The sequence below is a fragment of the Rhizobium leguminosarum genome, assembly GCF_002953715.1.
Lineage (GTDB): Bacteria > Pseudomonadota > Alphaproteobacteria > Rhizobiales > Rhizobiaceae > Rhizobium > Rhizobium leguminosarum_V.
Map to the genome: position 1 here is coordinate 228529 of NZ_CP025013.1, position 56635 is coordinate 285163.

At 60.6% G+C, this 56635-nt stretch carries 53 protein-coding genes (2 of these 53 running past the window's edge); 38 read left to right on the forward strand and 15 right to left on the reverse strand.

The window, feature by feature from the left end; genetic code table 11:
- The 3 genes in view from CUJ84_RS25365 to CUJ84_RS25375 are tightly spaced (at most 1 nt apart) and all read left to right on the forward strand, a layout consistent with a single transcriptional unit that may run on beyond the window.
- A protein-coding gene (locus CUJ84_RS25365; protein ID WP_105008471.1) for a cytosine deaminase crosses the window boundary here: on the forward strand, positions 1 to 40 show its 3' portion. It extends 1274 nt beyond the left edge of the window; only the last 40 of its 1314 coding nucleotides appear in the window; the start codon falls outside the window, past its left edge; the stop codon is at positions 38 to 40.
- Between the two features lies 1 nt (position 41).
- A complete protein-coding gene (locus tag CUJ84_RS25370; RefSeq protein ID WP_105008472.1) occupies positions 42 to 1451 on the forward strand; it encodes an FAD-binding oxidoreductase in 1410 nt (469 codons plus the stop codon).
- Entirely contained in the window at positions 1448 to 2029 is a 582-nt protein-coding gene (locus tag CUJ84_RS25375) for an NAD(P)H-dependent oxidoreductase (protein WP_105008473.1), read from the forward strand. The genes CUJ84_RS25370 and CUJ84_RS25375 overlap by 4 nt, the downstream gene beginning before the upstream one ends.
- Here the strand turns inward: CUJ84_RS25375 and CUJ84_RS25380 are convergent.
- From CUJ84_RS25380 to CUJ84_RS25390, 3 genes are all read right to left on the reverse strand, one after another.
- Positions 2026 to 2415, reverse strand: a complete 390-nt coding sequence (locus CUJ84_RS25380; RefSeq protein ID WP_105008474.1) for a RidA family protein — start codon at positions 2413 to 2415, stop codon at positions 2026 to 2028. The two genes, CUJ84_RS25375 and CUJ84_RS25380, sit on opposite strands and share 4 nt — an antisense overlap.
- A gap of 171 nt (positions 2416 to 2586) precedes the next feature.
- Positions 2587 to 4464 (reverse strand): HAMP domain-containing methyl-accepting chemotaxis protein, encoded by a 1878-nt coding sequence (locus tag CUJ84_RS25385; protein ID WP_105008475.1) that lies wholly within the window; start codon positions 4462 to 4464, stop codon positions 2587 to 2589.
- A 162-nt stretch (positions 4465 to 4626) separates the two neighbouring features.
- Positions 4627 to 4815, reverse strand: coding sequence for a hypothetical protein (locus tag CUJ84_RS25390; protein WP_105008476.1), 189 nt, complete (start codon positions 4813 to 4815; stop codon positions 4627 to 4629).
- Positions 4816 to 4892: 77 nt separating this feature from the next.
- Between CUJ84_RS25390 and CUJ84_RS25395 the strand changes: the two genes are divergently transcribed.
- Positions 4893 to 5612 (forward strand): 4'-phosphopantetheinyl transferase family protein, encoded by a 720-nt coding sequence (locus tag CUJ84_RS25395; protein ID WP_105008477.1) that lies wholly within the window; start codon positions 4893 to 4895, stop codon positions 5610 to 5612.
- Here the strand turns inward: CUJ84_RS25395 and CUJ84_RS25400 are convergent.
- The 3 genes from CUJ84_RS25400 to CUJ84_RS25410 are packed head-to-tail and all read right to left on the reverse strand — an operon-like array spanning position 5585 to position 11164.
- Complete coding sequence (locus tag CUJ84_RS25400) at positions 5585 to 6937, reverse strand: lysine N(6)-hydroxylase/L-ornithine N(5)-oxygenase family protein (protein WP_105008478.1); 1353 nt, start codon at positions 6935 to 6937, stop codon at positions 5585 to 5587. The two genes, CUJ84_RS25395 and CUJ84_RS25400, sit on opposite strands and share 28 nt — an antisense overlap.
- Positions 6934 to 10926, reverse strand: a complete 3993-nt coding sequence (locus tag CUJ84_RS25405) for a non-ribosomal peptide synthetase (RefSeq protein WP_105008479.1) — start codon at positions 10924 to 10926, stop codon at positions 6934 to 6936. Before CUJ84_RS25405 ends, CUJ84_RS25400 begins: the two co-directional genes overlap by 4 nt.
- Positions 10927 to 10945: 19 nt before the next feature.
- Entirely contained in the window at positions 10946 to 11164 is a 219-nt protein-coding gene (locus tag CUJ84_RS25410; protein WP_105008480.1) for an MbtH family protein, read from the reverse strand.
- Between the two features lie 205 nt (positions 11165 to 11369).
- Between CUJ84_RS25410 and CUJ84_RS25415 the strand changes: the two genes are divergently transcribed.
- Genes CUJ84_RS25415 through CUJ84_RS25425 form a run of 3 tightly spaced genes read left to right on the forward strand, consistent with a single transcriptional unit; the run spans position 11370 to position 14975 of the window.
- Positions 11370 to 12359 carry a GNAT family N-acetyltransferase gene (locus CUJ84_RS25415; protein ID WP_105008481.1) on the forward strand — a complete coding sequence of 330 codons (990 nt, stop codon included), beginning with the start codon at positions 11370 to 11372 and terminating at the stop codon, positions 12357 to 12359.
- A complete protein-coding gene (locus tag CUJ84_RS25420; RefSeq protein ID WP_105008482.1) occupies positions 12356 to 13777 on the forward strand; it encodes an MATE family efflux transporter in 1422 nt (473 codons plus the stop codon). Before CUJ84_RS25415 ends, CUJ84_RS25420 begins: the two co-directional genes overlap by 4 nt.
- 10 nt (positions 13778 to 13787) lie before the next feature.
- Positions 13788 to 14975 (forward strand): PLP-dependent transferase, encoded by a 1188-nt coding sequence (locus CUJ84_RS25425; RefSeq protein WP_105009159.1) that lies wholly within the window; start codon positions 13788 to 13790, stop codon positions 14973 to 14975.
- Here the strand turns inward: CUJ84_RS25425 and CUJ84_RS25430 are convergent.
- On the reverse strand, positions 14866 to 15522 hold the full coding sequence (locus tag CUJ84_RS25430) for a sigma-70 family RNA polymerase sigma factor (RefSeq protein WP_105008483.1): 657 nt from the start codon (positions 15520 to 15522) through the stop codon (positions 14866 to 14868). The two genes, CUJ84_RS25425 and CUJ84_RS25430, sit on opposite strands and share 110 nt — an antisense overlap.
- Positions 15523 to 15685: 163 nt before the next feature.
- Here CUJ84_RS25430 and CUJ84_RS25435 point away from each other — a divergent pair, with 163 nt between their 5' ends.
- Positions 15686 to 16177, forward strand: a complete 492-nt coding sequence (locus CUJ84_RS25435; protein ID WP_105008484.1) for a GNAT family N-acetyltransferase — start codon at positions 15686 to 15688, stop codon at positions 16175 to 16177.
- A 120-nt stretch (positions 16178 to 16297) separates the two neighbouring features.
- Here the strand turns inward: CUJ84_RS25435 and fhuF are convergent, their stop codons facing one another.
- The 5 genes from fhuF to CUJ84_RS25460 form a co-directional block, all read right to left on the reverse strand.
- The gene (gene fhuF / locus CUJ84_RS25440; RefSeq protein ID WP_105008485.1) at positions 16298 to 17080 is read right to left on the reverse strand and encodes a siderophore-iron reductase FhuF; all 783 of its coding nucleotides are present in this window, start codon (positions 17078 to 17080) and stop codon (positions 16298 to 16300) included.
- 9 nt (positions 17081 to 17089) lie between these two features.
- Positions 17090 to 19270: a TonB-dependent siderophore receptor gene (locus CUJ84_RS25445; RefSeq protein ID WP_105008486.1), complete on the reverse strand. Its 2181-nt coding sequence runs from the start codon at positions 19268 to 19270 to the stop codon at positions 17090 to 17092.
- A gap of 333 nt (positions 19271 to 19603) precedes the next feature.
- A complete protein-coding gene (locus tag CUJ84_RS25450; protein ID WP_105008487.1) occupies positions 19604 to 20029 on the reverse strand; it encodes a type II toxin-antitoxin system VapC family toxin in 426 nt (141 codons plus the stop codon).
- On the reverse strand, positions 20026 to 20280 hold the full coding sequence (locus CUJ84_RS25455) for a FitA-like ribbon-helix-helix domain-containing protein (protein ID WP_105009160.1): 255 nt from the start codon (positions 20278 to 20280) through the stop codon (positions 20026 to 20028). The genes CUJ84_RS25450 and CUJ84_RS25455 overlap by 4 nt, the downstream gene beginning before the upstream one ends.
- A 307-nt stretch (positions 20281 to 20587) precedes the next feature.
- Positions 20588 to 21160, reverse strand: coding sequence for a TetR/AcrR family transcriptional regulator (locus tag CUJ84_RS25460; protein WP_105008488.1), 573 nt, complete (start codon positions 21158 to 21160; stop codon positions 20588 to 20590).
- Between the two features lie 108 nt (positions 21161 to 21268).
- Between CUJ84_RS25460 and CUJ84_RS25465 the strand changes: the two genes are divergently transcribed.
- On the forward strand, positions 21269 to 21955 hold the full coding sequence (locus CUJ84_RS25465) for a glutathione S-transferase family protein (RefSeq protein WP_105008489.1): 687 nt from the start codon (positions 21269 to 21271) through the stop codon (positions 21953 to 21955).
- A gap of 96 nt (positions 21956 to 22051) precedes the next feature.
- Positions 22052 to 23023 carry an alpha/beta fold hydrolase gene (locus CUJ84_RS25470; RefSeq protein WP_105008490.1) on the forward strand — a complete coding sequence of 324 codons (972 nt, stop codon included), beginning with the start codon at positions 22052 to 22054 and terminating at the stop codon, positions 23021 to 23023.
- 73 nt (positions 23024 to 23096) lie between these two features.
- Here the strand turns inward: CUJ84_RS25470 and CUJ84_RS25475 are convergent, their stop codons facing one another.
- Entirely contained in the window at positions 23097 to 23501 is a 405-nt protein-coding gene (locus tag CUJ84_RS25475) for a hypothetical protein (protein WP_105008491.1), read from the reverse strand.
- A 200-nt stretch (positions 23502 to 23701) separates the two neighbouring features.
- Between CUJ84_RS25475 and CUJ84_RS25480 the strand changes: the two genes are divergently transcribed.
- From CUJ84_RS25480 to CUJ84_RS25555, 16 genes are all read left to right on the forward strand, one after another.
- Positions 23702 to 24127 carry a MarR family winged helix-turn-helix transcriptional regulator gene (locus tag CUJ84_RS25480; RefSeq protein WP_105008492.1) on the forward strand — a complete coding sequence of 142 codons (426 nt, stop codon included), beginning with the start codon at positions 23702 to 23704 and terminating at the stop codon, positions 24125 to 24127.
- A 67-nt stretch (positions 24128 to 24194) separates the two neighbouring features.
- Positions 24195 to 25088, forward strand: coding sequence for an NAD(P)H-binding protein (locus CUJ84_RS25485; RefSeq protein ID WP_105008493.1), 894 nt, complete (start codon positions 24195 to 24197; stop codon positions 25086 to 25088).
- A gap of 120 nt (positions 25089 to 25208) precedes the next feature.
- A complete protein-coding gene (locus CUJ84_RS25490; protein ID WP_105008494.1) occupies positions 25209 to 25985 on the forward strand; it encodes an SDR family NAD(P)-dependent oxidoreductase in 777 nt (258 codons plus the stop codon).
- A 301-nt stretch (positions 25986 to 26286) separates the two neighbouring features.
- A complete protein-coding gene (locus CUJ84_RS25495; RefSeq protein ID WP_105008495.1) occupies positions 26287 to 27315 on the forward strand; it encodes a ketopantoate reductase family protein in 1029 nt (342 codons plus the stop codon).
- Positions 27316 to 27367: 52 nt separating this feature from the next.
- Positions 27368 to 27937: a TetR/AcrR family transcriptional regulator gene (locus tag CUJ84_RS25500; protein WP_105008496.1), complete on the forward strand. Its 570-nt coding sequence runs from the start codon at positions 27368 to 27370 to the stop codon at positions 27935 to 27937.
- Between the two features lie 12 nt (positions 27938 to 27949).
- A complete protein-coding gene (locus CUJ84_RS25505; protein ID WP_105008497.1) occupies positions 27950 to 28552 on the forward strand; it encodes a 2-hydroxychromene-2-carboxylate isomerase in 603 nt (200 codons plus the stop codon).
- Between the two features lie 81 nt (positions 28553 to 28633).
- Positions 28634 to 30964: a molybdopterin-dependent oxidoreductase gene (locus tag CUJ84_RS25510; RefSeq protein ID WP_105008498.1), complete on the forward strand. Its 2331-nt coding sequence runs from the start codon at positions 28634 to 28636 to the stop codon at positions 30962 to 30964.
- Between the two features lie 183 nt (positions 30965 to 31147).
- On the forward strand, positions 31148 to 32800 hold the full coding sequence (locus tag CUJ84_RS25515) for an ABC transporter substrate-binding protein (RefSeq protein ID WP_105008499.1): 1653 nt from the start codon (positions 31148 to 31150) through the stop codon (positions 32798 to 32800).
- Between the two features lie 37 nt (positions 32801 to 32837).
- Positions 32838 to 33848 carry an ABC transporter permease gene (locus CUJ84_RS25520; protein WP_105008500.1) on the forward strand — a complete coding sequence of 337 codons (1011 nt, stop codon included), beginning with the start codon at positions 32838 to 32840 and terminating at the stop codon, positions 33846 to 33848.
- The gene (locus tag CUJ84_RS25525) at positions 33845 to 34693 is read left to right on the forward strand and encodes an ABC transporter permease (RefSeq protein ID WP_105008501.1); all 849 of its coding nucleotides are present in this window, start codon (positions 33845 to 33847) and stop codon (positions 34691 to 34693) included. Before CUJ84_RS25520 ends, CUJ84_RS25525 begins: the two co-directional genes overlap by 4 nt.
- Positions 34672 to 36402, forward strand: a complete 1731-nt coding sequence (locus CUJ84_RS25530) for a dipeptide ABC transporter ATP-binding protein (protein WP_105008502.1) — start codon at positions 34672 to 34674, stop codon at positions 36400 to 36402. Before CUJ84_RS25525 ends, CUJ84_RS25530 begins: the two co-directional genes overlap by 22 nt.
- Positions 36399 to 37481 carry an LLM class flavin-dependent oxidoreductase gene (locus tag CUJ84_RS25535; RefSeq protein WP_105008503.1) on the forward strand — a complete coding sequence of 361 codons (1083 nt, stop codon included), beginning with the start codon at positions 36399 to 36401 and terminating at the stop codon, positions 37479 to 37481. The genes CUJ84_RS25530 and CUJ84_RS25535 overlap by 4 nt, the downstream gene beginning before the upstream one ends.
- Positions 37482 to 37683: 202 nt before the next feature.
- Positions 37684 to 38790, forward strand: coding sequence for an LLM class flavin-dependent oxidoreductase (locus CUJ84_RS25540; RefSeq protein ID WP_105008504.1), 1107 nt, complete (start codon positions 37684 to 37686; stop codon positions 38788 to 38790).
- Positions 38791 to 38907: 117 nt separating this feature from the next.
- A complete protein-coding gene (locus CUJ84_RS25545) occupies positions 38908 to 40089 on the forward strand; it encodes an acyl-CoA dehydrogenase family protein (protein ID WP_105008505.1) in 1182 nt (393 codons plus the stop codon).
- A gap of 73 nt (positions 40090 to 40162) precedes the next feature.
- Positions 40163 to 40723, forward strand: coding sequence for an FMN reductase (gene msuE / locus CUJ84_RS25550; protein WP_105008506.1), 561 nt, complete (start codon positions 40163 to 40165; stop codon positions 40721 to 40723).
- Positions 40724 to 40739: 16 nt separating this feature from the next.
- Entirely contained in the window at positions 40740 to 41744 is a 1005-nt protein-coding gene (locus tag CUJ84_RS25555; RefSeq protein ID WP_105008507.1) for a C-terminal binding protein, read from the forward strand.
- Between the two features lie 224 nt (positions 41745 to 41968).
- Here CUJ84_RS25555 and CUJ84_RS25560 read toward each other — a convergent pair whose 3' ends face one another.
- The gene (locus tag CUJ84_RS25560) at positions 41969 to 42862 is read right to left on the reverse strand and encodes a LysR family transcriptional regulator (protein ID WP_105008508.1); all 894 of its coding nucleotides are present in this window, start codon (positions 42860 to 42862) and stop codon (positions 41969 to 41971) included.
- 153 nt (positions 42863 to 43015) lie between these two features.
- Here CUJ84_RS25560 and CUJ84_RS25565 point away from each other — a divergent pair, with 153 nt between their 5' ends.
- The 10 genes from CUJ84_RS25565 to CUJ84_RS25610 all read left to right on the forward strand — a co-directional run bounded on the left by CUJ84_RS25565 (position 43016) and on the right by CUJ84_RS25610 (position 53691).
- Complete coding sequence (locus CUJ84_RS25565) at positions 43016 to 43669, forward strand: hydrolase (RefSeq protein ID WP_105009161.1); 654 nt, start codon at positions 43016 to 43018, stop codon at positions 43667 to 43669.
- Between the two features lie 458 nt (positions 43670 to 44127).
- The gene (locus CUJ84_RS25570; protein WP_105008509.1) at positions 44128 to 45414 is read left to right on the forward strand and encodes a GGDEF domain-containing protein; all 1287 of its coding nucleotides are present in this window, start codon (positions 44128 to 44130) and stop codon (positions 45412 to 45414) included.
- Positions 45415 to 45591: 177 nt separating this feature from the next.
- Entirely contained in the window at positions 45592 to 46335 is a 744-nt protein-coding gene (locus tag CUJ84_RS25575; RefSeq protein ID WP_105009162.1) for a FadR/GntR family transcriptional regulator, read from the forward strand.
- Positions 46319 to 47917: an ABC transporter substrate-binding protein gene (locus tag CUJ84_RS25580; protein WP_105008510.1), complete on the forward strand. Its 1599-nt coding sequence runs from the start codon at positions 46319 to 46321 to the stop codon at positions 47915 to 47917. Before CUJ84_RS25575 ends, CUJ84_RS25580 begins: the two co-directional genes overlap by 17 nt.
- 57 nt (positions 47918 to 47974) lie before the next feature.
- The gene (locus CUJ84_RS25585; protein WP_105008511.1) at positions 47975 to 48934 is read left to right on the forward strand and encodes an ABC transporter permease; all 960 of its coding nucleotides are present in this window, start codon (positions 47975 to 47977) and stop codon (positions 48932 to 48934) included.
- Between the two features lie 2 nt (positions 48935 to 48936).
- A complete protein-coding gene (locus CUJ84_RS25590) occupies positions 48937 to 49815 on the forward strand; it encodes an ABC transporter permease (RefSeq protein ID WP_003550548.1) in 879 nt (292 codons plus the stop codon).
- Positions 49816 to 49833: 18 nt separating this feature from the next.
- On the forward strand, positions 49834 to 50751 hold the full coding sequence (locus CUJ84_RS25595; protein ID WP_105008512.1) for a dihydrodipicolinate synthase family protein: 918 nt from the start codon (positions 49834 to 49836) through the stop codon (positions 50749 to 50751).
- Between the two features lie 8 nt (positions 50752 to 50759).
- Positions 50760 to 51776 (forward strand): ABC transporter ATP-binding protein, encoded by a 1017-nt coding sequence (locus CUJ84_RS25600; RefSeq protein ID WP_105008513.1) that lies wholly within the window; start codon positions 50760 to 50762, stop codon positions 51774 to 51776.
- On the forward strand, positions 51777 to 52730 hold the full coding sequence (locus tag CUJ84_RS25605; protein WP_105008514.1) for an ABC transporter ATP-binding protein: 954 nt from the start codon (positions 51777 to 51779) through the stop codon (positions 52728 to 52730).
- A 25-nt stretch (positions 52731 to 52755) separates the two neighbouring features.
- Positions 52756 to 53691 (forward strand): dihydrodipicolinate synthase family protein, encoded by a 936-nt coding sequence (locus tag CUJ84_RS25610; protein WP_105008515.1) that lies wholly within the window; start codon positions 52756 to 52758, stop codon positions 53689 to 53691.
- Positions 53692 to 53795: 104 nt separating this feature from the next.
- Here CUJ84_RS25610 and CUJ84_RS25615 read toward each other — a convergent pair whose 3' ends face one another.
- On the reverse strand, positions 53796 to 54560 hold the full coding sequence (locus tag CUJ84_RS25615) for an IclR family transcriptional regulator (protein ID WP_018480397.1): 765 nt from the start codon (positions 54558 to 54560) through the stop codon (positions 53796 to 53798).
- A 193-nt stretch (positions 54561 to 54753) separates the two neighbouring features.
- Here CUJ84_RS25615 and CUJ84_RS25620 point away from each other — a divergent pair, with 193 nt between their 5' ends.
- Positions 54754 to 56328 carry an ABC transporter substrate-binding protein gene (locus CUJ84_RS25620; RefSeq protein ID WP_105008516.1) on the forward strand — a complete coding sequence of 525 codons (1575 nt, stop codon included), beginning with the start codon at positions 54754 to 54756 and terminating at the stop codon, positions 56326 to 56328.
- A gap of 147 nt (positions 56329 to 56475) precedes the next feature.
- On the forward strand, positions 56476 to 56635 hold the 5' end (the start) of the coding sequence (locus CUJ84_RS25625; RefSeq protein WP_105008517.1) for a hydrolase. The gene runs 695 nt beyond the window's last position; 160 of the gene's 855 nt are visible here — the first part of the coding sequence; its start codon is at positions 56476 to 56478; its stop codon lies off the right edge, out of view.

Sequence of the window (56635 nt, forward strand, 5' to 3'; positions counted from 1 at the left end):
GCCGGATTACCGTGAACTCGATAGCGTCGTTGGAGCCTGACATGGCCGATTATCAGAAGATCAAAAAGGAACTCGAAGGCATCGCCGTTGAGGACAATCCGGCGCTGGTGCGCCAGAAGAGCCGGGATTTCTATTGGTACTCGCCGATCCTGAAGGCGCAGCTCGACAATGTGACGGCCGATCTCGTCGTCACGCCGAAGACCGAGGAAGAGGTCATCCGGACGCTGAAGGTCGCCTATGCCCATGGCGTGCCGGTCACGCCGCGCGGCGCCGGCACCGGCAATTACGGCCAGGCCATGCCACTTTCCGGCGGCATCGTGCTGAACCTTGCCGCCATGGACAAGATCAAGGAGATCCATCCTGGCCGTGTCGTCTGCGAACCGGGCATCGTGCTTGCCCAGCTCGACAAGCAGACCAAGGCCCATTCGGGCCAGGAGCTGCGCTTCCACCCCTCCACCGCCCAGACGGCGACGGTCGGCGGCTTCATCGCCGGCGGTTCCGGCGGCGTTGGCTCGATCACCTGGGGCGGCTTGCGCGACCTCGGCAACATCCTGCGCCTGCGCGTCGTCACCATGGAGGCCGAACCGCGCGTCCTCGACCTCACCGGCTGGGACCTGCAGAAGGTGAGCCACGCCTATGGCACCAACGGCATCATCACCGAGATCGAGATGCCGCTTGCACCTGCCTATGACTGGGTCGACGTGCTCGTCGGCTATGACGACTTCATGGAAGCGGTGCGCTTCTCCGATGCGCTGGCGAAATGCAACGGCATTCTCGTCAAGGAAATTGCCCCGATCGCCGCTCCCATCCCTCACGACTACTTCACCCGCCACAAGCCCTACATCCGTCAGGGCCAGTCGATCGTCGTGCTGATGATCGCACCACACTCGATGGATGCCTTTCTTGCCTTCACGGCGGCGCAGAAGGGCGAGATCATGTTCCGCTCCGACAAGGTGGAAAGCATGCGCGGCATCCCGCATGCCTACGAGCTTGCCTGGAACCACACGACATTGCGTGCGCTGAAGGTCGACCCGAGCTTCACCTATCTGCAGGTGCAATACCCGGGACCGGATCATGTCGCCAAGGTCCGGAAGATGGTCGAAATCTTTGGTGACGAAGTGCCGGGTCATCTCGAATTCATCAAATTCGACGGCCAGATCCAGTGCTCCGGCCTGCCGCTGGTGCGCTATACCACCGAGGAGCGGCTGGAGGAGATCATCAAGATCCACCAGGACAACGGATGCCCGATCTTCAACCCGCACCGCTATACGCTCGAAGAAGGCGGCATGAAGCGCACCGACGCGGTGCAGCTCGCCTTCAAGCAGGAAACCGATCCGAAGGGCCTGCTCAATCCGGGCAAGATGATTGCGTGGGAAAATCCCGATTTCGATTTCAACGCCGGCAAGAATTATCTTTTCCCCGGCCTGGCGGCCCTGATGGAGGCTTCATGAGGGTTCTCGTCCTCCACTCTCACCCGGTCGAGGAAAGTTACGGCAAGGCGCTTTACCGGCAGACCGTCGAGAGCCTTGAGAAGGCCGGGCATACAGTGGATGCATGCGACCTCTATGAAGAGCAGTTTGATCCGGTGCTCTCGCGCCACGACCGGCTCGTCTATCACGATTATCCGGAAAATCTGAAGCTGGTGGGATCGCATGTCGAAAGGTTGAAGGCGGCCGAGGGGCTGGTGATCTGCACCCCGATCTGGAACTTCGGATTTCCGGCGATCCTGAAAGGCTATTTCGACCGAGTATGGCTGCCGGGCGTTTCCTTCGAGCTGGTCAACGGCAAGGTGGAATCGCGGCTGCGCCACATCCGCAAGCTCGCAGCCGTCCTGACCTATGGCGCAACGCCCTTCCGGGCCTTCGCCGCCGGCAACCCGCCGAAGAAAATCGTCAAGCGCGTGCTGAGGGCGCAGATCAATCCGGTGAGGCCGGTGACGTTCCTCGCCCATTACGACATGAACAATTGCACGCCGGAGACGCGGGCAAAATTCCTCGCCCGCGTCGGAGACGCGATGGAGCACTTTTAGAAGATTTTCGCGGCCGTCGCCTCGACCTCGACCAGGAACTCCGGCCGGGTAAAGCCGCCGATGACGAGCAAGGTGGAAACCGGCTTCGGATCGAGCGTATAGCGATCCCGTACAGCCATATAGGCCGGGAAATCCTCGCGGCGGGTAACGAAGCCCGAAATGCGGATCACATCGGCAAAACTCATCTCCGCCTCCTGCAAGATCGCCTTGATCGCCTCGAAGCAGAGTTCCGTCTGAGCAGTGATGTCGCTCGGAACAGTATCGTCGAGACCGATACCAAGCTGGCCCGACGTGACGAGCAGCGCTGCGCCGGGCGGCACCAGCAGGCCGTGATTGTAATTTCCGAAAGGCCGGCGCACCGAGGCCGGATTGAAGATCTTCTTCATCGATCGCTCTGAAATTTTCCCATAGGTCGGCAGATCCCGCGACCCTACAGGATGCGGCAGGATATGAGAATATCGCTGCCGCTCATGATGTCTTGCGACGATTGATGCGGGACAACCGCCTTGAAGGCCAGTTCAATATCTTTCGGTATCTGATCTGACGTTAGCCGCGCGTCATCTTTGCGTCACGCGCCGCGAAGCGACCAAGTGGATTGGCCTGTTGCCTTCGAAGGCCCGTCCGCTGCTCTGCCCGTCCGCTGCGCTTTTGTCGCCGTCCAATTGAAACTGGTTGACCAGATCGCGCAGGCGGCCTGCCTCGGAGGACAATGAGGCAACGGCAGCCGTCGATTGCTCGACCATCGCCGCATTTTGCTGGGTCGCCTGGTCCATCTGATTGACGGCCGTGTTGATCTCAGCAAGTCCCGTCGACTGCTCGCGCGCCGATGTGGCTATCGCATCCATGAGTTGGTTGATCTGTACGACGTACTCACCGATCGACTTGAGCGACGTTCCGGTTTCGAGAACCAGTTTCACGCCATTTTCCACATCAGTTGATGACTTTTGAATGAAGCCTTTGATTTCCTTGGCCGCTTGAGCTGCGCGCTGGGCAAGCTCACGAACTTCCTGGGCGACGACTGCAAAACCTTTGCCCGCCTCACCCGCGCGGGCAGCTTCAACGCCGGCATTCAACGCCAAGAGGTTTGTCTGGAAGGCGATTTCATCAATTGCACCAATGATGTTCGAAATCTGCTGTGAACTGTCTTCGATGCGTCGCATGGCCTGTTCCGCCTGCGAGACGACAGTTGCCGACCGCTGAGCGCTGATATCGGCTTCTTTGGCCACATTGCGTGCCTCGTCGGTGCGTTTGGTCGACATCGTCACATTCGACGTGATCTCGTCCAAGGCTGCAGCCGTCTCCTCGAGAGAGGCTGCTTGTTGTTCGGTGCGCTTGGAAAGATCTTGCGCGGCAGATGCAATTTCACCGGTACCATTATCGATGCTGTGCACTGTCTGGAGCACTGCGCCGATCGTCGCACCCAATTGCCGGAGCGAAGCGTTGAAGTCTTCGCGCAAGGCTTCGTATTCGGCCGCAAATTGCTCCGAAAGCTGGAAGGATATGTCCCCTGCTGCAAGTCGCCGGAGGCCTCCGCCCAATGTCGTGGTCGCGAAGCGCAATTGTTCCGCCTCGCGTTCGGCGCGCTGCTGGGTTGCGGCGCGCGCCGCCTCGCTCTCGCTGCGGGATTCGGCGGCTTCCTTCTCCAGCCTGACGACGTTGAGGGCATTGTGACGGAAGATTTCAACCGCACCGGCCATTTCGCCGACTTCGTCGGCGCGACCGGCATAGGGAATATCACTGTCAAGATCACCATCCGACAAGCGCCTCATGGCGGAGGCGATGCTTCGGATTGGGTTGGCGATGCCGGAAATCGCAAAGAAGATGCCGGCTACGGCAAGAAGCACAGCCAGCGCTGCGATCGCGGCCGTCAGCATGAAAGCGGATTGTGCGGAATCACCGCTCGCAGCCACGAAGCCTTCGGCCTGGCTGAGAATGAAAGCGACCAGATCCGCCACCGCCTTGTTCACCAACTCGGCTTGTGGCTCCATATTTTCCTTGAAGAGGCGGATTGCTTCAGGCGTCTTCCCGTCATTTTCAGACGCGATCATTTGCTCTGCCAGCGCGCGATATTTGGCGAGTTCCGGCTTGATCTGATTGATCAGTTCGCGCCCCCGCTCGGTGCGGACGCCTTTTTCGTATTCGGTGACAACTTTCTCGACCGCGGCGACGGCGGCATCGATTTTTTGCTGTCCGACATTCCGCTCCTCCGCTGTATCCTCCAGGAGGTACTGAGCATAGACCAATTTCAGGTCGAGGAAGTTATCCTTGATCTCGCGAGCCGTCACAAGCCGCTGCATCCAGAAGGTCCCGATCTGCTCAGTATTGGCACGAAGTGTCGAAATCGTGCTCAGCGAGACATAGGAAAGGCCAACCATGAACAGGCTGATGATCGACAGCTTTAAGATCAGGGCTTGCTTGATACTCGGGCGCTTCATGCGGGTCTCCTCGAAGGTAGCTGGGACGACCGGTGTGCCGGCTGATGCAAGATTTCGCGCCAGATTCAATAATTTAGTATTAACTAAACAATGATCCCGCTCTATTTCCTAAGATCTTCTGAGAAGATCCACACTTCTGCGATCAATTAAACGCCCTGCGACTTAGAGTTCCTGGAAATCCAAGGAAATAGCAGCCATGCCGAGCGAAAATGTCAGCGCCATCAGGTCTCGATACCAAGAAATGGATCGGTCGACATTGATTCGGATCGGCACGATTTGTTCATCTTCGCCATGGAGAACGAGCGTTGGAATGCCAATCGCCTTCAGGGCGGGAAACGGCAATCCGCTCACGCAACTCTCCTGCCGTCTGCGACGTCGGCAAGCACCTGCATGCTTGCCAATCGGTCCACGGAACACATACTGGATCCATGCAGCAATCAGAAAACCAACCTGCCGACATTGAAATCGCGCTCTGGCGGTATTCCGAGAACGAAGGCAACTGGAACCGCTGGATGCGGTCGCTTTCATCGGATGAACGGGATCGCGCTGCGACCTATCGGTTTGAACGAGATCGGGCCTCGTTCATTGCCGGCCGGTATCTCTTGCGGCAACTGTTAAGCCTGCAGACCGGGATATCGCCGGGCAAGGTCCCATTGTCTCCAGACAGGCACGGCAAGCTGAGGCTTGAGGGTGGTGACAGGCTGCAGTTCAGCCTCGCCAATACCGACGGGCTTGTGGCGGTCGCTGCCGCTTCAGGATGTGATCACGTGGGAATAGATTGCGAACGCGCCGACATCGAGATCGAGGAGGCGGCAGTGGATAGCTATTGCAGTGCAGAGGAACGGCGCTGGCTGATGGAATTGCCTGCGCGCGAACGCGCACGCACGGCCATTGCACTTTGGACGCTTAAAGAGAGCCATCTGAAGGCACTCGGCGTCGGGCTGCGCGAGGATCCCCGCAACATTGCCTTTTCCTGGAAGGATGGCATCCCTGTCATGGTCGATGGTGGCGATTGCGATCGGCGCTGGCATCACCGTCTGGTCGAAAGCGGCAGCCAGCATGTCGTTGCGCTGGCTGCTTGCGCTCAATCCGGGCTCCCCGGCATTTCGACAAGCCTATTTCAGAACGATAGCATTCCGTCCGAATAGCCGGCTCGGAGCTGATGAGGCATTGCGGAAGCGGTCTCCGTCGCCCAGGCCAGTTGCCCGTTGTCGGGTTCCGCATCGAAATGCTCCCGGCCGAGAAGCGTATTGACAATGGTTGCGCTGCGCCAGGCCATGAGGCTGAGCTGGGAGTCGGCGATACCGTGCGAATATCGCCCGGCATTCTGCGCAAACACCCGGTTGTTCCGCGGACCCGTCCACTGCATCGTGTAGTCGTCATTGAGAAGCGGATAGCCGTTTCTGTCGAGCGTTATCCTTTCGCCCAGTGAGCCGAGAGCATCCGGCAACCGGAACCGGTAGCCGGTTGCCAGAACTACCGCATCTGCATGAAGCACCTCGATTCCACCATCGAATTGGTTCCTGACGATGAGCCGATAGGCATTGCCGTTTCTCTCCATCTGGATCACATCGCGATTTGGCGCCAGAGAGGCATTGAGCGTGCTCGGCTCGAGATAACGCAAGGCGTAGAGGCGGCGGTAGATCGAGTGAATCGTCGAAATCGACAGGCCGTCGCTGGTCAGGATCGAGTTCTTCAAAGCGGCCTGCTTCTGCTCGCCGCCGAGCTTCAGATAGGCCTGCACGTATTCCGGCGAGAAAACCTGGTTCGAAAACGGCGTATCGTTGATCGGCTCGAAATTATGACGCCGGCTGATCCATGTCAGCTCCGTCATGGCACCGGGATCGGTCAGCAAGGCTTCGACGACCTCGCCGCCGCTTTGACCGCCGCCGACCACGACGATGCGGGCGGCGCCAAGATCGCTGAGACGCGATTTGGCCTCGCTGTTATGAAAGCAATCGGGACCCAGAAACGGTTTTGCCCAGTCGGGCACGAAGGGTGAAGAACCCGTGCCGATCACCAGGTTTCGTGCTTCTTCCTGCCCATTGTCGAACCGCAGGAAGAAGCGGTCGTCGCGATGCTCGACGTCGCGGATCTCCGTGCCAAAGCGCAGGCCGTCCACGCCGTTGGCGACCCAGGCGAGATAACGTGCAAACTCCTGCCGGGGAACGGCCTTATAATTGGCGTTCAGGAAAGCGTAGAGCCTCTTATGGGCAACCAGATAGGAGACGAATGACCAGCGGCTGGTCGGCAGGACCGGGGTAACGAGGTCTTTCAGAAAGGACGATTGCAGCTCGACGCCGGGCATCATCATGCCGGGATGCCAGTCAAACGAGTCTCGTCGCTCGAAGAAACGGCTTCTGATCTCGGGCACCGACTCGAACAGGCAGGCGAGGCTCAGATTGGAGGGACCGATGCCGATGCCGGCAATGTCCAGCGGCTCGGCATCCCTGCGGCTAAAAGCGACGGTCATGCAATATCCTTCTCTGTTTCCTTGAGACGCAGGGCGAGCCTTGAGTGGAAGGCGGGAGACCCGATCATGTGCAGGTGGTTGGTGCCGGTGATGATTTCGGCCGCACGCGCCCGCGGCGACAGGCGGCGCCAGTCGATCAGGTTGAGGCCGCGGTTGAGGCTGTCGTCGGCAGCCCAGGGATAGATCGGCACATCGTGAGGAACGAGCCGGTGCCTGCGGAAGATCAGGGCATTGTCGATCAGCACCCAAAACGTATGCTCACGACTGCTGATATCGGGCCCGTCGTTTGGAAGCGGGTCCTTTTCGTCGCCGACAAAGCGCAGGAACTGATCGTAGGTATCCGTATCCATCGTCGATAACAGCCGGTCCCATTCGGGACGCATCGCCGTTCGTCCAAGCCATGCCTGCACATCTTTATGAAGTGCGTCGCGTTCGCCCGACCGGAAGCGCGGCTTCGCGCCGATCGCAAATTCCGATCCGAGATCGCAGACGTCGACCATCGCCATCATCCTGACGTCGACCTGATCACCGAGGGCGCGGGCAGCCTCGTAGGCCAGAAGCCCGCCCCAGGACCAGCCGAGGAAATAGCAGGGCGCGCCCTGACTATGTGTCCTGATATAATCGACATAGCTCTCGATGATCTCTTCGACCGGAGCGCCGACTGCCTTTTTCTCGGAAAGCGAGTGGCATATGAAGCCGGTTGCCGGCTGATCGGCTCCGAGATAGTCGACGAGCTTGACGTATTCACGGGTGCTGACGAGAAGCCCCGGAAAGCAATAGAGCCGCGGCTTGGCGCCGGAAGCACGCAGCACGATCACCTCAGACAGATCCCGTTGGTCCCCCTGCTCCATCACGCCGGCAAACGAGCGCACGGTCGGGTTGTTGAAGATATCGGCGACGATGAGCGGGGTTTTCGGCCGGCGCTGCCGGAGCAGCGAAAGGATGCGGATCGCTCCAAGCGAATTGCCGCCGATCGCGAAGAAATTGTCCTCGACGCTGATTGCTTCCAGCTTGAGTACCTGCCGCCAGACATCCAGCACCTCATCTTCGAGCACGGTTGCCGGCTCGACGATTGTGCGTTTGACCGGTTGTGGCGCCGGCAGCGCAAATCGATCGAGCTTGCTGTTCGGATTGGTCGGCATTTTTTCCAGTTCGACCACGGCAGCCGGCACCATATAGGACGGCAGGCTGCGCTCGAGGCCGGCGCGGATCGTCTCGACATCAAGCGTCTCGTCTTTCTTCGGAACGACGTAGGCAACGAGCGCCTTTTCGCCACCGGCATCGTCATCGCGCAGGACGACCAGGGCCTCGCCGACGGCCGGCTGCTGGAGGAGAGCCGCTTCGATCTCACCAAGCTCGATCCGGTAGCCGCGAAGCTTCACCTGATGGTCGACACGGCCAACGAATTCGACGGTTCCGTCATCACGCCAACGCGTCAGATCACCGGAGCGATAAAGCCGGCCGCCCTCCGTGAAGAACGGATCGGGGATGAAGCGGTCCGCCGTCGTGTCCGGCTTGCCGAGGTAGCCGCGTGCGATACCCTCACCACCGATATAGAGTTCGCCGGTGACGCCGATCGGGCACGGATTGAGGTCAGGGTCGAGCACGTAGACGCGCCTTAACCCGACAGCGCGACCGAGCGGAGCATAGACCCCCTGGAACTTCGTGCCGGCCCTCACCTTCCAGACCATCGGCGTCATGATGGTTTCGGTCGGCCCGTAGCCGTTGATCAGCCATTCCGATTTCAGCGCTCGCGATAGAAGATCGAAGGTCGGTTGCGCCAGCCCCTCGCCACCGAAGGAATAAAGGCGCATCGGCGGCGCTCCGTCTGAAATATCAGCCCATTCCGCCAGTTGCTGCAGATAGGTTGTGGGAATGCTGGCATTGTTGGCGCCGTGCTTGCGCATGGCCGTCAATGTCTCTTCCGGCGTCCACAGCGGCTGATCGGGAAGAATGATGCTGCCGCCTTCCATCAGCGGGTTCATCCATCGCTCGTGCCCGCCATCCGAACTGAAAGGTAGGAACGGCAGCTCGCGGGATGCCGAGCTCATACCGTAGACACGCGAGGTGTTCTGCAGATGGTGCGTCAGCGGACCGTGCTCGACGGCCACGCCCTTCGGCAGTCCGGTCGATCCGGAGGTGTACATGACATAGGCGAGCTGATCTTTGTGAGTGGGAATATCAAGCGGCGTATCCGGCTCGCCGTCGAGGTCGATCTTGTCGAGTTCGAGGATAATAGTGTCGAGCTCTTCTGGCAGCCGATGGTGAAGCCAGCTGTGGGTCAGAACGATTTTGACACCGCCATCGCGCAGAATGTGATGGTTGCGCACCGGCGGATGGTCGGGCTCGACCGGGATGTAGGCGCCGCCCGCCTTCAGCGTCGCGAGGATCCCGACGATCGCCTCGGGCGAGCGCTTGATGAAGATGGCGACCGTCACCTCGGCGCGAACGCCCAGCTGACGCAAGCGATGTGCGAGACGGTTGGTGCTGGCCTCAAGCCAGCCATGGCTCCATTCCTCGTCGCCGTAGACGATCGCCGTCTTCGCCGGCGTCTGGCGTGAATGGACTGATATCAGCTCGTGGACCGGCCTGTCGTCGTTGACCACCTCGTCTTCGTAGGGCGCCGACAACCAGTCGAGCTCGTCGCTGCCGACGAGTTCGATATCCTTGATCCGCACACTGTCCCGCGCGACGATCTGCTCGAGCACGAGGCTGAAATGCCGGGAGACACGGGCAATCAGGGCGCTGTCATAGAGATCCTGTGCATAATCGATCAGCCCGGATGCGACCCCATCCAGACCCGCTTCGATCACCAGGGAAAGCTCGCTGTCAGCGCGCGCGCCCAGGGGTTCCAGATTGGTTGCGTGCCCGGGGATCGAATACGGCTCGCGGAATTCGAACAGCGCCTTGACCACGGCTTCCTGGGCAGCCGCTTCGTCGACCACCAGTTCCTGCGTGATGCGTTCCAGCGGAACGAGCCGGCGAAGGCCCTCCTCCGTTACAGATGAGATTGCAGTGATGACATCGTCGAGCGAACTTCTGGATGTCAGCGACAGCATGACGGGAAGGACCTGTTCGGCACGGCCACGGTCAGCAAGGTGCTCCCTCTGGGGCCGCGCGATCAGGAGCCCGGTCAACAAGGCATAGCTGCCGCTGTAGCGCGCCAGCAGCGCGCAAAAGGCGGCATGCAGCACGCGCTCGACCTGAAATCCCTTTTGCTGCGCATGTCGATCGAGCTTTTCCCAGAGATCAGGCCCGATCGAAAATCGATACTGAGCGCGTGCCACACCTGCCAGCCCGCCACTGTTGAAGCGGGTTGGAAAGGTCGAGGCCGCGTAGTCGAGACCGATCGTTTGCCGCCAGTATGAGAGGGACTGCTGCGCCTGCTCTGTCTGCAGCCACTCAGCCTCTCGCGCACCGGCCAAGATATCTGCCCGCTGCGTGTCGCCGGCGGGTGCGCCGTCGAGAATTCGCGTCAGGGAACCGGCGAGAACGGACTTCTCGCGATCGTCGCCGATGATTGGATGAAGCACGATTGTCAGAAGCGACTGTCCATCGGCAAGCAAGACAATCTGAACACGTGCCGGCGGACCGCCGAGGAGATCGAAGCGTCTGTCGCGGAAGGCTTTCTGTGCGGCCAAAGCATCCGGCTCGGCGAGAGCAGCACCTTCACCGACAATCTCGATCGGTACTGCGTTCAATACGCCGCAGTGCTGTTCGACGCGACCGCCCGCCAGCCGTCGGAATCGGGTGGCAAGGGAGGGATGTTGCGCCACGAGCGTCCGGCAGGCGCCGGCAATCGTCTTGACGTCGACCGCCGGGTTCAATCGCAGCCAAATGACCTGGTCGGGAAAGACCGTGTAGTTGCCGATCTGCTCCAGCGACCAGATACGCTTCTGCGCGATCGTCAGTGGAAAGCTCTCGAAGCCCGCGTCCGTTGCGACATCGGTCGGGTAGGCATCTGCGAAATTTGTGATCTGCTTGTTCATCCGTGTCATCCAGCCGGTTTCAGAGACGCGCGTCGCCGGCGATTGCCGAGCGCAAGGAGAGAGGGCGCGGATCCGCCCAGACGTCGCGGATATGCGCCAGGCAATGCTGGCGCGACCCGGCAAAGCCCGCCGGCTCCCAGCCCACGGGAATCCGCTTGTCCTGCGGCCAGATTGAATAGCGACGCTCGGTGTCGATGACGGCGATCCAAAGATCGTCGTGAGGTTCAAGATTATCCATTCGCAGCTCCTGCGGTGATGATGGTCATGCGCAAGTGACGGATCGGGCAGGCTGCAGTTTAGAAAATTTATGAGAATTTTTTTCTTCGCGTATCCCTAAATCTGGCGGGAGATGGATCGTCATTCTACCAAATCGGCGCAGGAGCAACCTTCATGCTCGTAACGCCAAAAGCCCGACCTGCGCCCGACCGGCCAAGGAGAACTTCATGGATTTCGACGCCGTCAAACAAAGGCGCGCTCTGCAGTCGCGCAGCTACATCAGCCTCGCACCTAATCTCATTCACCTCAGGACCGCTTACGGCCACCACGAAGCGGCGTTCGAGGTCGATGCCGGCATCGCGTCCGTGACCTTCTACCACGGAGATCCGGTGCAATCGGCAGAACTGTTGATGGCGGCCGCCGAAGCCGTGACGGCAAAAGATCGCTCGATCACCTCAGTCGTCTTCGAAGGGCATCAAACAAGCCTGCCCAGACATATTGCGGATGCCGGCGGACGGCTCGATTCGGCGATCCTATGGCAATGGCCCTCGCTGTGGCTGCCGCAGATGTCCTATCCGCTGCCGCCCGTCCAGGAGATGACGGCGGGGCGATATCATCCGCGTCGACCCGCAAAGCCGAAGGGCACGATCTATCGGCGTTTCATCCCCTGGCTAGAACGGGAAATCGCCTTCACCGTGGCCGATCCCGAGACCGATCTTGCAGCATTTCATCGCTGGATGAACGACGAACAGGTCAACACGATCTGGGAAGATTCAGGCTCGATCGACAAGCATCGGGAGATTCTGGAGGCAAGGATCGCAGATCCGCATGTCCTGCCGCTGATCGGCAGTTTCGCGGACATCCCCTTCGGCTATTTCGAAGTCTACTGGGCAAAGGAGGACCGTCTCGGTCCCTTTTACGACGCCGACGACTATGATCGTGGATGGCATGTCGCGATCGGCGAGCCCGGCTATCGCGGCAAGAAATGGATCAGCGCATGGCTTCCTTCGCTGATGCATTTCATCTTCCTCGATGATCCGCGCACGAAACGCATCGTCGGCGAGCCGCGCGCCAGTCATGAGCAGCAGATCCGCAACCTCGATCGTTCGGGTTTTGCCAAGGTCAAGCATTTCGATTTTCCGCACAAGCGGGCGCTCCTGGTGATGCTCGGCCGCGAGCGTTTCTTCGGTGACCGTCTCTGGGTGCCGGCATCATGAACGACATGAGCGACGCAAGCGGCAGCTTCCGGAGACGGCAGCGCCTCGCCCCGGAGGACCTTGCCAGTCCTGAGCTTTTCAGGCTGCTGCTTCGGCTTGGGTTGCCGGCGATGTTCGGCCTGTCGATTAACGCCGCCCATCACACGATCAACATGATCTTTATCGGAATGATCGGTGAAGACCAGATCGCGGCGATCATGATCGTCCTGCCGGTCCTCATGCTCGTCGCCGCCTTCGGCGAAGGGATCGGCGTCGGTGTCGCAACCGAGGTCGGGCGGATGCTCGGAGCCGGCAATCGATCCCGGGCCGGGGCCATTGCCTCGATCAGCCTTGCTGCCGGCGTTGTCTTCGGCGCGGCAAGCGCTCTCGCAATCCTCGCATTTCCAGATTTGCTGCTGTTCGGCGCCACGCCTGCCCTTCAGCCGCTCGTGCAGCAATATCTGATGATCATTGCGGTCTCGGTGCCGCTGACGATGGCGCAGATCATTCTCGATTTCCTGGCGATCGCAGAGGGCAATGCTCGCTTCAGCATGTGGACGCTGGTCGCCTGCTTTGCGCTGAACATGATCCTCGACCCGATCATGATCTTTGGCTTCGGCCTCGGCCTGCAGGGCGTTGCGATCGCAACCATCCTGTCCCAACTCGTCGCGCTTTGCATCTATGCTGCTTACCACGCCAGGCGACTTGGGACGGTCCGGCTGACGTTTGGCTGGCGGTTGGGAGATATCGGCTATCTCAAACCTGTGCTTGCAGTCGGCGCACCGACGACGCTGACCAGTCTCGCAACCGCGGGCGCGATTGCGGCGATGGTATCGCTCGCCGGCACCTATCACGGAGAAGCCGGCATTGCCGGCGTTGGGATTGCCTTGCGGCTGCTTGCTGTGGGAACGCTCCCCGTCATCGGTATTTCACTCGGGGCCCAGTCGATCCTGAGCTTTGCCTGGGGTCGAGGCGATACGGCCCGAGTGCTGTCGGCAGCCCGCATCCTGACAGTGGTCACAACTGCGGTGAGTGGCACTTACGGGCTGGCGGCGCTCGCTTTCTCCGAAGAGCTTGCATCATTCTTCACCGACGATGCGACGGTGATCGGGATTGCGGCGCAAGCGATCATCGCAACCCATCCTCCCCTTCTGCTGTTCGGCCTGCGGCAAACGGTGCTGATCCTCTTCCAGGCTCAGGGCAGACCGAAAGCGGCGGTTGCCATCGGCCTGGCGCAGAATGGCTATCTTCTCTTTCCGCTGCTGGCGCTCCTGCCACCGTTCTTCGGCTTTTCAGGCTTGCTGGCAGCAATGTTCCTGGCCTCTGCACTGACCGGCCTGCTGTCGGCCGTCTGCCTGGTGAGGACGCTCAGCGCGCTCCGGCAGCGCGCCGCCGACCATCTGACCTCCATCCGTCCATATCCCAGCTTTTGTCCATGAGAGGATGACCATGAACCAGTCGATCAACCCGCACGACCTTGGCGCCCATGCGGCCGCTGACGATCTCTTTACGCCTGTCGATCCGGCGGCATTCAACGCCGTGTCTCCGCCGATTTTCCAGACGTCGCTTTTCACCTACGACAGTTACGAGGCGATGGAGGATGTCTTCGCCGGCCGCACTCGCAACTACATCTATTCGCGCGGTGACAATCCGACGGTCCGCGAATTCGAACTCCTGGTGGCCCGCCTCGAGGGCGCAGAGGATGGACGGGCTTTCTCGAGCGGAACGGCCGCCATTACATCGACAATTCTCAGCCTTGTTGAGGCGGGAGACCGGGTCGTTGCGGTCCGCCATCTCTACAACGATGTCTACCGCCTTCTGGTGAAGCTGCTCGGCAGGCTCGGCGTCGCGGTGGATTTCGTCGATCCCGCCGACCACGACGAGGTCCGCAGGGCGCTGTCGGGTGCCAAGCTGCTCTACCTTGAAAACCCCACATCCTTCGTCTTCGAGCTTCAGGACATTGCGGCGCTGTCGGCCATGGCGAAGGAGGCCGGTGTTACCACAATCATCGACAATTCCTGGGCAACGCCGCTCTTTCAAAAACCGATCCAGCATGGCGTCGATATCGTCATTCACGCCGCCTCGAAATATCTCGGCGGTCACAGCGATACGGTCGCCGGCGTCGTCGTCGGCTCGAAAGAGGCCATCGCCAGGATCAATTCAACGTCCTACCCCTATGTCGGCGCCAAACTGTCACCGTTCGAGGCCTGGCTGCTGCTGCGCGGCATGCGCACGCTGCGTGTCCGTCTCAAGGAGCATGAGCGCAGCGGGCTGTTGCTCGCCGGGCGGCTGAAGGCGCATTCTGCGATCGCACGCGTTCGTCACCCGGCATTTCAGGAGCATCCCGGACGGGCAACGCTCACGGGTTATGCCGGGCTGTTTGCCTTCGACCTCAATCCCGATATCGATGTCGCACGTTTTGTGAATAGCCTTCGCGATATCCGCCTCGGCGTCAGCTGGGGGGGACCAGAAACGCTGGTGGTCCCCGCCAAGGTCGCGCTGCAGATCCCCGACCGGATGACCTCCTTCATCCGGTTCGGCGTGAGCGAGCAGACGGTTCGTTTCGCCGTTGGTCTGGAAGAGCCGGAACTGTTGTGGAGCGATTTGCAGCAGGCGCTGCACGCAGCGAAACGGTAGGGCCCTGTCGGTGCGCATGATCGGGGCGGGAAGGTTCGGCGATCGCCAGATGGCAATGTTCCTCTGCCGCCTTGATCATGAAGTTGACGAGGGTCCTTGAGACGCCGAGTTCGGCTGCAATATCCTTCTGCGGCACGCCGTTGAGGCGATGGCGAATGAAGGCATCGTTGGTTCGCTTCGGCAGCGCCTCGAGCGAAGCAAGCACATTGCGCAAAGTCTCGGCGGCGACAAGCTGGTCGAGCACGGTGGGGATGGGTGCTGTGATCTCCTGAACCTGGTCAATCGACCTATAGTTGTTCATCTGCTGACGTCGCCGGCGGCTCTCGTCGAGTGCCAGATTATAGACCATCCGGAAGGCGTAACCGATCGGGCAGCGAATGCCATCGGTTTTGACGCCATAGGCTTTAATGACTCCATCCTGAAATATATCCTCGGAATATGACTTTGATTTGACAACGCTTTCAATCGTTTTAAGGAGTTTGTCCTTGTTTTCGATCATGGCGTTGACCACGGCATTTCCGTTCACATCACGATGCAATGTGTGCATTGTCCTGTACCCTTTTTACAAATGGAAAATCAGGCTCTGTCGTTGCTGGTCGATGCGGTCTTGGCGTCCCTTTTTCGAGGAAAGTACACGATTTGATTGCAGTGTCTATTTTAAGGTGATAACGAGAGTCAAGTTTAAATCGACCGGATGAAAGCGAGAGAAAATGGGAAGGACAGTGGAGATCCTGACCGGCAAGGCGGAGCTCTGCCGATCGATCATGGGGGCTTTGCCCGACTGGTTTTCAGAACCTGAGGTCATCGAAGCGAGCGCCCAGGCGATCGAAGACCTGCCGGTGTTCGGCTATGTTGAAGCCGACGTCGTGACCGCGTTGATGGCCTTGAAGCCGCACCCGCCCGGCGCCGTCGAAATCGCGCTGATTGCGACACGACCCGAACATCACGGTCGCGGCGCCGGACGCCATCTCATCGATGCGGCAGAACGTTTCGGCCATGAATCGGGTGCGCGGCTGCTGACGGTCAAGACGCTCGCCCCGCGCGGCTGCGACGAACCGCAGTTCGAGGCGACGCGGCGCTTCTATGACCGGAACGGCTTTGTGCGGGCGGAGGTCTTTGCAAAGCTCTGGCACGAGGACCATCCATGCCTGTTCATGGTCAAGCCACTCGCCGACGTCGAGGCAGGTGAGGCTACGCTTTGAGACGACGAGACTTTCTGCTTGGCGCGTTGGCAATGACCAGCGCGCACGCTACATCGGAGCGGCCCTTCTCGTCATCGCCGACTGCCATCCATCGTCTCTGCTCGCGTCGGACGATAGGAGCTAGTGGCGCCCGTCCGGCAGCGGGCAGGCTTCGCCGCAGCCGCCGACGCCCGGTAGGTTGTAGCGCAGGCAGCAGACTTTCCGGCGCACGAATTCGAGTCCGCATTGCTGGCGCGCAATGCGGATCATGCCGAACATCGGGTTGCGCCCGCCGCCCGGCCATTGAGCTTCTTCCAGCAGCGCCAGGCCTCCTTCGACGAGGATAGGCTCATGGCGATGAGCGATCTCCTTCAGAATCCAGGAGAGATAGGCCGCGACATTGTTCCAGAGAAGCTTCGGCGCGACGCCGGCGTTGGCGGCGATCGCCGCGATGACGGGCTCGGCGTGACCGAGCATCAGCCGGTGAAGCTCGCCGGCCGGGTCACTTGTCACCTCGGGCCTGCCGGACATCACGAATGCTTCCGGTTCGCCTGTCTGCTCGTTGCAGACGAGCAAAAGCCGGTCGACCTCCATCGGCAGCGCGATGCGGTTCACGAACATATGGACGCTCGGAGCGATCGTCAGCATGCTGAAATAATAGAGCGTCCACATGGAGACGATCGCACGACGGTCGCTGCCCGGAAATTTTTGCGCATATCGGCCAATGATCTCGTCGAAGATCGCTCGGTCGCAAAGATCCCTGCAGGAAACAACAAAGCCCGTCTGCGGGAGAGCGCTGAGCAGCTTGCCGCGGCAATAGGCGAACGGACCGTCGCCCACCAGACCGTCGAGGTCGACGGTTTTGTGGGCGACAGGATGGTCAGCGATCAAGGTCGGGCGCTGAAACGCCCCGGTTGTCTCCATTGCCGTGCCTTACCACCGGTATTTCAGGGTGCCGGTCATGTTGCGGCCCTGGCCGAGATAGCAGAAGCCTTCGTTGCAGACAGTGTCGCGTTCGTCGGCAATGTTGCGGATATTGAAGGCGGCCGTCAGGCCCTCATATTTCTTGTCGACCGCGCCGAAATCATAAGCGGCGGATGCATCAACATAGAAGCTCGAAGGGTTCTTCGAGGTATTGGCGGTATCCGTCCAATTCTCGCTGACATAACGGACGCCCGCGCCGACCGACAGGCCGTTGAACGGATTGGTTTCCTGGAAAGTATAGTTGGCCCAGAGGCTTGCGACATGCGCGGGCGTTACGGCCGGGGTGTTGCCCTCGTTATTGCCGCCGGTGACCTCGGAATGATTGTAGGTGTAGGCAGCAATGAGATCGAGACCGTCAGCGATTGCCGCGCGGGCTTCAAGCTCGATGCCCTTTCCTGTCACTTCGCCGAGCGAGTCATAGGCAAGGGTCAGCGGATTGACCAACACCGGCTTGTTCTTTTCGACGATGTGATAAGCGACCGCCGATAGCATGATGTCGGAGCCGGGAGGCTGGTACTTTACGCCGAGCTCGTATTGTTCGCCCTCGGTCGGCTCCAGGATCTTGCCGGATGTCGACCGGTTGGTCACCGGGTCGAACGAGGTCGCATAGGAAACGAAGGGCGCAATGCCGTTGTCGAAGAGGTAAAGCGCACCGGCTTGCCAGGAGAAGGCGTTCTTGTTGACGTCTTCCGAGTCGTTCAACCCAAAGGAGGGATAGGTCGTGTCACGCGTCTGGTTCACCCAGGTCTGGCGGCCGCCGAGGTTGAAGCGCCAGTTTCCGGCCTCGATCTGGTCCATGGCGTAAACGCCGACTTGGCGCATATCGGCATCGGCAACGATGAAGTTATAGGCCGGCGTAGCGCCCGAGACCCCATAGGTCGGGTTGGCGATATCGAAATCGAAGGCCGAGTTGACGGCGCCGATGCCGTAGCCCCAGTTCGACTGGAGATTGGTGTAATCGAGCCCGAACAGCATCGTATGGCCAAGCGGGCCGGTATCGAACTTCGCCTCGAGCTGGTTGTCGACCTGGAAGACATTCATCTCATCCCGGATCGAACTTGCGTTGCGATGGGCGACTGTCCCGGTCCAGCTGGAAACGCCGAGGTAACGAGCCCTGAGATCGAGATGCGAATAGCGCAGGTTCTGGCGGAACGTCAGGCCGTTGTCGAATTCGTGCTCGAACTGATAGCCGATCTGCTGCTGCTTGACCTTCTGGTAGTCGTAGTCGGGATCGCTCTGCCGGATGTCGAGGATTTTGCCGTCGACGGTCGTGATCGCGCCGACATTGGCATCGGTCTCGTCGGCCTGCGCCAGACCGTACAGCGTGAAGGTCGTGCCTTCGTCAGGCTTCCAGGTAAAGGACGGCGCCAGAAAATAGCGGTCGTCGGCAATATCGAAATTGGTGTCGCCGTGGCGCGCAAGGCCGACGATGCGATAGAGGAAATCGTCGTTGTCTTCGCTGATCGATCCGCCGAAATCGAACATCGCCTGAGCCCGATCCTTGGTGCTGTAGGAGATACCGACTTCGTGGATCGGCTCTTCGGTCGGAAGCTTCGATATCTTGTTCACGAGGCCGCCCGGCGATCCCGAGCCGTAGAGAACGGATACCGGTCCCTTGATCACCTCGACGCGTTGCAACTGATAGGGATCGGTGCGGAACATGCCGTAATTGATGTAGGGCTGGCGCAAGCTGTCACGATAGTCGCCAACCGTCGTAACGTTGAAGCCGCGAATGAAGATCTGGTCGAAGCGCGGATCGAAGCCGTTCGGCCCGGTCGTCACGCCGGCCGAATAACGCACGGCCTCGATAATGCTCTGGGCGCCGCGCTGCTCGATTTCCTTCTCGGTGGTGACCGAGACCGAACGCGGCGTTTCGACGAGCGGCGTGTTGATTTTGGTCGCGGCCGAACTGTTCTTGGCAGCAACGGACGTCCGGTCAGTCTTGCTATCAGAGGATGCACCTTGAATGACGATCGGCTCCAGCGCTGTCGCACTGGCATCCGTGGACGCGCTCTGGGCTGAAGCCGGCGATGCTGCAATGCCGATCAGGACGATCGCTGTCGTGACAAATAGGCTATCTCTATAAATTCGCGATACATTATTAGAAACATTCAAAAAAACACGCGCCATTGCTTGGTCCCTACGCCACGGATGCGGGCGGAACCTATGCAGCGAAATTGGCCTTGTCAACTTAAGATGATTATTTTAGTCACCTTTTAATCGACAAAAATCCACGCCTTCGACACTCCCGAACAGGTTGCACGTAGGATTGGGGCCATAACGTCCCGTGCGGGTAAATTGCCAACGGAGGCGTTCTGTCGTGCGAGAGCCCAACTGCGGACCGCGACGACTGTCAACTTGCCGGTCTTGACGGGGATGGACCCGACGATCCCGTATTGTTGCTGATGCAATCTATGGCTGATTTACGGGATCGCTCGGCAATCATCTGACGCTTTGTCGCTGCTATGTTGGTGCGTACCAAGGGTTGATAACGTTAAGTCCTGCGGCTTCGAAGGGACTAGAGTCGCGGGTAGCGACAATAAATCCGTTCGCCGCGGCAATTGCGGCAATATAGGCATCTGCTTTACCGATTGCCCGACCTGCTGCGCGTGCTCGCGCCATTAATTCCGTATAGCTCTGTGACGCAGCCATGTCGAAGGATAGAACGCGTCCTGAAAATAGAGGCAGAACTTCCTGTTCTAGTCGATCGTAGAGGACTGTCTTTCGCCTTCCTCTAGGCATCGCGGCAATGCCGAACCGTAATTCAGCTACTGTAATCGCTGAAACGAACAGCGTTTCCACTGCTTGGGCATCGATCCACGCCAGCACCTGATTATCGGGTGTGGGCTTCCATGGCTCCGAGATGACGTTGGTATCGATCAGGATCATTCGAAACTCATAGGTTCCGCAGGCGTTTTGTCTCGGACGAGCTGCAGATTATCCACGTCGTTGTTGGAAAGCCCTGCCTCGCGTCCGATTGATGCTAGCAACGAGCCCAACATCACGCGCTCAGCTGGCCGTACCGCTGTTTCTAGGATGTCACGGATTTCTGCTTCGGTACTGCGGCCGTGATGAGCTGCCCTCACTCTCAAGGCACGATGTGTCTCCTCAGACAAATTGCGTATTGTAACTGCTGCCATCGATTGCACTCCCTTAATGCTGATGGTCATGCTATCAATATATGGAAGGTGATATCACCTGGCAACTCTTCGAATTGGTTTGGAATGACGCTTTTTGAACTGCGACAAATTGCAACCGTCATCCACATCCATGCGCAACCTTTGCCACTCGACCGTGGTCAAGCAGTATCAACGGACGGAGTAGGAGGGGTATTTCGACCGCAAATGCCGCTGAAGTGGCTCGCCGGATAGGTCGGCCAGCGGACTTGCGCAAAACCCCATCGCCCTCACTTGAGCAACTGCCACTCCCATTAGAGCCGCCGGCCAATTACGGGATGAGACCCGTGGTCCGATAGGCCCGTATTGTCCGGTCATAGATGCCGATGTCCCGGCAACCGCGCGCGACCAGCTGCGCGCCTTCGATAGCAGCAAAGATCGCCATCGCGCACTCCTGCAGATCTTGCTCGCCCGTCGAGGGCCTCGCGCGTGAGAGGATCTGGGTGAGCCATCCGACGTTCATCTCCGCGAATCTATCGACCTCGGCTCTAACGTCCGCAGGAAGGCCGTCGAGTTCCGCGCTCATAATGCCGCACAGGCACATGCGATTATCGTTGGCCAGGGCGGCGCGAAAGATCGCCGCGTATCTGTCCATACACCAACTCGCATCGTTGGAAGTCGCCAGCAGCTCCGCCAGGTAGGCTGCGCCCTCTTCGGTATAGCGACGCGCCAATGCGGCGCCGAGGTCGCCCTTGGTTGGAAAATGGTAGTGCACGCTGGCGCTTTTGATCCCGACCTCTTTCGCGAGTTCACGAAAGCTCAGCGCATTGTAGCCATGCGACTGCACCGTCGCTTTTGCGGCGGTCATGACCGCCTCGCGCATATCCGTCTTGGTTTTTGCCATCGTCGCTCCGTACCTATCACTCGATAGATAGTTGTTGACGTCGAAAAAGGGAAGAGTTAATCGATTGATCGTAGTCTATCTATCGATAGACAGATAAAGGAGTTTCCTATGAAAATCTTCGATCGCCCCGGCTTTCCCAATCCGGCCCGCATCCGCATCGTGCTCGCCGAGAAGGGGTTCGAACCGCAGGTCGAGTTCGTCTCCGTCGACCTCATCGGCGCCGAGCATAAGCAGCCGGCTTTCCTCGAAATGAACCCCTCGGGCGTGCTCCCGGTCCTCCAGCTCGAGGACGGCACCTACATCGCGGAGGCCACCGCCATCACCGAATACCTCGACAATCTCGACGGCGATCCGCGGCTCACCGGCAAGACGCCGAAGGAAAAGGCCGTCATCCACATGATGCAGAAGCGGGCCGAGACCGAGCTGCTCGATGCGGTCGGCAACTACTTCCATCACGCGACGCCCGGCCTCGGCGCCGAGCTGCAAGTGTTCAAGAGCCCGGAATGGGCTGGCCGTCAGGACTGGGGCAACCGCCAGCGCGATAAGGCGCTAGCCGGCATGGGGTATTTCGACACGGTGCTGCAGGACCGTTCGTTCGTCGCCGGCGATGCATTCTCGATGGCCGACATCACGGTGTTTGCCGGGCTGATGTTCGCGGACGCCGCCGGCATTGCCATCCCTGAAGATCACTCCGTGCTGAAGTCCTGGCGCGCAAAAGTCTCCGAGCTGCCGAGCGTCAAGAATCGCAGCGGCCAGATGTTCGTCGCGGAGGATCTGCGCAGGCTCGGCTTCTGATCCACCCGCACGAAAGCGGTGCGAACACGGCACCGACGCCCAACCACATTCGCCAATCGCGCCGCCCAGGCGGCATAATTCTCACGGAGTTTCCTCATGTCTACGATCCCAACACCCGACAGAACTTCCCGGCGCAACCTGCTGAAAGGGACCGCCATCGCCGGCGTCGGACTGGCGGCGGCCGGTGTCAGCGCGAACTCGGCGGCGGCAAAAACGCCCGCGTCAGTCCATGCCGGGAAGCCCACAGGCGATCGCTTGGTCACGAAAGACGGCACCAGCCTCTACTTTAAGGACTGGGGCACCGGTCCGGCCGTGGTGTTCAGCCACGGCTATCCGCTCTCGTCCGACGCCTGGGAAGACCAGATGTTCTTCCTGTTGCAGAACGGCTATCGCGTCATCGCCCATGACCGTCGGGGTTTTGGCCGGTCGAGCCAGCCGTCCAGCGGTTACGACTACGACACCTTCGCCGACGATCTGGCGCAATTGGTCGAGGCGCTCGATCTGCGCGAGGCAACTTTCGTCGGTCATTCGATGGGCGGTGGCGAGGTCGCACGCTATGTCGCGCGCCACGGTCAGAGCCGCGTCGCTAAGGTCGCCTTCGTCGCTTCGGTGACACCCTTCCTGCTGAAGACTGCGACCAATCCTCACGGTGCTCCCAAGGAGCTGTTCGATACGTTCCGCGCCGCCGTGCAGGCAAACCGGTCGCAGTGGAATCTCGACGTCACCATGCCGTACTACAGCTTCAATCGTCCGGGGGCGCATGTCTCGGAAGGCCTGCGGGAGAGCTACTGGCGGCAGGGACAGGCAACCGGCTTGCCTGCCGCCTACCATGCGCTCGGGGCGTTTTCGGAAACCGATTTCCGCGATGACCTCAGGAAGATCACCGTTCCCGCGCTGGTGGTCCACGGCAGCGACGACCAGATCGTGCCGCTGGAAATCTCCGCGAAGTTGACCGCGGGGCTCGTTCCACATGCCAAGCTCATTGTCTATGAAGGCGGCTCGCATGGGCTGCTGCACGTCGACAAGGACCGCTTGAACGCCGACCTGCTGGCGTTCCTTCGCGGTTGATGGCGTGCAAAGGCCGGGGGCCGGCCTAGCCCGACCCCCGGCCTTTGCGTAGGATCGAATGCGGGTCTGGCAATCAGGACGCCGCGATCTCGTTCACCGACGCGTCGTAAAAGAGATCGTCACCAAACTCCTCCCCGACGATGCCGCCCAGTTCTGCCGACAGTGACACCGCGGCGTCCAAAGGCGCAAACGTCATCGTCACCCGCTGCACGAGCCCGGTCTCGTCGCGCTCGATGACCCCCACCGCTTCCAGATCGAGGCCGGTGCGAAGTGTTGCCTGATATTGCAGGAAATGGCGCGGATCGATCGCACCGTAGAAGGTGAGCTGCTGCGAGGCGTAGAGCGTGCCGACGGCCTCGACCAGGCGCTTGATATTGTCACGGCCCGAAACCGGACGGCGCAGGACCGTCCCTCTCAGTTCGGCGTCATCGGCAAGATCATCGAGGAATGGGTGCTTTTCTCCGTTGCTTCCCGTCATGTCGTTTCTCCGGAAGGCGTGATTTCTGGGGTGGCCGCGTGAGCGCGTTCCAAACTCAACACCGACCTTGCGGAGCATAGTGTGTAATTGCACTTCAAGCAATGAGCCTTGGAATAGGGATGTGGTGAGCCTGCTACTTTGTCTGTCGAACGCCGAGGTTCGGGCTTGACACTGTGCAATTGCACATTTAGATGTACCCCATGCCGACACCTGCTGGTCCCCATCTCTGTTACGCCCTCGCCGCCCGCCAGAACGCTCGGCATCTGAGCCGTCTTTACGACAATCATCTGGCGCCTGCCGGACTGTCGGTCTCGCAGTTCTCCATCCTGTCGCTGCTAGAAGCCTACCAGAGCCTCAAGATTACTAGTCTGGCCGAAATGCTGAGCATGGAGCGCACGACTCTGGTCCGCGCGCTGAAGCCGCTGCAGATGGCCGGATGGGTTGTCGCCGGCAGAGCCGACAGCGGCCGCGCCTTCGATGTCACACTCTCCCCTTCGGGCGTTGCAAAGGTGGCGGAGGCAGTCCCCCTTTGGGAAAACGCCCAGGCCGCGTTTGAGCGGGAGGTCGGACAGGACCGTGCCGTGCGCATGCGCGATGAAATTCTGGAGTTGAACCTCGGCGGGTAGCTCCCTTTTTTACCTGAAAGTGTGTAATTACACATATCATGACGCAGCCAAACACAAGGAGATAGAAATGACTGACACGTTCCTCGTTACCGGCGCGACCGGTGAGACTGGCCGCTACACCGTCCAACGTCTGCTCGAAAAGGGTCATGCCGTCAGGGCCATGGTCCACAAGGAGGACCAGCGGGCCGAGGCGCTTCGCAGCGACGGCGCGGAGGTCGTGGTCGGCGACCTCTTCGAGCATGACGACGTTATCCGCGCCGCCGCCGGCACCGCCGCCGCCTATTTCTGCTATCCCGTCCGTCCCGGCATCATCCAGACGACGGCATATTTCGCCGATGCGGCCAGGCGCGCCGGCCTCAAGGCCGTAATCAACATGTCGCAGATCTCCGCGCGCGAGGACTCCAAGAGTCATGCGGCGCGCGATCACTGGATCGCCGAGCGGGTCTTCGACTGGTCCGGCGTTCCCACCATCCACCTGCGGCCAACCTTCTTCTCGCAATGGCTGCTCTATCCGTTTGCGCGCAAGACGATCGTCGAACAGAGCATCATCGACCTGCCCTATGGCGCTGGCCGTCATGCTCCCATCGCTGCCGAGGACCAGGCCCGCCTCATTGCTGCGCTTCTGGTGGAGCCGGCCGCCCATATCGGCAAGACCTACACGCTTCATGGGCCGACCGAGCTTGACCAGCCGGGCATCGCCGCAGCCATCAGCGAGGTGCTCGGCCGCAAGATCAGCTACCGGCCGCTGACCATCCCCGCCTATCGCGATCGGCTGGAAAAGTTCGGCCTGCCGGAATTTTTGATCCAGCATTTCTGCGCGATCGCCCTCGATTACCAGAACGGCATCTTCTCGGGCGCCGACAAGATCATCGCCGAAGTGACGGGCGTGCCGCCGATGACCGTTCAGGACTTCGTCACGTCGCACCGGGCAGCCTTCAATACGCCGAACGCTGCGGCGTAAGCCGCTCCAGCATTGCCGACAGGACATTGGCTTCACCGGGCCTGAAGCGCCGGCTCCGTCCAACACGCTGGTGGCGGCGCGATGCACGCGCCGCCCGGCCAACCTTCCAGGAGAAGCAAGTTGAACATCGACCTTTCAGGTAAAGTCGCCCTGGTTACAGGATCCACCGAAGGCATCGGATTTGCCATTGCCCGCGGCCTCCATGAGGCGGGCGCAGACGTGATCATCAACGGCCGCACCCAGCAAAAGGTCGATGCAGCGGTGGCGCGCCTCGGCGGCCGTGCGCGCGGTCATGCGCTCGACCTCGCCAGCGCCGAGGGATGCGACGCCATGATCCGGGCCGAACCCGCGCCGGACATCGTCGTCAGCAACCTCGGCATTTTTCTGCCTCTGGATTTCTTCGAGACCGACGATGCGATCTGGGACCGCCATTGGCAGGTCAATGTCATGGCAGGCGCACGCCTGGCGCGCGCCTACCTTCCGAAAATGGCTGCCAAGTCGTGGGGGCGCTTCATCTTCCTCGGTTCGGAATCCGCCTTCAATATACCCGTCGAGATGATCCACTACGGCGTCAGCAAGACCGCCGACGTCGCTGTCGCGCGCGGTCTCGCCAAGCGCATGGCCGGCACGGGAGTAACAGTGAACTCCGTATTGCCTGGCCCGACCATGTCCGAAGGCGTCGCCGAGATGCTCAAGGGGCATGTCACGGCCGAGCGGTCCCTCGAGCAAGCCGGCATCGACTTCGTCAAGACGCATCGTCCCACCTCCATCATCGAGCGGCCGGCAACCGTCGAGGAGGTTGCGAACATGGTGGTCTACGTCGCGTCTCCCCAGGCGTCCGCGACGACCGGTGCGGCGCTGAGAGTTGATGGCGGCGTCGTGGACTCGCTCGTCTAGCGCCCGATCGAAACGCACGCCCCGCCGGTTCTCCGGCCTTCAGATCGCAGCAGAACCGTTAGGCTACAGGGTCCCCGGACCTTCCCTCCTGGGCTCCTCGACCAGCTCGGTCGGCAGAGATCAAGGTGGCCGTAAAACGTCCAAATTCCAAACTATTTTCTACGAAATCATTAGAGAAAGAGAACGACCTGTCTTTCTTCAGTCCGTTTACATGCTTTATGTTTCAAACGTGGCCTCGTCGACCTCTTGGCGACGCCACACGCTAGTCCGCATTGGTCATAAATCAGATTTGGGAAGAGAGATGACACGATACGTTATCGTGGGGGCAGGCGCGGTGGGTGCGAGTCTTGCTGCGCAGTTCGAACTTTCCGGCATCACATACGCGCTCGTCGGACGCGGCGCACAGATCGGCCATATAAAGAGGTATGGTCTGAGCTACCAACGTCCCTCTGGCAAGCGACAGATCGGGCTTAACGCTTTCGACCTCAGCGACCCGCCCAAATTGACCCTCGACGATATCCTGTTGTTGACGGTCAAAACTCAGGACGCGGCAAGCTCCCTGGCCTCCTGGTCATGGCGTCAAGTGTCGGATTCAGCGGGTGCAACGGCTGCCAGTCTCCCCGTCGTAACCTTTCAAAATGGCTTGGCGACAGAAGCGATTGCGCTCAGAACTTTCGCCAGGGTTTACGGAGCGAGTATTCTGACGCCTGCACGGTTTACCGAAACGGGCTCTGTTGCGGTGGCGGGTGATCCGCAGGTCGGCGTGGTCACCATAGGGCGTTTCCCGTCGGGTTCTGATGAAACAGCTGAACAGATTGCGGCGGACCTCAACCGCGCCAATTATCTGGCGGAAACCAGCAATGATATCCGCCGTTGGAAATCAGCCAAACTTCTTCACAACGTTCGAAACGTCTTGGAATTGTTCGTTGGCGCCGAGGATCTCCGCGTCTCAATCGCCGACGCGCTGGTCAATGAAGCTCGCCAAGCTCTTGAGGCTGCCGGTTATAACCTCGCCTCACCCTCTGAGCGGACTGCAGATCTTTCAGGGTGGCGCATAGCTCAGGACAGTGGCATCCATCCCGGTCAACAGTCGACTTGGCAGAGTTTCACCAGAGGCGCTTCGAGTGAAGTCGATTTTCTCAATGGCGAAATCGTCTTGCTGGGTCGTTTGCACAATATTCCGACACCCTACAATGAGGTTGTCCAGAATCTTGCTGGCAGATTGGAGCATCAAGGCGACTTCAAGAAAGCACTGGCGCTTGACGCGATTCAATCACTTGTCGGCAGGCCCTATCAGGTGAGCAACACCGGTCTCGCCGCAACGACCTGATTTGTCGCCGCCTAATTGTTCAACAATGCAACCACCAACCTGAAGCGATCCAATGAGAGAACCCATATCAGATCAGATCCTCGCCGCAGCCGGCGGGCTATTTTACAGCGAAGGTATTCGGGCTGTTGGGATAGATCGCATTATCGAAGAAGCGAAAGTTGCAAAGGCAACGCTATATCGACACTTCCCGTCCAAGGATCATCTTGTTGCAGCGTATCTCCAGGATCGCCACGAACGTGTTGTTCACTCCTTGCAGGAGGCCTTGGACGCGACGGCTGCTCCGAGAGACCAGGTCAGAGTTATTTTCGAGCGCCTGTATGAAAAGGCCGACAGCCCGGAGTTCCGGGGCTGCGCATTTGCTCTTGCGGTGGCCGAGCATGGCGACTCAGAACGCGTCGTGTCCGTCGCCCGAACGCACAAGAAGGCCGTGAGCGACATCTTCCGCGCCATTATCTCCAAAGCCGAATTGGGGCCTGACCAGACTGCTGCTCATCTATCGCTTCTTTATGAAGGCGCGCTTGCGACGGTGGCAGTCGGACGTGATCCAACAGCGGTTCTCGTCGCCCGAGACTGCGCACTTTCTGTATTCGACGCCGCAATCCCACACGACCGGACATCTTGAGAGCACCAGAATATGACAAAGATCATTGACTATTTCTTCGGCATTGGCTCGCCATGGGCCTTCATCGGTCTGGACCCATTCGCGGCACTCGCTTCCGAACAAAACGCTACGATCCGCCCCTATGTCATCCCCCTGATTGAGGATAATGGCGCCATCTATTCTCGTAACCGGCCGGAGGCCCGTCGAGCCTATTGGACGAAGGATCTCAAGCGTTGGGCAGCCGTCCGGGGCAAAACGCTGAACTTCGAAAACCGTGCAGCCTTGTCGGATCCAACGCCCGCCGGCTTCATGATCCTTGCTGCAATCGATGCCGGCGAAGACTGGCTCAAGTTGACGAAAGCGCTGCAGGAGGCCTTCTGGTTGCGCGGAGAAAATATCGGTGACGCAGAGGTCGGTCGCGCGATCGCGGATGCCGCGGGCTTCGATAGCGCAGCGTTGGATGAGCGTGCCCAGAGCGACGCCGTGTTGTCGATTTGGAAGGCCAATTACGAAACGGCCAAGGACGCTGGTGTGTTTGGGCTGCCGACATTCCGTTATGAGGACGAGCTTTATTGGGGGCAGGACAGTCTGCCCTTCCTCGAACGCCACCTGAAGGGTGAAAAGCTCGTCGCCTGATCCATCGCGAAACATGTCATGAACCCGGAAAAATCCTTCCGGCCAGTCTGAAAACGGCTTGACCGCCGAGGATACTGTCAAATGAACAGGTTCAAGACCCATAGCTCCCATTGGGGAGCATTTTCAGGCCGATACGAAAACGGAGGCCTTGAGATTCGGCCACATCCCGGCGATCCGGATCCATCGCCATTGCTGGGCAACATTCCGGCGATCGCCCATAGCCCTATGCGTATCAGGCGGCCGGCGATCCGGCGCGGCTGGCTCGAAGGCACGCCGGATCACGCGCAGGATCGCGGAGCCGACGACTATGTCGAGGTCAGTTGGCCCCGCGCAGCGGACCTTGTCGCAAAAGAGCTGCAGCGCCTTTACGGAAACTTTGGTCCGGAGGCCGTGTTCGGAGGATCCTACGGCTGGTCGAGTGCCGGACGCTTCCACCATGCGCAAAGCCAGATCCACCGGTTTCTCAACGTGTTGGGCGGTTACGTCAGTTCCGTCAACACCTACAGCTCCGGCGCAGCAATGGTCATCCTCCCGCACGTGTTGGGACCATACGACCATTTCGACCGCAAGAGCGTCACCTGGGATGCGATCGAGCGGAGTAGCGAACTGATCGTCGCGTTCGGTGGAATGGCGACCAAGAATGCGGATGTGCATGGCGGCGGTATCAGCGCGCATATCGTGCGCCAAAAGCTGAACGGTGCGAGCGCCCGCGGCGCCCGCTTCGTCCTCATCAGCCCGCTGAAAGACGATTTCCCCGCTGAGGTCAATCCGGAATGGCTGTCGATCATACCGGGCACCGATGTCGCGCTGATGCTCGGCCTTGCGCATGCGCTCGTCAGTGACGGACTGCACGACCGCGGATTTCTCGACCGCTATACCGTTGGCTACGAGCGTTTCGAGGCCTACCTGCTTGGCCGGAGCGACGGTGTGGAAAAGAACCCGGAATGGGCGTCCCACATTTGCGGAATCGGCGTCGAAACCATCCGGGATCTAGCGCGTGCCATGGCGGGCGCCAGGACGTTGATTGCCGTCAGCCATTCTCTCCAGCGAGCCGACCATGGAGAGCAACCTGTCTGGATGGGCGTCGTGCTGGCAGCAATGCTCGGGCAGCTCGGACTGGATGGCGGCGGCTATGCCTATTCCCTCGGCGCTTTGGGGAATATCGGTAAGGGCCAGCTTGGCGTTCCATTGCCGACCCTTAGCCAGTTCAAAAATCCCGTGGCGGATTTCATTCCCGTCGCGCGTATCGCCGATATGCTTCTCAATCCAGGCGACATATTCCACTATAACGGCCACGCGATGCGTTATCCCGATATTCGCCTCGTCTATTGGGCGGGAGGCAACCCGTTCCATCACCATCAGGATCTCAACAGGCTGCGGGCGGCGTTCAAGAGGCCGGAGACCATCATCGTGCATGAGACGGCCTGGACGTCCTCTGCACGCCACGCCGATATCGTGCTGCCGGCGACGACCACGCTCGAGCGTGACGATATCGGTGCGGCGGACCGCGATCCGCTGATGGTCGCCATGAAGAAGCTGATCGAGCCGGTCGGCGAAGCACGGGACGATTATGAGATCTTCTCCGAGATCGCGCGCCGTCTCGGCAAAGTCGAAGAGTTCACCGAAAACCGCACCAGCCGGGAATGGCTAACCGTTCTTTTCGAAACAACGCGCAAGGCGCTCGTAGCCGGTGGACACGAAGCTCCCGACTTCGAGACGTTCTGGGAACGCGGGGAGATACGCCTGCCGCTCAAACCCGACGACGGCGGACCGGCGCGTGCCTTTCGAGATGATCCGCTTGCATCTCCGCTGCAAACGCCATCCGGAAAAATCGAGATCTTTTCGCAGACGGTCGAGAGCTTCGGCTACGACGATTGCCGCGGCCATCCGCGATGGTATCCTCCCATGGAGGCAGCGGGCGATGAAAGCAACTATCCGCTCCATCTGGTCTGCAATCAGCCGCATCAGCGGCTGCACAGTCAGCTGGACTACGGCGATTTCAGCCGTTCCACCAAGATAAAAGGCCGGGAACCCGTTCGCATCAACCCGGTTGACGCGGCCAGGCGCGGCATCTCGGATGGCGATATTGTCAGGCTGTTCAACGCGCGCGGCAGTTGCCTTGCGGCGGCGGTGATCAACGAAGGCGTGCGAATAGGCGTGATGCAGCTTGCGACGGGTGCCTGGTTCGAGCCGAACGACCCGACCGCCGAGAAGTCCATGTGCATCCACGGCAACCCGAATATCCTCACCCGCGATGTTGGAACCTCCCAATTGGCCCAGGGCTCGACCGGACAGCTTACCAGGGTAGAGGCAGAGCGGTTCGCCGGCGAACTACCTCCTGTGCGGATATTCGAGGGGATAACGTTCTTAGACGAGGCTGAGAGGTCCAGCACGAAGGCCCGCAACCAGTAGATCGGCTTCACAACCGCGGCGAAGGATGCACTGAGCCCGGAAAAGCTGATCCTCACACACCCAGAAACCGAACAAAATAATCCATAAATTTAGTAGAAAAAGAACAACTGGTCTTTCTCCCTCCTGTTGCCCTGCTTAGGCTATGCGTCGTGATCTACTTGGCAAACAATACAGGACCGCATTATGCTCGAACGCTCTTCCCCGTTCTCCCTTTCCCGGCGTCGTCTGCTGATCGCCACCTCTGCGCTGGCAATCGCCGCCTTGGTGGTAACGGCTGAGTTCAATCCGGCTCTGAGTGCCGATAGCCCACACAACGGCGGTGACATCACCTTCCTGATCGACTCGCTGGGCGATACCTGGATCCCGAACAACAGCGCGATTTCCAGCTTCCAGGGCCACATCTGGGGCCATGTGACCGATAAGCTCCTTTACGTCGATGCAGACGGCAAGGTCAGCCCCTGGATCGCCGAGCGCTGGGAACAGAACGACAAAGCCACCGAGTTTACTCTGCACCTGAAGAGCGGCGTGACCTTCTCCGACGGCACCCCGCTCGATGCGTCGGCCGTCGTCGCCAACCTCGATATCTGGTACGCCGGCCGCAAGAGCGAGGGCATCAACCCGATCGGTCTCTTCCCGAAGACTTACGACCACGCCGAGGCGGTGGACGCGAGCACAGTGAAGGTCTTCTTCAAGGCGCCGACGCTCGGCTTCATTCCGACGCTCGGTTACCATGGCTCGATCCTCATCTCTCCGAAGACCCTCGCGCAGCCCGCCGCCCAGCAGGCCGACCTCAGCAAGACCTCCGGCAGCGGCCCCTACGTGGTCGACTCCTGGAAGGAAGGCGACTTCGTCAAGCTGGTCAAGCGCAAGGACTACAACTGGGGGCCTGCGGCAGTCGGTCATACCGGTCCGGCCTATCTCGACACGATCACCTACAAGCTGGTTTCCGAGCCCTCGCTGCGCGTGGCCGCTGTCCAGTCCGGCCAGGCCGACGTCGCCTACAACGCCTCGCCGCAGGAGCTGGAGTCTCTGAAGGCAGAGGGCTTCACCACAGCGACACCGCGCTATCTCGGCTTCGTGAACGGCTGGGCTGTTAACACCAAGCTTGCACCATATGACGACGTGAAGGTCCGCCAAGCCCTGCAGGCAGGCATCAACCGCCAGGAGATCATCGACACGGTCTACACGCCCGACTGGAAGCTCGCGACGTCCTTCATCCAGAGCAACGTGCCGGGAGCGACCGATCAAAGCGCACTTTTGGCCTACAACCCCGACAAGGCCGAGAAGCTTCTCGACGAGGCGGGTTGGGTCAAGGGTGCAGACGGCATCCGCACCAAGAACGGGCAGCCGCTCGTGCTGACGCTGAATTCCAACCCCTATCTCGCAACCTCGAAATCGGTCGACGAACTCATCGCCCAGCAACTCGGCAAGATCGGCTGGAAAGTCGCTATCCGTGCCTACGATGTCGTCACCTTCGGCCAAAAGGTCAAATATGGCAGCCCGGCCGTACCGGCCTACGAGGTGACGCGCAGCTTCATCGACGCCGGCACCGTCGCCAGTATCCTGACGAACGCCAACAACGGCGAGAACTGGTTCGCCCTCGACGAGAGCGACAAGACGCTCAATGAACTCCGCGACAAGATTGCCAGCGCCGGTTCCATCGAAGGCCGCAAACCGCTCCTCGACGAACTGCAGAAGTACATTCTCGATCAGGGCTACTTCATCCCGCGCACGCAGATCGTCCAGCGGATCTACGTGCAATCCCCGAAGCTCAAGGGCGAAGTCTACAACGGCGTCGCCTATGCCAGCTACTACACGGCCACGAAAAGCGAATAACCCGCAATTTAACCGAGCAACGTAAGAAGGTGACGGCATGAGCAAAGCCTACCTAAACTACGCCGCAAAACGCCTCGTGCAGGCGATCGTCGTGATCCTGCTGGCTTATGTCTTCACCTTCGTTGTTGTCAGCATCCTGCCGGGCGACCCGATCACCAATGTCCTGAACAATCCTCAGAATGGGTTCACACAGGAGGAGATCAAGGAGATCATCGCCGCCCAGGGCCTGGATAGACCGATCCCGGTCCAGCTATGGACATCCTTTTCCGGCTTCGTGACCGGCGATCTCGGCCTGTCGATGCGGACCAACCGGCCCGTGTCGACGCTGATCGCCGAGGTGCTGCCGTCGACGTTGGTGCTTGCTTCCGCAGGCCTCGTCGTCGCGCTGCTGCTGTCGGCAGTGATCGCCTATGGCACGCAGTTTCTGCCAAAACACTTGGGCCAAGGCTTGCTGCGGGGCTTCCCGTCATTGTTCCTGTCGGTGCCCAACTTCGTGATCGGCCTGGTGCTGATCCATCTCTTCGGTTTCCAGCTCGGCGTCTTCCGCGTGATAGAGCCCGACAGTTTCTGGGCGACCCTTTTCGCGGCCATCGCGCTCGGCATCCCCATCTCCGCGCAAATCGCCGAAGTGCTCATCGCCAACCTCGATCATGAGTCCGGCCAGGAATACGCCGCCGTCGCGCGGGGCCGCGGCCTCGGGCAAATGCGCCTGTTTGCCAAGCACCTGCTCAAGCCGTCTTCGCTACCGGTCATTACCGTCATTGCACTTACCATCGGCGAACTGCTTGGCGGCTCGCTGATCACCGAGACGGTATTCGGACGCACCGGTCTCGGCAGCCTGGTGCAGCGGTCGGTGAGCACTCAGGACCTGCCCGTGCTTCAGGCGGTCGTCTCGCTGGCAGCGGTGGTCTTCGTGGTCGTCAACCTGATCGCCGATCTTGCCTACCCGCTGCTCGACCCGCGCGTAAAACTCCTCGGCACTCCCGAGCGTCGTCCAACCACAGCCGACGAAAGTTCCGCCGGCATTTCCAAGGCGGTGACGTCATGACCCTCGCCTCCACTTACTCTACCTCGCGCATCACCGCGATCGGGCGGTTGACGGCGCTCCGCGTACCGCCGGTCGTCGCGCTCTCTTTCGCGGTGGTCGCGCTGGTGATCGCCTGGTCGCTCGCCCCGAGCCTGTTCACGAGCTATGACCCGGTCAACGGCGTTCCCGCTCAAAAGCTGCTGGGCCCCAGTGCGGCGCACTGGTTCGGCACCGATCACCTCGGCCGCGACCTCTATACCCGCGTCGTCTATGGCACTGCCTCCTCGGTCGCCAGCGCACTGATCGCCGTGGTCATCGGCGTTTTCGCCGGTGGCCTCATCGGCCTGCTGGCCGGCTTCTTCGGCGGCTGGGTGGACACCGTGTTTGCGCGCCTGGTCGACGTGCTGCTGGCGATTCCAAAATTCTTGCTGGCCGTCATCGTCGTCACCGCGATCGGCTTCGACACCACGAACGCCGCCATCGCAACCGGCGTCTCGGCGGTGGCTCTCTTCGCCAGGGTGATGCGCTCGGAGGTCATCAAGACCCGCCAAGCGACATTCGTCGAGTCTTCCTTTCTGCTGGGCGGATCGCGCTGGCACATCCTGTGGCGCCACGTGCTGCCGAACGCGTCGCGCTCGGTGCTACCGCTAGCCGTGCTGCAGTTCGGCGACTCGATCCTGGTGATCGCCAGTCTCGCTTTCCTCGGCTACGGCGACCCTCCGCCCGCCTCCGACTGGGGCCTGCTGATCTCGATCGGCAAGGACTACCTCAAATGGCCGTGGCTGGTTTACGCACCCGCCTTCGTCACGATCGCAACCGTCCTCTCCGTGAACAGGATCAGCCGATGGCTTCGCAAGACAGACTGACTGAGCTTTTCGCCCGTACTGACGTCACCGGGTCGGCGCTCCGGCGATCGTCCCCCCTGCTCCGGATCGACGGGCTGTCAGTTTCCTACGGACCGCAGCAAGTCGTCAGCGACGTCGGGTTTGAACTCGGCCGCGGCAAGAGCCTCGCCCTCATCGGAGAGTCGGGCTCGGGCAAGTCGACCATCGCCCGCGCGGTGTTGCGACTGCTCGCCACTGGTGGACGCGCGACCGGCCGCGTCGAGTTCGACGGCCAGGAGGTATTGGGGCTCTCGGAGCGTCGTTTCCGGCCCTTGCGGGGACGTGCGATCGGGTTTGTCCCGCAGGACCCCGGCAATTCGCTCAACCCGGTGCGGACGATCGGCGCCCAGGCGATGGAGGCGGCAGCACTCGTCGACGAGCCCAATAGGGCAATCCGCAAGGCGCTCATACTGGAGACCTTCGCCCAGGTTGGGCTCGACAACCCCCAGCGGGTCTACGACTCTTACCCGCACCAGCTGTCCGGCGGCATGCTGCAGCGCGTGCTGATCGGCCTTGCGGTTCTTCCACGCCCGTTGCTGCTGGTCGCAGACGAGCCGACGTCAGCGCTCGACGTCACGATCCAGAAGCGCATCCTCGACTTGCTTTCCAAGTTGCAGCACGAGCTGGATATCAGCCTGCTTCTCATCACCCACGATCTGGCGATCGCCGCCGAGCGGGCGGACTCGCTGGTGGTGCTCAAGGACGGCATCGTCCAGGAAGCCGGCAGCACCACGGCTGTCTTCTCCGCGCCTGCTTCGGCATACGCTAGGAAGTTGCATGCCGACGTCCCCGCCCTCAACCCCGATCGTTACCGTAAGCTACGAGACCCCACCTTCCGTCTCCTCGGGACCAAGACCGACAAGGCACCGAAGATCGAGGTTAGCGGCGTCACGAAGACTTTCACGGTCGACGGCAAGGTTCTGACGGCCGTCAACGACATATCGTTTGCCGTCCAGGCTGGCACCACGCACGCGCTGGTCGGCGAATCCGGTTCGGGCAAGACGACGGCAATCCGGCTGCTGCTTGGGCTCGAGCAACCCGACATCGGGAACATTGCGGTCGCCGGCGTGCAGCTCAACGGTCGCTCGCCCGAGTCGCTGCGCGTGGTATGGCGCCACCTGCAGCTCGTCTACCAGAACCCGTTCACCTCACTGGACCCGACCTGGAAAGTCGAGCAGCTGGTACGAGAACCGCTCGACCGGTTCAAGATCGGAACCCGCGAGGAGCGGTCCGCGCGGGTCCGCGAAGCGCTGGCCAATGTCGGGCTCGGCGAGCACCTGCTCTTACGTAAGCCGGAAGCCTTGTCAGGTGGACAGCGCCAGCGCGTGGCCATCGCTCGGTCTCTGGTCCTCAAACCTGATGTGATCGTGCTCGACGAGCCGACCTCCGCGCTCGACGTCAGCGTTCAGGCCGACATCGTCGAGGTGCTGCTTTCGCTACAATCCAGGCTTGGCCTGACCTATGTATTCGTCTCTCACGATCTGGCTCTGGTGCGCCAGCTCGCCCACACCGTCTCGGTGATGCAGCGTGGGCGCATCGTCGAACATGGGACCGTCACCGACATCTTCGGAAACCCCCAGCAGCCCTATACTCGGTCGCTGCTGGAATCGATCCCATCGGGCGCCGCTGGTATCGCCCGTGCACCACACCCGCAACCTCGGCGGATCTTCAACGAGGAAAAGATCGCATGACCATCGCTGCGCCTGTAAATCCTCAGCCCGCGTCGTTCCGCCCAAAGCAGCGGCTCGGCTTCAACACCAGGGTATCGTTCAACGACGAAGCCGGACCGGCGCAAGGTCTGCGCGACGGGATCGAGTTGTTCAAGGAAGCTGAGCGGCTGGGTTACCAGTCGGGATGGGCCTATCAGCGACACTTCGACCATTATCTCTCCTCACCGCTTCCGTTCTTTGCCGCTGCCGGTCAGCACACCAAGCGTATCAACCTGGGATCGGCGGTCATCCCAATGCGCTATCAGGACCCGATCCTGCTCGCCGAAGCGGCCGGTACGACGGACTTGCTCATCGATGGCCGGCTGGAGCTTGCCATCTCGACCGGTGCCAACGCGGCGTTCGACGCTGTGTTCGGTACGGTCGACACCGACGCCCGGACGGAAGCAAAACGCCGCCAGGCACGCTTCCTCTCAGCGATCGCAGGCGAAGTCCTCCATACAGTCGTTTCGCCGGGCCAGGGTGCTCCGCAAGGTGCGGAATTGCGGGTAACGCCGCATAGCCCGACCCTGCGCTCGCGCATTCGGCAAGGTTCAGCCAGCCTGAGCTCGGCGGTGCAGGCGGCCGAGCTCGGGATCGGGCTTATCTCGGGAACCGTGCAGCACGACCAGGCGGAGGGCGAGACTTTCGGGCAGTATCAGGCTCGCATTATCGAGGCGTTCCGCGCCACCTGGCGCAGGACGTGGGAAACAGAACCGCCGTCAGTCGCCGTCGCCGCCTCCATCCTGGTTGGGACCACCGCCGAACTCCGAGAGAAATACGCTGCCTACGACCTTGAACGTCGCACCATCGGAATTGCCGCGTCGCGTCCCAAAGGTGCCCTCGCACCTGCCAGCCAGCCTGCCGGTGTTCAGATTTCGCCTGTCTTTCAGGGCGCGCCCGATCAAGTAATCGAGGCCGTATTCAATGATCCGGGCATCGCAGCCGCGGACGAGGTCGTGCTCTTTTTGCCACCCGGCTTCGGCCTCGCCGAGAACATACGGTTGCTGACCGATCTGGCCGAGACAGTCGCTCCAGGACTTGGCTGGTCGCCTGCCTCGTAACCCATGCGCAGGCTACACGTCTCGATGCCAGGATGCTTGAAGCCGGCCTGCGTCAACGCCATCGCGGGGAGCGGGTCCTACTCCATCCGCCACGATAGCGAATATTTTCTATAAAATCGATAGAAAGAGAATGACCTGTCTTCCTCGCGGTGCTGCCGCGCCTTAACGTCAATGCAATGGTCTGCAACCTGAAGGAGCTCACATGCCCGCGGAATTCATTAGCGTCAGCTTTCCCAACGCGTCGAACGACCTCAATCCCATTCCCGACGCGCCTGTGGATCCTCGTTTCCTGGAACGCTATGCACGCGCCCTCGATGACTACGGTTTCAACTACACGCTGATCCCCTATTCCTCCTCCTCCTTCGATCCGTTCACGCTCGGCGCTACGGTCCTGGCACACACGAAGCATATCAAGATCATCGTGGCCTTGCGCCCGAACACCGTCTATCCGACGGTCGCCGCCAAATCGCTTGCAACACTCGATCAGTTGAGCGGCGGGCGTGTTGTCGTTCACTTCATTGCAGGCGGCAGCGACGACGAGCAGGCCCGCGAAGGCGACTTCCTCAACAAAGAGGAGCGCTACGAGCGGCAGGAAGAATATATCCGGATCCTGCGTCTGGCCTGGACGTCCAAAGAACCCTTCGACTTCGATGGGAAATACTACCAGTTCAAGCAATTCCGCAGCGCGGTGCGCCCAACCGGTGGCCTGATCCCGATTTCCGTCGGTGGTTCGTCGGATGCCGCCTATCGCATCGGGGGTTCACTGGGCGACATTTTCGGGCTCTGGGGCGAGCCGCTTGCAGAAACAAAGCAGCAGATCGAACGGATATACGCGGAAGCGGCAAAGGCAGGCCGGACGGATCGCCCTCGCATATGGGTTACCTTCCGGCCGATCGTGGCTGAAACTGACGAGTTGGCATGGGAGAAGGCGCATAGAGTTCTCGACCAGTTGAATGAAAACCGTCAGAAAGGCTTGGCACGTGCCCCAATCAACGCGGCACGCCCGGCTAATGTCGGTTCGCAGCGGCTTCTGGATATCGCGGCACGCGGCGATGTCCATGACCGCGCTCTATGGTATCCGACGGTGACCGCGACCAATGCTGGCGGCGCCACCACTGCGCTGGTGGGTTCGCCGCGCACCATTGCAGATTCCATCCTCGACTACATCGATCTTGGCTGCGATCTGATCTCGATCCGCGGCTATGACAATTACAATGATGCGGTCGACTACGGCCGTTACATCCTGCCGCTCGTGCGTGAAGGCATTCGCGAACGGGAAGAGGCGAATAAGAAGAAGAGTGCTGCGTGATGCGTGCAGTCTGGCCCGAGCGCCGGACTGCACATCTCCATCTTCTCAACGCAGCCGGATCTGCTGTCCTTTGCCTGGGGATATTGCTCCCTTAACAGCCAGAAAGCGTCGACCCGCATGTCCCATGATGTAACCGTCCTCGATGAAACCGTGCGCGTTATCGCGGACGCCGCACCGGATGCGGATCGAACCGGTCAATTTCCCTGGATCGGTATCCGGGCCGTTCATCAGAGCGGCCTCCTAGAGAGCACTGTTGCAAACCGCTATGGCGGTCAAGGCGGAACACTCGCTGATGCGGCCCACATTCTGGCGGCGTTGGGGCGGGGTGATCCCTCCGTGGCGCTGATCAGCGCCATGACGATCTTCAATCACCTCGGCCAAGCCGCTAAGAACCATTGGCCTGATGATCTGTACAGGCGCCTGCTGGCGGAGGCTAAGCAGAAACCGCTATTGCTCAACGCCGCACGCGTCGAGCCGGAACTGGGGTCTCCGGCCCGCGGCGGCCTCCCCGCGACTGTCGCCCGCCGCACGGCAAGCGGCTGGTCGATCTCCGGTCGCAAGCGCTTCGTCACCGGCGCACACGGTCTTACGCATTTCCTTGTCTGGGCGCATACCGACGAAACGCCTGCGCGGGTCGGAACGTTCGTCGTGCCGAATGGATTGCCCGGCATCCACGTGATCGAGAACTGGAACAGCCTGGGCATGCGCGCCTCAGGTTCGCATGACGTCGAATATAGCGACGTCGAGATCCCGGCGGAAAACGTGCTGGAACTCGTCGATCCATCGGTGGCCCAGCAGGACAATCGTGCCCATGCGGCGATCACGCTGGCGCTGACCGCGATCTATCTCGGCGCAGCCGAGGCCGCGCAGGCGGCCTTCATCCGCTTCGCGCATGAGCGCGTGCCTGCCAATCTCGGCCATCCCATTGCCCGGACAGAGCGGTTCGTGGCGCTCTCGGGCGAGATCGACCTGCTCGTCTCCGGCGCCCGGCAGATCATTTTCGGCGCGCTCGAAGCCAACCATGGCGACGCGGAAAAGATGATAAGGGCTCGGCTGATCGCAGGCCGGCAACTGCGCGAAGCCGTGCAGATCGCGGTACGCGGCCTTGGCAATCCGGGTCTTGGTGCCGACCTGGGGCTTGAACGGCATTTCAGGGATATCCAATCCGTGCTCGTCCACGCGCCCCAGGAAGATACATCTATTTCGATATTGGGCCGTGCCGCCTTTGATCGATGGAATCGAGAGGAAAGTGCCCGCTCAAGCTATCCGGCAGGGCTGACGGTTCTCAAAACAGCATAGTGAACAGAGCGCCTCGCCCGATGACCTCCCTCCTCCCTCGCATGATCGAGGCGAACTCGCGAAAGGAATTTAGATGAGCAACGAACTGATCGTCGGCTTTTCGGGCAATCTCTCCCGCCCGTCCAGCACCAGGCGTTTCGTGGAGAGTGTCACGGAATCGCTAGCGAAGCAGGCCGGCCTGCAGCATGCGGTGTTCGACGTCGAAGACCTCGGCATCTCACTGGCGGCCGCAAGATCGGTCGCGGACCTCGATACGGCAGCAAAAAAGGTGATCCAAACAATCATCGAGGCCGAAGCGCTCGTTATCGGTTCGCCAACCTACAAAGGGAGCTACACGGGCCTGTTCAAGCACGTCTTCGATCTACTCGATCCGGCAGACTTGCGCGGCAAACCCGTCATCCTGACGGCAACCGGCGGGGGCGATCGACACTCCCTCGTTGTCGAGCATCAGCTTCGCCCGCTGTTTGCTTTTTTCGAGGCTTTTGTGCTGCCGACGGCAATCTATGCCTCAAGCCGCGATTTCACTGATGGCATTCCGTCAACGGCTATTCTCGGTCGCGTAAACCAGGCGCTGGCGGAGGCCTCCGTCCTTGTGAAGACCCGCTCGACAGCAGGCGCAATTGCCGCGGAATAAGTCGTCGGCTGGCAAAATGACAGCACAAAAGAAATACGTCGTCGGCATCACCGATCACATGTTCGGCGCCCCTGATCTCGAGGCCGAGGTGCTCGGTGACGATGTCGAGATCGATTTCTTCGCCACCACAGACGAAGCGCTTTTCTCGCCCGAGCGCTTGGCCCGGCTTGATGCCCTGATGGTCTGGGGCGCACGGCTCGGGCCGAAAAGTATCGCCCATCTTTCACGCTGCAGGGGCGTCGTCCGCTACGGTGTCGGCTACGAGAAGATCGATCTTTCGGCACTCGCGAGTGCCGGCATTCCGTTTGCCAACAATCCCGATTACGGCACGGAGGAAGTCGCCGACCATGCGCTCGCGATGATCCTGTCGCTGCACCGGCGACTCTGGGAGCATGATGCCCGCGCCCGTGGCTATACGACAGGATGGCAGGTCCATAGCCTCAAGCCACTTGCCCGCTCGAACCGGACCACGGTGGGTGTTATAGGTGTCGGACGGATCGGGACGGCTGTGGTCAATCGTCTGAAGCCCTTCGGCTTCCGCATCCTGGGCTATGATCCCGGCCAGCCGCGCGGCCATGAAAAGGCGATCGGCTATGAACGCACCGACCGGTTGGATGACATCTTCGCCCAGGCGGATATCGTCACCCTGCATTGCCCGGCAAACGACGAGACGCGCGGTATTCTTGGCGCGGATGGGCTTTCCCGGCTGAAACCCGGAGCCATCCTGGTCAACACCGCGCGCGGAGAACTGCTCGACGATCTCGATGCCCTCGAAGCCTCACTGCGAAATGGTCATCTCGCGGCGGCGGCGATCGACACACTGGCGCAGGAGCCGCCGCGCGATCATTCACTGCTGACAGCATGGCGCGATAGGAGTGACTGGCTTGAGGGGCGGCTGGTGATAACGCCGCACAATGCCTTCTACTCCGATCATGCAGCCATCGAGATGCGCCACAACGCAGCGCAGACCGTCAAGATCCTGCTCGACCAGGGCCGACTGCGAAATCAGATCACGGCGTGAGCGGCGGTCATTCGGAAACGAGACGCCAGGTCGAGCGCTTGCTGTCCCGCCTGACCGGAGTGCAAATCACGTGTAGGTCTACCGACTGACAGGTGATCGCCTTGAACGGATGTGAACCAACAACCCGCCTATTTACGAAACCTTAGTTTCTCGAAGATGCAGATATCGCCTTCGCGTGACCTGAAATCGAGCGAGACCGGTCGGGGCTTCCCGCCACTCGGGCCTCAGCGACCTTCCTCCGCGGGGTCATGCGCCTGTTGGAAACAATCGATCAGCATGTCGGTCAGTACACGCACCTTCCGCGCGGGATGCTGACCCGGCGGGCGAATGACATAAACGCCTGCCGGAGGGGGCGGATGGCGTGTCATGACCGGAACCAGCGCGCCGGAGGCGACATGATCATCGATGACGCCATCGGGGATCCAGGCGATGCCTAGCCCTTTCAAAGCCGCGGCAAGGAGAGCCATGGCGTTGTCGGCCTTGAAGCGCCCACGCGGGTAGACCGTGACAATCTCCTCGCCATCCATGAATTGCCAGGCCTCCGTTCCCTGCATGAGGGCCTCGTGGGTGGCGAGATCCTCCGGCTTTTCGGGAGACCCCTGCGCCCTGATATAGTCGGGGCTTGCGACCAGCTTCCCATAGATCGGCCCAACGCGCCTTGCGATCAGGTTGGAATCCTGCAGATAGCCGACGCGGATCGCGCAATCGAAGCCCTCAGCGATGAGATCGACGAAGCGATCGCTATAGACGGTTTGGATCTGGAGCTGCGGGTGGCGTTGGGCCATGTCAGCGAGCACGGGCGCGAAGTGGGTCGGGCCGAAGGACAGCGGAACGGCCACTCTCAGGCGGCCCCGAAGGTCGCCGGCGGGCAGGATCGTTTCCCTGGCGATATCGATCTCGGCACACACTCTCGCCGCATGATCGCGAAACGTGATCCCAGCCTCGGTCAGGGCCGCGCCGCGGGTGGTTCGTGCCAGAAGCTGGACGCCGAGGTCGGCTTCGAGCCGGGCCAGCCGCCGGCTGACGATCGACTTGGAGACGCCGAGCCTGCGCGCGGCGGGCGAAACGCCTCCGGCATCGGCGACCTCGACGAATGTCCGCAGCTCTTCGATCTCCATTTTAGCGTTCCCCGTTTCGCGACACAGCGTGGCCCGAAAGGGTACTACCGCATCACAGGTGGGAACGGCAATACTGCTCCCAGGCAACGTCACTCCTGACGCATGTCTCCGGAAAAACCAATGCCGCGCACAACGGCAGCAAAGGAAGTATTCATGACCTTTCGTAATGGCCTTGCTTCGCTTCTTCGTCCCGAAGATTCGGTACTCGTTTTGATCGACCACCAGCCCTACCAGCTCGCGAACCTGAACAGCCACGATCCGCAGGCGGTGGTCAACAATTCGACCGCCCTGGCGAAGGTCGCGAAGGCCTTCGGCGTCCCCACTATCCTGACCAGCGTCGTTGCCGATCGGGGCGGCCTGATCTTCCCCCACATCACCGATGTCTTTCCCGGGCAGGAGGTGATCGACCGGACGTTCATCAACACCTGGGAGGACCAGAAGGTTGTGGATGCGGTCAAGGCGACCGGCCGCAAGCAGCTGATCATCGCCGGCCTGTGGACCGAGATCTGCGTCGCGATGCCGGCAATCCAGGCGCTGGGCGAAGGTTGGGATGTCACGGTGATCACCGACGCCTCGGGCGGCACGTCGGTCGAGGCCCACGAGGTGGCCATCCAGCGTATGATCGCGGCCGGCGCGAACATGATGACCTGGCTGGCGCTGGCATCCGAGTGGCAGCGCGACTGGGCGCGCACCGAGCATGTCGGCCAGCTGACGGAGGTGCTCAAGCAACACGCCGCTGGCAGCGGCATCGCCTATCTGTGGGAGCAGCAGTTACTCAACACGCCGGTGCCAAGCACCGCGGGCTGATCTGGGCGGGGATGACGGGACCCTTGAGGTAAAACTCACCGTTTTGTCGATCCTCGTCATCCCCTCTCGATACGAAGCCGGGCATGCGCGGAGGCCAGTGGCCAGCATGATCAACGACCACCTGCCGCGCTGCTTCGTCAATATGCGGGTCGGAAGCCAACGCCCCTCAGGCCGACCTGGAATATTGCTTTAGCGTCGGATTTCAGCGGGCATCCTCCTCAATCTCGCTTCGGGCGAGCTTCCATCATTGGATGGCCCACCTCATCGAGGATGATTGGGGTCTTGAAAGGAATCGAACGTGAATTCGGCCTGGCACCAGTGAGACTTTGGCCCGATATGACACGTTAACGACATACTGTCGTCCCCTGGTACAAAATCATTAGGGCAAGCATATCGTCTTTTGGGGCGGAATTCGCGGCTCGTCTTGCCTCCGGTCGTCTGCTCCCTAGATCCGACACATGGATACCGAGCGAACCACAGCTCCTATCAAATCGGTAAGGGCGTCTTCGCGGAAACCTCTCCAGAGGTTGAGCCCGGCCATTGTCGAGCAGGTCGAGCGCCTGCTCGGTGGACGCACGCGTGATATCCGCTTCAATGGGGAACTGGCTCAGCTTTTTCGCGAACGCTCCTGGCCGCGGACTGCCAAGATCATCCGCGCGTGGATGGTTTGGGTTATCGTGCTCGATGTTCTGACGTTGGGCCTCAACGCGATCTTGCTTCCGACCGGAACCGTGATGTCGATGCTTTGGCCAGCGTCTATTCTTCCCCCCGCAGCTCTTGTCGCAGCGATAGCCTTCCTGCGGCCGCACGCTTTGTGGGTGCAGGGAGTTTTCATCCTCTCGGCTGTTTTTCTCATCCTCCTGTCGGTAGCCTTGGTGGGCGTTAACACCGGTGGCGAGTTTTACGAGCGGCATTTGACCATCATGCTTTTTGTGGCCGTCACTGCCATTATCATATTTCCCGTTCCACTCGGTTGGGCGATGGCGATCGGTGCTGCTGCCCTCGGTATCTACCTTGTGTTTCAGCTGCGCAATCCAGACATTGAAGCGGGGAGTGCTCTGGCCGGGACGCTGTTTTTCGCAAGCGGGGTGGCTGCAACCGTCGTTGCCCGACGCACCGCCACCATCTTCGCTCAGAAGACCTTCTTGCTTGAGTTACGAGATCGAAGTCGCCTCGCGGAGCTTACTGACGCCAATTCTCAGCTGGAATTGCTGGCGCGAACCGATCCGCTGACTGGTGTCGCCAACCGGCGTTCGATGATGGAAACGCTCCATCATTTCTGGAACGAGGACCTTAAACGAACGAACAGCGCGGCGATGCTGATGTGCGATGTCGACGACTTCAAGCGCCTCAACGATAATCTCGGGCATGCCGAAGGCGACCGCTGTCTGGTGAAAGTTGCCGGCATCATTCAGAGCAGCATGAGAGACGAGCGAGACCAGGTCGCCCGGTACGGAGGCGAAGAATTTCTCGTCTTTCTCCCAGGCCCTGATGAACACGAGGCCCGGGTGGTTGCTGAGAGAATTCGAAGCCGAGTAGAAGCTGCGTCTCTTCCAAATCCTACCTCCCGCGTCGGTCCCTGGGTCACTGTCAGCATCGGAATAGCGATATTGATGCAAAACAGCGGACTCATGTCAGCAGAGCACATGCAGCGACAAGCGGATACGGCGCTCTACCTTGCCAAAAAGACCGGCCGCAACCGCGTGGTGGTCCATGCTTCAGAGGTCGGTCAAGCCTCCGGCTGAAGTCACTCCAGGAAAACTGCGCTGTTTGCCTGTTGTCGTTCTGGCGCCCAGGAACGACAGCTTCAAACAGCTGCGAGCGGGGTTCGGTGTCAATCGTCCAAACCTGACCATTTGACAGATATCCTACAAGTGGATATGTAAAGTTCCTCCCATTGGCAATGCGAGAAAGTGGCCGGCATGACATTGAAATCGATGAAGCCGCTGGCGCGCGCGCCGCTGCTGCATGTCTCCGTGCAGGAAAGTCTGCGCGCCTATATCGATGATAATGGCCTTGCGCCTGGAACCCTTCTTCCGGCGGAAGGAGAGCTTGCCACCCAGCTCGGTGTCAGCCGCAATTCGCTGAGGGAAGGCATCAAGGCGCTGGAATCGCTCGGCGTCCTGGAGACGCGGCGCGGTGTCGGCATCTTCGTGAAGGCCTTTTCCTTTGAGCCGCTTCTCGACAACCTCGCTTACGGCCTCGGCGGCGCCCTGCGGCAGATCGAGGAAGTCCTCGAAATCCGGCGCACGCTGGAGGTGGGATTGATCAGCAAGACCATCGACGTGATCGGGGAAGAGGACATCGCCGAACTGCGCGCCACCGTCAATCGAATGCGCGCCCATGCCGAGCGCGGTGAAACCTTTGCGGAAGACGACCAGCTGTTCCACCGACTGCTGTTTCGCTGCCAGGACAATGAAACGCTCGTGCGGCTGATCGATGTCTTCTGGCTCGCCTTCTACAAGGCATCGGATTTCGTCAATCTGGAAAATGCCGATCCGATGGCGACGTGGCGCGACCATGCCGCGATCGTCGATGCGATCGAGGCAAAAGATCTGGAGGAGGCGCGCAGACGCCTGGATCGTCACTACGAGGGCATTGCCCGGGTGATTGCCAACAACAAGACAAGTTCAAACGTGGGAGGAACACATGAAAAGACTGTCTAGACTATCCGTTATTGCGCTTGGCGCCCTGCTGTCGACGGCTGCCGTTCCGGCTCTTGTCGTTCCGGGCGTTGCAGCTGAGGCTCGGGCAGCCACGCTGTCGGGCGGCTTCGACGTCGGCCCGGGGGGCTTCCAGGGCAACTTCAACCCGCTTGCCGCGACCGCAGGCTTCACCTGGCTCAGCATCTACTACGAACCGCTGATCGCCTATGACGAGAAGCTGCAGAAGGTCGTCGGCGCGCTGGCAAGCTCCTACGAGGTCAGCCCGGACCAGATGACCTACACGTTCAAGCTGGCGGATGCCAAATGGCATGACGGCAAACCATTCACCGCCAATGACGCGAAGTTCACCATGACCCTTGCCATGGATGCGAAAACCGGCTCGGTGCTCGCTGCCCGACTGAAGGGCATATCGTCCGTCGAGACGCCGGACGATCACACGGTCGTCATGAAGCTCAGCGCACCGAGCAGCAGTTTTCTCGATACGATGACCAAGGTGATGATGCTGCCCGAGCATGCTCTCTCCTCGATTCCGGCCGATCAGCTGGCGAAGAACACGTGGTGGTCCACCGCCCCGATCGGCACCGGCCCGTTCAAATTCACCAAATACGTCTCGGATCAATATGTCGAACTTGCCGCAAACATCGATTATCGCGGTGGCAAGCCGGCACTGGAACGCGTCATCAATCGGTATTTCGCCAACCCGGCCGCGGCGATCGCGGCGCTGAGATCCGGCGAAATCCAGTTTACCTATGTCGATTCCAACGACGTGCCGACCTTCAAGGACAACAAGGACTTCAAGGTCATCGAAGGCAACTCTTTCGTCGTCAACTATCTCGGCTTCAACCACGAATCCCCGCTCTGGAAGGATGTGCGCGTCCGTCAGGCGGTGATGTACGCGATCAATCGCGATGCCATCATCCAAAGCCTCTATGGCGGTGCGGCCAGGCCCGCCAACTGCGCCTATGTCGCCGAACAGCTGATACCCCAGGGCATCGACAGCTATGCCTACGATCCTGAGAAGGCCAAGCAGCTGTTGACGGAAGCCGGCTGGGACCAGATCAACGGCGGCAAGCCGATCACGCTTCTGACCTATTACACCACGCCGCTTGCCACCAACGTGCTTGCCGCAGTCCAGGCGATGCTGGCCCAGGTCGGCATCAACATCGTCCCGCGCGCCGTCGATGCGCCGACCTATAATAGCATCGTGCTCAATGCGACGCCGGATATTGCTCAGTTCCAGTTGGTTTATGCCGGGCTGCAGAACGGGCCGGATGCCGGAAGCATCAATGTCGGCCTCAACGAGAAGCAGATTCCGCCGGCCGGACCGAACGTCGCCAGGGTTCGCATGCCTGACCTCACCAAGGCACTCGATAGCGCGCTGGCCGAGCCTGATAGCATCAAGCGGGATGCTGCCTACCAGGACGTCTGCAAGGTGATGAACACGAACCTGCCCTGGGCGACGCTCTGGGTGGCAAACCGCTACGGCATCGTCTCGACCAAGGTGAAGGATTTCGTCTGGACGCCGGCGCCGGGCGGCGGCCCCTACCAGGCCAACCCGCAGAAATGGTCGATCGCCGAATAGGCGTTTTCCGCAAAGCCTTGTGGGTGGCTTCGGCCACCCTGACAAGACGGATGAACCATGCTCCAATACAGTCTCAGACGCCTGGTCATAGGAATAGGCATGCTCGTCGCCCTGAGCATGCTGATCTTCCTGCTGTTGCGCCTGACACCCGGCGATCCGATCGATGCCTATATCGATCCGAACCTGCCGATGTCGCCGTCTGATCTAGCCGATCTGCGCCGAAACCTCGGGCTCGATCAGCCCTTGCCGGTGCAGTATCTGGGCTGGTTGCAGCAGGCGCTGACCGGCAATCTCGGCTATTCGATCAAACGTCTCGATCAACCGGTTCTCGGTCTGGTTCTGTCACGGATTGGCCCGACAGTGCTCTTGATGGGCACCGCACTTGCCTTCGCCATCGTCGCAGGCATCGCCTGCGGGGTGATCGGCGCCGTCCGCCGCAATTCGCTGGCCGATCTCTCCTTGTCGGTGGTTGCGCTTGCCGGCATTTCGAGCCCGGCATTCCTCAGCGCGTTGATCGGCCTTTATATTTTCTCCGTCCGCCTGCACTGGATGCCATCAGGCGGCATGCTGACGCCGGGCGAGGAATTCTCGGTGGGCGATCTCCTCCACCATCTGATCCTGCCGGCGGCACTTCTGTCTGTCGCGCAAGCTGCATTGATCATGCGCTACATGCGCGCTTCGCTGCTCGAGGTCCTGAACCAGGATTACGTGCGCACAGCCCGCGCCAAGGGCGTTCGCGAGTTCTGGGTCATCACCAAGCATGCCTTGCGCAACGCGCTTCTTCCGATTGTGACGCTGATCGGTTCCACCATCGGGCTTGCAATTGGCGGCGCCATTTTCATCGAGAGCGTCTTCAACTGGCCGGGCATGGGGCTTTTGCTCGTCGATGCCGTGCAGACCCGCGACTACCCCGTCATCATGGGGGCGACGCTCGTCATTGGTACCTGCGTTATCGTCGTCAATCTTCTGACCGATATCACCTATGCGGTCGTCGACCCGCGCATCAAGGTGGGCTGACCATGCTGGCACGCTCTTCCGAACGCCGGAGCCCCGGTCCACTTGCCCGCGCCTTCAGCCGGTTTCTGCTCAATCGCGCAGCCGTTGCCGGCGTCTGCATTGCCATTCCGATGCTGCTGCTGATCCTCTCCTATCCGCTATGGTGGGCTTTCCGGCCGAACGACATCGATCTTCTGGCGATGAATAGCGGCCCGACGGCAACGCACTGGTTTGGAGCCGACGGCGTCGGACGCGACGTCTTCGCGCGCGTGCTCGAAGGCGGCAGAATTTCGCTCCTGGTCGCCGTCGCGTCGACCGCGCTTTCCGCGGTTATCGGTTTTCTTTTCGGGGCAATCTCGGCGCTTGCCGGACGTTGGACGGACGCGGTCTCGATGCGCTTCGTCGATCTGGTGATGACCCTGCCGCCCGTCATCTTTCTGCTTGTGCTCGCCTCCATTGCCGGCACCGGCATCTGGCCGACGGTCCTCGTCATCTCGCTGCTTTCCTGGCCGCTGCTTGCGCGCATGATCCGCTCGCGGCTGCTGGAATTGCGTGAACGCGACTTCGTCATGGCCGCCCGCGGCATGGGCGCCGGCATCGGACATCTGCTCTTTCGCCACGGCCTGCCGAACTCGATCGATATCCTCGTGGTCTATGCAACGCTGCAGATCGCCAATGCCATTCTGCTCGAGGCGGGGCTGTCCTTTCTCGGTCTCGGCATCGCCCCGCCGGCGGCTAGCTGGGGCAACATGCTGAACGCGGCCCGCTCGACCGCCGTGCTCGAGCAATATCCGTGGCAATGGCTCTTCCCCGGCGCCGCGCTCATCCTTGCCGTCCTGGCAATCAATTTCATTGGCGATGGCCTCAGAGATGCCTTCGACCCGCGTGCCGAACTGAACTGACAATCGAAAGAAGCGAAAATGACCAAATTCAAGGGGGTCGTCCCTCCCGTCGTAACACCGCTCAATCCGGATTTCACCGTCGACTACCCATCCTATACACGTGTGCTCGAGCATCTGATCGGTGCCGGCTGCCATGGCGTATTCGTACTCGGCTCGACGAGCGAGGTGATCTTCCATGACGAGAAGACCCGGCGGGAAATCATCGAACATTCGGCCAAGGTGGTGAATGGCCGCGTGCCGCTGATCGTCGGCGTCATCGATCCGACCACGGATCGCGTCATCGCCCATGCGAAGGTCGCAAAGGCCGCCGGCGCCGACGCGGTCGTGGTGACGGCCCCATTCTATACGGTCACCAGTCAGTCCGAGATCCTCGATCACTTCCGTTATATCCGCGACGCGGTGGATGTTCCGCTGGTCGCCTACGACATTCCGGTCTGCGTGCACGTCAAACTGCAGCGCCAGACCGTGGTCACGCTTGCCAGGGAGGGCGCCATTATCGGCCTCAAGGATTCCAGCGGCGACGACGGCAACTTCCGCTATGCGCTCCTCGACCTTGCCGAACACAAGGACGTCTTCCTGATGACCGGCTCCGAGATCGTCGTCGACACCGCCCTGCTGATGGGCGCCCACGGCGTTGTCCCCGGTATCGCCAATGTCGATCCGCACGGCTATGTCCGCCTTTGGGATGCTGCGCAGCGCGGCGACTGGGTCGCAGCGAGGAAGGAGCAGGAACGTCTCTGCCGCCTGTTCGAAATCGTCTGGGTCGCGCAGGGCCGCGTCAGTGGCGGCGCGGCGGGTATCGGCGCCTTCAAGACCGCCATGCGCAGCCTCGGCATCATCGATTCCGCCGTCATGCCGCGGCCGCGTGCCTCTCTCAACGATGCCGAAACGGCGCGGATCGACGAGATCCTGCGTGCAACCGGCCTGCTGAACTGAGCCGGCTGATGGAACAGACCGCCGAACCCGTACTCGACATCAAGGGATTGCGAACGATCTTCCGCATCCGCGGCGGCGAGATCACGGCGGTCAACGATGTCGACCTGGCCGTTGCCGCCGGCGAGACACTCGCGCTCGTCGGCGAATCCGGCTCCGGCAAGTCGGTCACCAGCCTGTCCGTCATGCGGCTGCTCACCCGCAACATCGGCGTGATCGCCGCAGGCAGCATCCGCCTTGCGACGAGCGACGGCGTGGTCCGCGATCTCGTCTCACTCGACGAAGAGAGCATGCGCAGGATCAGGGGCGACGACATCGGCATGATATTCCAGGAGCCGATGTCGAGCCTCAATCCTGTCTTCAGTATCGGCGACCAGATTGGCGAGCCGATCCGCATCCATCGCGGCGCGGACCGCAAGGTGGCGATGAACGCAGCCGTCGCATTGCTTGAAAGCGTCGGCATACCGGACGCTCGACGCCGTGCCGGACAATATCCGCACGAACTGTCGGGCGGCATGCGGCAGCGCGCGACGATCGCCATGGCGCTCGCCTGCGATCCGGCGCTGCTGATCGCCGACGAGCCGACAACGGCACTCGACGTGACGATCCAGGCGCAGATTCTCGACCTTCTTCTCAAATTGCAGCGCGAGCGCGGCATGGCCATGCTCTTCGTCACCCACAATCTCGGTGTCGTCGCCGAAATCGCCCATCGCGTTGCGGTGATGTATGCCGGCCGGATCGTCGAAGAAGGGCCGGTCGGCGAGGTCTTCCGCAATCCCAAGCATCCCTACACGATGGGCCTTCTTGCCTCGATGCCGCGCCTTGGCGATGCGGCGCGGATGAAACAGGCCGGCGAAAAGCTTGCGGCCATTCCCGGCATGGTCCCGAGCCTGATGAACATGCCGAGCGGTTGCGCCTTTTCCCCGCGCTGCAAATTCGCGATCGAAGCCTGTCGCGTCGCGGTTCCCGCGCTCGAACAGGTCAATCCGCAGCACCGCAGCCGCTGCATCAGATGGCAGGAGATCTAGATGAGCGCACCGCTGCTTTCCGTCCGCGGCCTTTCGAAACACTATACTTCCCGTGGCACGCGGCTGAACATTCTCCAGGGCATCTCCTTCGATATCGGCAAGGGTGAAGTCGTCGGCCTTGTCGGCGAATCCGGCAGCGGAAAGACCACGATCGGGCGTACCGTCCTTCGCCTCGTCGAGCCGTCGTCAGGCAGCGTCCGTTTCGACGGGACAGAACTCACAGCGCTTTCCGCCTCGGCGCTCAGACGGCAACGGCCGCGCATGCAGTATATTTTCCAGGACCCCTTCGCCAGCCTGTCGCCGCGTATGACGATCGGCGAGATCCTGACAGAAGGCCTGAAGATCCAGGGGATCGGCACCGCCCGTGACAGGCTCGAACGGGCGCGGTCGGCCTTGACCCAGGTCGACCTGCCCGCCGATGCGATCAATCGATATGCCCATGAATTTTCGGGTGGCCAGCGCCAGCGCATCGGGATTGCCCGGGCGTTGACCTTGTTGCCCGAATTCATCGTCGCCGACGAGCCGGTCTCGGCGCTCGACGTGTCGATCCAGGCGCAAGTGATCAACCTGCTGCGCGACCTGCAGCAGCAGCTTGGCCTGACCATGCTGTTCATCTCGCATGACCTTGCCGTCGTCGAATATATCTGCGACCGGGTGATCGTGCTTTATCTCGGCCGCATCATGGAAATCGCGCCGAGTGCCGATCTCTATGCGAGACCACAGCATCCCTATACGCGCGCGCTGCTCTCGGCGATTCCGTCGCCCGATCCTGACGCTCGCCGTAACAGGCAGATCCTGAAAGGCGATATTCCAGGTCCGGCCAATCCGCCGAGCGGATGTGTTTTTCGCACGCGCTGTCCGAGCGCGCTCGAGGCCTGCGCCGGTACGATCCCGCAATTGCGGGAAGTCGCTCCCGGCCACTTCAAGGCCTGCATTCGCGACGACCTCAACTGATCCGGCATCCATCGGAGAATAACAGATGAATGCGAAGACGCCGCATCCCGCCATCGGCGGAAATTGGGTGAGCCTGCTTTTGCCGATCGCAGCCGATGACAGCATTGAATTCGACAAGCTCGGCGAAGAGATCGACATCCTCGTCGATGCCGGCGTCGACGGTATCTATTCGAACGGCACTGCCGGAGAATTCCACAATCAGACGGAGGTGGAGTTCGACTGCATCCAGGCAATGCTGGCCGAGCGCTGCAAGGCGTCTTCAACCCCATTCGTCATCGGCGCCTGCCAGCCCGACCCGCTGATCATGCTCAATCGCGTCCGCCGCGCCGCCGCGCTCGATCCCCGCGCCATTCAGGTCATATTGCCGGACTGGTGGCCGCTCAACGATGCCGAGGCGGTCGACTTCCTGAAACGAGCGGCCGAGGCTGCCGACGGAATTCCGCTCATCCTCTACAACCCGCCGCATGCAAAACGCGTGCTGGCGCCAAGGGTGCTCGGCATAGTCTGCGCGGCAGTGACTGAGGTGATCGGCGTCAAGCTCGCCGATGGCGACACCTCCTGGTATGTCGAGGCACGCCGGCATTTGTCCGGGCTGTCGCTCTTCGTCCCCGGCCATCATCTCGCAACCGGCACTAAGGAAGGTGTGGCAGCAGGCTCCTTTTCCAATGTCGCCTGCCTTAGTCCCCGCGGTGCTCAGACCTGGACGGTCTCGATGCGAAACGAGATCGACGCCGCACTCGATCTGGAGCGACGCATCTGCGCGTTTATGGACGCGCATATCGTCCCGTTTCGCCAAGAATTTGGCTATTCGAACGCCGCTCTCGACAAACTCTTAAGTGCGATCGGCAATTGGGGACCCGTGGGCACCCGGTTGCGGTTTCCCTATCGCTCGATAGACACGGCAGAAGCGGTCAGGTTGAGACCCATTGCACGCGCCGAACTCCCCGATCTTTTCCCCTGAGTTTGCTCAAAGAGCGGGCTTGGCACGAAACAACCTGCGTTGGCTCGCCTCGATGGGCGTCGAGCCGAAGAGACAAAGCCCGATATGGCGCAGAACGAAAAGCTCTACCATCCCAGCCGAGCCGATATCTTGCTGGAGGCCTCCTTCAGCAGAACGATGAAGCGGTCGACATCGCTTTTTTGCGTGCGGAAAGCGGGGGCGCCGACATTCACCGCGGCGATCACGGATCCGTCGAATGCCAGAACCGGCACTGAGACGGAGACGAGTTGCTCGCTGACTTCACCATAACTCACACAAAATCCCTGGCGGCGGATTTTATCCAATTCAGCAACCAGCTTGCCACGATCCGTGATCGTGCGCTTGGTCAGCCGCGGCAAAGTCTCGGGGATCATTTGCAACTGCACCTGGGGCTGGAGATAGGCGAGAAGCACCTTGTACGAGCCGGCCGTGAGCGGCCGTCTTCGACCGATCATCGCCTGCACCCGCAAGTCGCGCATCGGTTCGAACTTTGCAATGCACAGGGATTCCCCATTGTCGATGATCCTGAGCTGGGTCGTTTCGTTCGCCTTCTGGCCGACTTCTTCAAGAATAGGATTGGCTATTCGCACCAGATCAACCTGTGTCGAGGCAGCAGTCCCGAGAATGATCGCAGTCGTCCCCAGCCGATAAGTGCCTGTATCGCTCTTCCGCACCAGGCCACGCCGTTCCAGTGTGCGTAACATGCGCAAAATTCTCGGCTTGGTTTCCCCGAGGTTCTGCGCCACCTCGGTCAGTCTGATATCCGGATTTTTGGCGACATTCAGCAATACGTCGATGCAGACATCAACAGATTGCACAATATCGCTTTTTGATGGTTGTCTTTTGTCCATGGGACCAGAATTTTCTCCGCGACAAAGGCTGAAGGATTGGCATAGTTTCAAGTTACGCCTATCGTAACGCGCTTGTTTTCCGTTTGACAGCCCCCTTGAGGCCCCCTTACCAATTTGTGTCAAGAGTGGACGGGAACCCGCTCGTACCGACCAAGCAAGGTCGGCCCAAAAACGCTAAACCGGGATGGAAGAAATGGCCGCAAAAATATTGACGCGGGCAGCGATCGGGCTGCTCGGAACGATCGCTATTCCTGCAATGGTCGCCGCACAGGAAACCCCGCTGACGATCGGGATGTCGACGACGCCGACGACGCTGGATCCCCATGAAGACAGTTCGGCGCCAAACAATGCGACCTCGCGCCATATCTGGGACAGCCTCATAAACCTCACTGGAACGTCGGCAAATGCGCCGGAACTCGCCACCGAGTGGAAAGTCGTCGATCCGACCCACTGGGAATTCAAGCTGCGGAAGGGCGTGAAATTCCATGACGGCAGCGAGTTCAACGCCGATGACGTCATCGCTTCGCTTCTGCGTGCCCGCGACAAGCCCAGCCAGAGCTTTGCTTCCTACACCCGCAATATTGTCAATGTCACCGCCACGGATCCCTATACCATCGTCGTCGAGACCAAGGTTCCGGATCCGATCCTGCTGAATTCCGTCAGCCGAATTCGCATTATCAGCGCCGATTGCAAGGAGGCGCCGGTCCAGGATTTCGACAACGGCAAGTGTGCAATCGGAACCGGGGCCTATTCCTTCGTCTCCTATTCGCCAGGCAGCAACCTGACCTTGAAGCGCAATGACAGCTATTTCGCTGGCCCCTCGCACTGGTCGAACGTCACGCTCCGCTTCCTGCCCGATGACGGCGCCCGTCTGGCATCGCTTCTTTCCAACGAGATCGACATTGTCGAAACCCTTCCTGCCGATGGAATGACACGCGTGGAAGCGAGCGATAATCTGCAAGTCATCAACGGCCTGTCTTCCCGCTTCGTTTATCTTGGCCTCGATGTCAGCCGCGATGTTTCACCTTTCGTGAAGGCTGCGGATGGCTCCGATCTCGACAAGAACCCGCTCAAGGATGAACGGGTGCGTCGGGCAATGCTGATGTCGATCAACCGGCCGGCAATCGTCGACCGCGTCATGCAGAAGAACGGCACGGTGGCCGACCAATTCGTCACCCAAGGCTATGCGGGCTATTCCGAAAAAGTCGAGAAGGTGGGTTATGATCCCGCCGCCGCCAAGGCGCTTCTGGCCGAGGCCGGTTATCCTGATGGCTTCAGCCTGACCCTGCACGGTCCCTCTGGCCGTTACGTCAAGGATGCCGAAGTTCTGCAGGCGGTCGGCCAGATGTTCACGCGCATCGGCATCAAATCGAAAGTCGAGGTCCTACCCTGGTCGATGTATTCGGAAGCCTATTCAAAGGGCACCTACAGCACCTATTTCGGCTCCTGGGGTGTGAACACCGGCGAAACCACCAATCCGACTGTCGCGCTGGTCGCCACGCGCGACGAGAAAAAAGGGACCGGCAGATATAACGGCGGCGGCGTGTCCGATCCGAAGATCGACGAGGTGCTGGCCAAGGCGAGTTCGACACTCGATGAAGATGCACGCGCGCCCCTTCTCGAGGAGCTGTCGACCGAGACCTTCAACAACCTCTGGCTCCTCCCGATGCATTACGAAAACGTCGTGCTGGGTGCAAAGAAGACCGTGTCCTACACCCCGCGCGGCGACAAATATACGCTCGCTTATGACGTGAAGCCGGCGGACTAATGCATGTCGTCCAAAAGCGTGCAGCGGTTTTGGGACAAATAAAGATTTGAAGTGCGTCGCATCGATCCAATCGATGCGGCGCGGTTTAAAACAGCAGCATGGGGCCGCACCAAGGCCGTCCCTTTCTTCATCTCCCAGGAGACATTCATGCAGGAACTTGGAACGGGCGAAGCCGTCGCCCGGGCGAAGGCCATTTATGACTATGGCCAGACGGCCATCTTCGCCTCTCAGGCCGATCCCCGCCTTCATATGGTGCTTTATGTGCCGCCGACGGCGGCAGATGGCCGCAAGCTCGACCTCCTGGTCG

Coding starts and splice junctions, on each gene's coding strand:
- CUJ84_RS25370 (WP_105008472.1), top strand. CDS start 42: ATGGCCGATTATCAGAAGATCAAAAAGGAACTCGAAGGCATCGCCGTT.
- CUJ84_RS25375 (WP_105008473.1), top strand. CDS start 1,448: ATGAGGGTTCTCGTCCTCCACTCTCACCCGGTCGAGGAAAGTTACGGC.
- CUJ84_RS25380 (WP_105008474.1), bottom strand. CDS start 2,415: ATGAAGAAGATCTTCAATCCGGCCTCGGTGCGCCGGCCTTTCGGAAAT.
- CUJ84_RS25385 (WP_105008475.1), bottom strand. CDS start 4,464: ATGAAGCGCCCGAGTATCAAGCAAGCCCTGATCTTAAAGCTGTCGATC.
- CUJ84_RS25395 (WP_105008477.1), top strand. CDS start 4,893: ATGCAGCAATCAGAAAACCAACCTGCCGACATTGAAATCGCGCTCTGG.
- CUJ84_RS25400 (WP_105008478.1), bottom strand. CDS start 6,937: ATGACCGTCGCTTTTAGCCGCAGGGATGCCGAGCCGCTGGACATTGCC.
- CUJ84_RS25405 (WP_105008479.1), bottom strand. CDS start 10,926: ATGAACAAGCAGATCACAAATTTCGCAGATGCCTACCCGACCGATGTC.
- CUJ84_RS25410 (WP_105008480.1), bottom strand. CDS start 11,164: ATGGATAATCTTGAACCTCACGACGATCTTTGGATCGCCGTCATCGAC.
- CUJ84_RS25415 (WP_105008481.1), top strand. CDS start 11,370: ATGGATTTCGACGCCGTCAAACAAAGGCGCGCTCTGCAGTCGCGCAGC.
- CUJ84_RS25420 (WP_105008482.1), top strand. CDS start 12,356: ATGAACGACATGAGCGACGCAAGCGGCAGCTTCCGGAGACGGCAGCGC.
- CUJ84_RS25425 (WP_105009159.1), top strand. CDS start 13,788: ATGAACCAGTCGATCAACCCGCACGACCTTGGCGCCCATGCGGCCGCT.
- CUJ84_RS25430 (WP_105008483.1), bottom strand. CDS start 15,522: ATGCACACATTGCATCGTGATGTGAACGGAAATGCCGTGGTCAACGCC.
- CUJ84_RS25435 (WP_105008484.1), top strand. CDS start 15,686: ATGGGAAGGACAGTGGAGATCCTGACCGGCAAGGCGGAGCTCTGCCGA.
- fhuF (WP_105008485.1), bottom strand. CDS start 17,080: ATGGAGACAACCGGGGCGTTTCAGCGCCCGACCTTGATCGCTGACCAT.
- CUJ84_RS25445 (WP_105008486.1), bottom strand. CDS start 19,270: ATGGCGCGTGTTTTTTTGAATGTTTCTAATAATGTATCGCGAATTTAT.
- CUJ84_RS25450 (WP_105008487.1), bottom strand. CDS start 20,029: ATGATCCTGATCGATACCAACGTCATCTCGGAGCCATGGAAGCCCACA.
- CUJ84_RS25455 (WP_105009160.1), bottom strand. CDS start 20,280: ATGGCAGCAGTTACAATACGCAATTTGTCTGAGGAGACACATCGTGCC.
- CUJ84_RS25460 (WP_105008488.1), bottom strand. CDS start 21,160: ATGGCAAAAACCAAGACGGATATGCGCGAGGCGGTCATGACCGCCGCA.
- CUJ84_RS25465 (WP_105008489.1), top strand. CDS start 21,269: ATGAAAATCTTCGATCGCCCCGGCTTTCCCAATCCGGCCCGCATCCGC.
- CUJ84_RS25470 (WP_105008490.1), top strand. CDS start 22,052: ATGTCTACGATCCCAACACCCGACAGAACTTCCCGGCGCAACCTGCTG.
- CUJ84_RS25475 (WP_105008491.1), bottom strand. CDS start 23,501: ATGACGGGAAGCAACGGAGAAAAGCACCCATTCCTCGATGATCTTGCC.
- CUJ84_RS25480 (WP_105008492.1), top strand. CDS start 23,702: ATGCCGACACCTGCTGGTCCCCATCTCTGTTACGCCCTCGCCGCCCGC.
- CUJ84_RS25485 (WP_105008493.1), top strand. CDS start 24,195: ATGACTGACACGTTCCTCGTTACCGGCGCGACCGGTGAGACTGGCCGC.
- CUJ84_RS25495 (WP_105008495.1), top strand. CDS start 26,287: ATGACACGATACGTTATCGTGGGGGCAGGCGCGGTGGGTGCGAGTCTT.
- CUJ84_RS25500 (WP_105008496.1), top strand. CDS start 27,368: ATGAGAGAACCCATATCAGATCAGATCCTCGCCGCAGCCGGCGGGCTA.
- CUJ84_RS25505 (WP_105008497.1), top strand. CDS start 27,950: ATGACAAAGATCATTGACTATTTCTTCGGCATTGGCTCGCCATGGGCC.
- CUJ84_RS25510 (WP_105008498.1), top strand. CDS start 28,634: ATGAACAGGTTCAAGACCCATAGCTCCCATTGGGGAGCATTTTCAGGC.
- CUJ84_RS25515 (WP_105008499.1), top strand. CDS start 31,148: ATGCTCGAACGCTCTTCCCCGTTCTCCCTTTCCCGGCGTCGTCTGCTG.
- CUJ84_RS25520 (WP_105008500.1), top strand. CDS start 32,838: ATGAGCAAAGCCTACCTAAACTACGCCGCAAAACGCCTCGTGCAGGCG.
- CUJ84_RS25525 (WP_105008501.1), top strand. CDS start 33,845: ATGACCCTCGCCTCCACTTACTCTACCTCGCGCATCACCGCGATCGGG.
- CUJ84_RS25530 (WP_105008502.1), top strand. CDS start 34,672: ATGGCTTCGCAAGACAGACTGACTGAGCTTTTCGCCCGTACTGACGTC.
- CUJ84_RS25535 (WP_105008503.1), top strand. CDS start 36,399: ATGACCATCGCTGCGCCTGTAAATCCTCAGCCCGCGTCGTTCCGCCCA.
- CUJ84_RS25540 (WP_105008504.1), top strand. CDS start 37,684: ATGCCCGCGGAATTCATTAGCGTCAGCTTTCCCAACGCGTCGAACGAC.
- CUJ84_RS25545 (WP_105008505.1), top strand. CDS start 38,908: ATGTCCCATGATGTAACCGTCCTCGATGAAACCGTGCGCGTTATCGCG.
- msuE (WP_105008506.1), top strand. CDS start 40,163: ATGAGCAACGAACTGATCGTCGGCTTTTCGGGCAATCTCTCCCGCCCG.
- CUJ84_RS25555 (WP_105008507.1), top strand. CDS start 40,740: ATGACAGCACAAAAGAAATACGTCGTCGGCATCACCGATCACATGTTC.
- CUJ84_RS25560 (WP_105008508.1), bottom strand. CDS start 42,862: ATGGAGATCGAAGAGCTGCGGACATTCGTCGAGGTCGCCGATGCCGGA.
- CUJ84_RS25565 (WP_105009161.1), top strand. CDS start 43,016: ATGACCTTTCGTAATGGCCTTGCTTCGCTTCTTCGTCCCGAAGATTCG.
- CUJ84_RS25570 (WP_105008509.1), top strand. CDS start 44,128: ATGGATACCGAGCGAACCACAGCTCCTATCAAATCGGTAAGGGCGTCT.
- CUJ84_RS25575 (WP_105009162.1), top strand. CDS start 45,592: ATGACATTGAAATCGATGAAGCCGCTGGCGCGCGCGCCGCTGCTGCAT.
- CUJ84_RS25580 (WP_105008510.1), top strand. CDS start 46,319: ATGAAAAGACTGTCTAGACTATCCGTTATTGCGCTTGGCGCCCTGCTG.
- CUJ84_RS25585 (WP_105008511.1), top strand. CDS start 47,975: ATGCTCCAATACAGTCTCAGACGCCTGGTCATAGGAATAGGCATGCTC.
- CUJ84_RS25590 (WP_003550548.1), top strand. CDS start 48,937: ATGCTGGCACGCTCTTCCGAACGCCGGAGCCCCGGTCCACTTGCCCGC.
- CUJ84_RS25595 (WP_105008512.1), top strand. CDS start 49,834: ATGACCAAATTCAAGGGGGTCGTCCCTCCCGTCGTAACACCGCTCAAT.
- CUJ84_RS25600 (WP_105008513.1), top strand. CDS start 50,760: ATGGAACAGACCGCCGAACCCGTACTCGACATCAAGGGATTGCGAACG.
- CUJ84_RS25605 (WP_105008514.1), top strand. CDS start 51,777: ATGAGCGCACCGCTGCTTTCCGTCCGCGGCCTTTCGAAACACTATACT.
- CUJ84_RS25610 (WP_105008515.1), top strand. CDS start 52,756: ATGAATGCGAAGACGCCGCATCCCGCCATCGGCGGAAATTGGGTGAGC.
- CUJ84_RS25615 (WP_018480397.1), bottom strand. CDS start 54,560: ATGGACAAAAGACAACCATCAAAAAGCGATATTGTGCAATCTGTTGAT.
- CUJ84_RS25620 (WP_105008516.1), top strand. CDS start 54,754: ATGGCCGCAAAAATATTGACGCGGGCAGCGATCGGGCTGCTCGGAACG.